The 57,671-nt window shown below is 54.8% G+C and carries 48 protein-coding genes, 6 tRNA genes and 1 other RNA gene (1 of these 55 running past the window's edge); 29 read left to right on the top strand and 26 right to left on the bottom strand.

What is annotated here, in order from left to right:
* Positions 1-259 carry the final stretch of a hypothetical protein gene (locus N902_RS0109820; protein ID WP_027370795.1) on the top strand. The gene continues 725 nt to the left of window position 1, outside the view, so 259 of the gene's 984 nt are visible here — the last part of the coding sequence; its start codon lies off the left edge, out of view; its stop codon occupies positions 257-259.
* A 345-nt stretch (positions 260-604) separates the two neighbouring features.
* On the opposite strand, the gene N902_RS0109815 is transcribed toward N902_RS0109820, so the two are convergent.
* The 4 genes from N902_RS0109815 to N902_RS18780 form a co-directional block, all read right to left on the bottom strand.
* Positions 605-682, bottom strand: a tRNA-Glu gene (locus N902_RS0109815).
* Between the two features lie 9 nt (positions 683-691).
* Positions 692-765, bottom strand: a tRNA-Gln gene (locus tag N902_RS0109810).
* A gap of 60 nt (positions 766-825) precedes the next feature.
* The gene (locus tag N902_RS0109805) at positions 826-1,170 is read right to left on the bottom strand and encodes a hypothetical protein (RefSeq protein WP_027370794.1); all 345 of its coding nucleotides are present in this window, start codon (positions 1,168-1,170) and stop codon (positions 826-828) included.
* Positions 1,171-1,247: 77 nt separating this feature from the next.
* Entirely contained in the window at positions 1,248-1,736 is a 489-nt protein-coding gene (locus N902_RS18780) for a DciA family protein (protein WP_051564491.1), read from the bottom strand.
* A gap of 266 nt (positions 1,737-2,002) precedes the next feature.
* On the opposite strand from N902_RS18780, the gene N902_RS0109795 reads away from it, so the two are divergent.
* The 13 genes from N902_RS0109795 to N902_RS17315 all read left to right on the top strand — a co-directional run bounded on the left by N902_RS0109795 (position 2,003) and on the right by N902_RS17315 (position 11,746).
* Entirely contained in the window at positions 2,003-2,668 is a 666-nt protein-coding gene (locus N902_RS0109795; protein ID WP_244147401.1) for a site-2 protease family protein, read from the top strand.
* A 74-nt stretch (positions 2,669-2,742) separates the two neighbouring features.
* Complete coding sequence (gene trpS, locus N902_RS0109790; RefSeq protein ID WP_027370792.1) at positions 2,743-3,735, top strand: tryptophan--tRNA ligase; 993 nt, start codon at positions 2,743-2,745, stop codon at positions 3,733-3,735.
* 202 nt (positions 3,736-3,937) lie between these two features.
* Positions 3,938-4,030 (top strand) — tRNA-Ser (locus tag N902_RS0109785).
* 27 nt (positions 4,031-4,057) lie between these two features.
* Positions 4,058-4,153: signal recognition particle sRNA small type (ffs, locus tag N902_RS19240), an RNA gene on the top strand.
* A gap of 80 nt (positions 4,154-4,233) precedes the next feature.
* On the top strand, positions 4,234-5,517 hold the full coding sequence (gene serS, locus N902_RS0109780; RefSeq protein WP_027370791.1) for a serine--tRNA ligase: 1,284 nt from the start codon (positions 4,234-4,236) through the stop codon (positions 5,515-5,517).
* Between the two features lie 100 nt (positions 5,518-5,617).
* Positions 5,618-5,693: transfer RNA gene (locus N902_RS0109775), tRNA-Lys, on the top strand.
* Between the two features lie 6 nt (positions 5,694-5,699).
* Positions 5,700-5,775 (top strand) — tRNA-Glu (locus N902_RS0109770).
* A gap of 17 nt (positions 5,776-5,792) precedes the next feature.
* Positions 5,793-5,885, top strand: a tRNA-Ser gene (locus N902_RS0109765).
* 56 nt (positions 5,886-5,941) lie between these two features.
* Positions 5,942-6,973, top strand: a complete 1,032-nt coding sequence (locus tag N902_RS0109760; protein ID WP_027370790.1) for a tRNA dihydrouridine synthase — start codon at positions 5,942-5,944, stop codon at positions 6,971-6,973.
* A gap of 201 nt (positions 6,974-7,174) precedes the next feature.
* Positions 7,175-7,831 (top strand): LexA family transcriptional regulator, encoded by a 657-nt coding sequence (locus N902_RS17325; RefSeq protein ID WP_051564490.1) that lies wholly within the window; start codon positions 7,175-7,177, stop codon positions 7,829-7,831.
* Positions 7,828-8,211 (top strand): LexA family protein, encoded by a 384-nt coding sequence (locus N902_RS17320; protein ID WP_051564489.1) that lies wholly within the window; start codon positions 7,828-7,830, stop codon positions 8,209-8,211. The genes N902_RS17325 and N902_RS17320 overlap by 4 nt, the downstream gene beginning before the upstream one ends.
* Positions 8,186-9,487, top strand: a complete 1,302-nt coding sequence (locus N902_RS0109745) for a Y-family DNA polymerase (protein WP_027370789.1) — start codon at positions 8,186-8,188, stop codon at positions 9,485-9,487. Before N902_RS17320 ends, N902_RS0109745 begins: the two co-directional genes overlap by 26 nt.
* A 729-nt stretch (positions 9,488-10,216) precedes the next feature.
* The gene (locus N902_RS17315) at positions 10,217-11,746 is read left to right on the top strand and encodes a C69 family dipeptidase (protein ID WP_084288155.1); all 1,530 of its coding nucleotides are present in this window, start codon (positions 10,217-10,219) and stop codon (positions 11,744-11,746) included.
* An 86-nt stretch (positions 11,747-11,832) separates the two neighbouring features.
* On the opposite strand, the gene N902_RS0109730 is transcribed toward N902_RS17315, so the two are convergent.
* The gene (locus N902_RS0109730; RefSeq protein WP_027370787.1) at positions 11,833-12,036 is read right to left on the bottom strand and encodes a helix-turn-helix domain-containing protein; all 204 of its coding nucleotides are present in this window, start codon (positions 12,034-12,036) and stop codon (positions 11,833-11,835) included.
* 163 nt (positions 12,037-12,199) lie between these two features.
* Between N902_RS0109730 and N902_RS0109725 the strand changes: the two genes are divergently transcribed.
* Positions 12,200-13,021, top strand: coding sequence for a DUF169 domain-containing protein (locus N902_RS0109725; RefSeq protein ID WP_027370786.1), 822 nt, complete (start codon positions 12,200-12,202; stop codon positions 13,019-13,021).
* On the opposite strand, the gene N902_RS18775 is transcribed toward N902_RS0109725, so the two are convergent.
* Genes N902_RS18775 through N902_RS18765 form a run of 4 tightly spaced genes read right to left on the bottom strand, consistent with a single transcriptional unit; the run spans position 13,003 to position 16,119 of the window.
* Complete coding sequence (locus N902_RS18775; RefSeq protein WP_027370785.1) at positions 13,003-13,692, bottom strand: flavodoxin family protein; 690 nt, start codon at positions 13,690-13,692, stop codon at positions 13,003-13,005. The two genes, N902_RS0109725 and N902_RS18775, sit on opposite strands and share 19 nt — an antisense overlap.
* Before the next feature lie 13 nt (positions 13,693-13,705).
* Positions 13,706-14,368 carry a flavodoxin family protein gene (locus tag N902_RS0109715; RefSeq protein ID WP_027370784.1) on the bottom strand — a complete coding sequence of 221 codons (663 nt, stop codon included), beginning with the start codon at positions 14,366-14,368 and terminating at the stop codon, positions 13,706-13,708.
* 33 nt (positions 14,369-14,401) lie between these two features.
* Positions 14,402-15,616, bottom strand: coding sequence for a glycine/sarcosine/betaine reductase selenoprotein B family protein (locus tag N902_RS20385; protein ID WP_244147400.1), 1,215 nt, complete (start codon positions 15,614-15,616; stop codon positions 14,402-14,404).
* 23 nt (positions 15,617-15,639) lie between these two features.
* Positions 15,640-16,119: a MerR family transcriptional regulator gene (locus N902_RS18765; RefSeq protein WP_084288152.1), complete on the bottom strand. Its 480-nt coding sequence runs from the start codon at positions 16,117-16,119 to the stop codon at positions 15,640-15,642.
* 164 nt (positions 16,120-16,283) lie between these two features.
* On the opposite strand from N902_RS18765, the gene N902_RS0109695 reads away from it, so the two are divergent.
* Positions 16,284-16,976 (top strand): SOS response-associated peptidase, encoded by a 693-nt coding sequence (locus tag N902_RS0109695; protein ID WP_208596300.1) that lies wholly within the window; start codon positions 16,284-16,286, stop codon positions 16,974-16,976.
* Positions 16,977-17,336: 360 nt separating this feature from the next.
* On the opposite strand, the gene N902_RS0109690 is transcribed toward N902_RS0109695, so the two are convergent.
* The 4 genes from N902_RS0109690 to N902_RS0109675 form a co-directional block, all read right to left on the bottom strand.
* Positions 17,337-17,540: a LacI family DNA-binding transcriptional regulator gene (locus tag N902_RS0109690; protein ID WP_027370781.1), complete on the bottom strand. Its 204-nt coding sequence runs from the start codon at positions 17,538-17,540 to the stop codon at positions 17,337-17,339.
* Between the two features lie 205 nt (positions 17,541-17,745).
* On the bottom strand, positions 17,746-19,626 hold the full coding sequence (locus tag N902_RS0109685; RefSeq protein ID WP_208596299.1) for an aldehyde ferredoxin oxidoreductase family protein: 1,881 nt from the start codon (positions 19,624-19,626) through the stop codon (positions 17,746-17,748).
* Between the two features lie 387 nt (positions 19,627-20,013).
* On the bottom strand, positions 20,014-21,195 hold the full coding sequence (locus tag N902_RS0109680; protein ID WP_027370779.1) for an iron-containing alcohol dehydrogenase: 1,182 nt from the start codon (positions 21,193-21,195) through the stop codon (positions 20,014-20,016).
* 23 nt (positions 21,196-21,218) lie between these two features.
* On the bottom strand, positions 21,219-21,734 hold the full coding sequence (locus tag N902_RS0109675) for a hypothetical protein (protein ID WP_027370778.1): 516 nt from the start codon (positions 21,732-21,734) through the stop codon (positions 21,219-21,221).
* 421 nt (positions 21,735-22,155) lie between these two features.
* Between N902_RS0109675 and N902_RS18760 the strand changes: the two genes are divergently transcribed.
* The 4 genes from N902_RS18760 to N902_RS17285 all read left to right on the top strand — a co-directional run bounded on the left by N902_RS18760 (position 22,156) and on the right by N902_RS17285 (position 26,825).
* Positions 22,156-24,420, top strand: coding sequence for a PAS domain S-box protein (locus N902_RS18760; RefSeq protein ID WP_084288149.1), 2,265 nt, complete (start codon positions 22,156-22,158; stop codon positions 24,418-24,420).
* Positions 24,421-24,433: 13 nt separating this feature from the next.
* Positions 24,434-24,751, top strand: coding sequence for an HD-GYP domain-containing protein (locus N902_RS18755; RefSeq protein WP_051564484.1), 318 nt, complete (start codon positions 24,434-24,436; stop codon positions 24,749-24,751).
* A 493-nt stretch (positions 24,752-25,244) separates the two neighbouring features.
* The gene (locus N902_RS19680; protein WP_153304185.1) at positions 25,245-25,532 is read left to right on the top strand and encodes a hypothetical protein; all 288 of its coding nucleotides are present in this window, start codon (positions 25,245-25,247) and stop codon (positions 25,530-25,532) included.
* Positions 25,533-25,694: 162 nt separating this feature from the next.
* Positions 25,695-26,825: a DEAD/DEAH box helicase gene (locus tag N902_RS17285; RefSeq protein ID WP_034622443.1), complete on the top strand. Its 1,131-nt coding sequence runs from the start codon at positions 25,695-25,697 to the stop codon at positions 26,823-26,825.
* Positions 26,826-26,902: 77 nt separating this feature from the next.
* Here N902_RS17285 and N902_RS0109650 read toward each other — a convergent pair whose 3' ends face one another.
* Entirely contained in the window at positions 26,903-28,015 is a 1,113-nt protein-coding gene (locus N902_RS0109650) for a pyridoxal-phosphate-dependent aminotransferase family protein (protein ID WP_027370777.1), read from the bottom strand.
* Positions 28,016-28,387: 372 nt separating this feature from the next.
* Between N902_RS0109650 and N902_RS0109645 the strand changes: the two genes are divergently transcribed.
* From N902_RS0109645 to N902_RS17280, 5 genes are all read left to right on the top strand, one after another.
* Complete coding sequence (locus tag N902_RS0109645; protein WP_027370776.1) at positions 28,388-28,567, top strand: rubredoxin-like domain-containing protein; 180 nt, start codon at positions 28,388-28,390, stop codon at positions 28,565-28,567.
* 212 nt (positions 28,568-28,779) lie between these two features.
* Positions 28,780-29,289: a hypothetical protein gene (locus tag N902_RS0109640; RefSeq protein ID WP_027370775.1), complete on the top strand. Its 510-nt coding sequence runs from the start codon at positions 28,780-28,782 to the stop codon at positions 29,287-29,289.
* A gap of 20 nt (positions 29,290-29,309) precedes the next feature.
* A complete protein-coding gene (locus N902_RS0109635) occupies positions 29,310-29,945 on the top strand; it encodes a TetR/AcrR family transcriptional regulator (protein WP_027370774.1) in 636 nt (211 codons plus the stop codon).
* Between the two features lie 131 nt (positions 29,946-30,076).
* Positions 30,077-30,571: an FAD-dependent oxidoreductase gene (locus N902_RS0109630; protein WP_027370773.1), complete on the top strand. Its 495-nt coding sequence runs from the start codon at positions 30,077-30,079 to the stop codon at positions 30,569-30,571.
* Positions 30,572-30,665: 94 nt separating this feature from the next.
* The gene (locus N902_RS17280) at positions 30,666-31,439 is read left to right on the top strand and encodes an NlpC/P60 family protein (RefSeq protein ID WP_051564483.1); all 774 of its coding nucleotides are present in this window, start codon (positions 30,666-30,668) and stop codon (positions 31,437-31,439) included.
* A gap of 30 nt (positions 31,440-31,469) precedes the next feature.
* Here the strand turns inward: N902_RS17280 and N902_RS0109620 are convergent, their stop codons facing one another.
* The 3 genes from N902_RS0109620 to N902_RS0109610 are packed head-to-tail and all read right to left on the bottom strand — an operon-like array spanning position 31,470 to position 34,760.
* A complete protein-coding gene (locus N902_RS0109620) occupies positions 31,470-32,411 on the bottom strand; it encodes an alpha-L-glutamate ligase-like protein (RefSeq protein ID WP_034622441.1) in 942 nt (313 codons plus the stop codon).
* A 1-nt stretch (position 32,412) separates the two neighbouring features.
* Entirely contained in the window at positions 32,413-33,933 is a 1,521-nt protein-coding gene (locus tag N902_RS0109615; RefSeq protein ID WP_027370771.1) for an inactive transglutaminase family protein, read from the bottom strand.
* Positions 33,930-34,760: a putative ATP-dependent zinc protease gene (locus tag N902_RS0109610; RefSeq protein WP_027370770.1), complete on the bottom strand. Its 831-nt coding sequence runs from the start codon at positions 34,758-34,760 to the stop codon at positions 33,930-33,932. Before N902_RS0109610 ends, N902_RS0109615 begins: the two co-directional genes overlap by 4 nt.
* Positions 34,761-35,114: 354 nt before the next feature.
* On the opposite strand from N902_RS0109610, the gene N902_RS18750 reads away from it, so the two are divergent.
* From N902_RS18750 to N902_RS0109595, 3 genes are read left to right on the top strand one after another with little or no spacing between them, the layout of a single operon-like run.
* Positions 35,115-36,344: a tyrosine-type recombinase/integrase gene (locus N902_RS18750; protein ID WP_051564482.1), complete on the top strand. Its 1,230-nt coding sequence runs from the start codon at positions 35,115-35,117 to the stop codon at positions 36,342-36,344.
* An 8-nt stretch (positions 36,345-36,352) separates the two neighbouring features.
* Positions 36,353-36,541, top strand: coding sequence for a type II toxin-antitoxin system HicA family toxin (locus N902_RS0109600; RefSeq protein ID WP_027370769.1), 189 nt, complete (start codon positions 36,353-36,355; stop codon positions 36,539-36,541).
* Entirely contained in the window at positions 36,538-36,750 is a 213-nt protein-coding gene (locus N902_RS0109595) for a type II toxin-antitoxin system HicB family antitoxin (protein WP_027370768.1), read from the top strand. The genes N902_RS0109600 and N902_RS0109595 overlap by 4 nt, the downstream gene beginning before the upstream one ends.
* A gap of 81 nt (positions 36,751-36,831) precedes the next feature.
* On the opposite strand, the gene N902_RS0109590 is transcribed toward N902_RS0109595, so the two are convergent.
* From N902_RS0109590 to N902_RS20380, 9 genes are all read right to left on the bottom strand, one after another.
* On the bottom strand, positions 36,832-38,988 hold the full coding sequence (locus tag N902_RS0109590; RefSeq protein ID WP_027370767.1) for a 3'-5' exonuclease: 2,157 nt from the start codon (positions 38,986-38,988) through the stop codon (positions 36,832-36,834).
* Positions 38,989-39,004: 16 nt separating this feature from the next.
* Positions 39,005-45,409, bottom strand: a complete 6,405-nt coding sequence (locus tag N902_RS0109585; RefSeq protein ID WP_027370766.1) for a DEAD/DEAH box helicase — start codon at positions 45,407-45,409, stop codon at positions 39,005-39,007.
* A 359-nt stretch (positions 45,410-45,768) separates the two neighbouring features.
* A complete protein-coding gene (locus tag N902_RS0109575) occupies positions 45,769-46,065 on the bottom strand; it encodes a type II toxin-antitoxin system RelE/ParE family toxin (RefSeq protein WP_027370764.1) in 297 nt (98 codons plus the stop codon).
* Positions 46,062-46,280: an addiction module protein gene (locus N902_RS0109570; protein ID WP_027370763.1), complete on the bottom strand. Its 219-nt coding sequence runs from the start codon at positions 46,278-46,280 to the stop codon at positions 46,062-46,064. The genes N902_RS0109575 and N902_RS0109570 overlap by 4 nt, the downstream gene beginning before the upstream one ends.
* Positions 46,281-46,389: 109 nt before the next feature.
* Complete coding sequence (locus N902_RS0109565; RefSeq protein ID WP_027370762.1) at positions 46,390-46,725, bottom strand: type II toxin-antitoxin system MqsA family antitoxin; 336 nt, start codon at positions 46,723-46,725, stop codon at positions 46,390-46,392.
* Between the two features lie 67 nt (positions 46,726-46,792).
* Positions 46,793-48,052 carry an ImmA/IrrE family metallo-endopeptidase gene (locus N902_RS17270; protein WP_051564481.1) on the bottom strand — a complete coding sequence of 420 codons (1,260 nt, stop codon included), beginning with the start codon at positions 48,050-48,052 and terminating at the stop codon, positions 46,793-46,795.
* A 19-nt stretch (positions 48,053-48,071) separates the two neighbouring features.
* Positions 48,072-48,494, bottom strand: coding sequence for a type II toxin-antitoxin system HigB family toxin (locus N902_RS0109555; RefSeq protein ID WP_208596298.1), 423 nt, complete (start codon positions 48,492-48,494; stop codon positions 48,072-48,074).
* A 63-nt stretch (positions 48,495-48,557) separates the two neighbouring features.
* A complete protein-coding gene (locus N902_RS0109550; protein ID WP_027370760.1) occupies positions 48,558-53,540 on the bottom strand; it encodes a DNA methyltransferase family protein in 4,983 nt (1,660 codons plus the stop codon).
* A gap of 214 nt (positions 53,541-53,754) precedes the next feature.
* Positions 53,755-56,742, bottom strand: coding sequence for a DEAD/DEAH box helicase (locus N902_RS20380; protein WP_027370759.1), 2,988 nt, complete (start codon positions 56,740-56,742; stop codon positions 53,755-53,757).
* 664 nt (positions 56,743-57,406) lie between these two features.
* On the opposite strand from N902_RS20380, the gene N902_RS17265 reads away from it, so the two are divergent.
* On the top strand, positions 57,407-57,671 hold a 265-nt coding region (locus N902_RS17265; protein ID WP_034622438.1), incomplete at its 3' end, for a helix-turn-helix domain containing protein.

Raw genomic sequence — 57,671 nt, 5'->3', positions numbered from 1 at the left:
TGGTTTGCGCATTTTTGAGCAGCTCTGCCTGCAGAGCGGAAGGGAAGGTCGGTTTGTGCCTGCGCTGAAACACCTGCAAGGGATACGGGAGAGCCTGCCGGCCTGGAATGGAGCCAGGGCGTTTGATCCTGCCCAGTACATTCGACCCGAAATCCAGGAGCTTGCAGCCTGGGGCCGGGACAAGCAAGTCTATGCCGAGCAGGAGCAGATTCTGCATCTTTTGGGCGTGCACGCCTGGTGGGAGGCAAGCATGCCTTAAGCCATACGGCGCATTAACTCTAAAGCCACATTTTCCTTAAATTCAAAGTGTCCTTGGCCGAAGCCGGGGATTGGTCCGTGGCTTTTCGATTTACGACCGGCACGAGCCTTGGATGCGTCGGCCAAAATCGTGGCCACGGACCAATCCCTGGCAAGGCCATATAAAAGCGTGGCTGTCGTAGTAACGTCTCTGCAAGAGATGTGTCCTTCAGTTTCCGGCATGCGGGTTATCCAAGAACTTTGGGGATGAGCCGCCAGATGGCCCCATTGAGGTCTGAAGCAAACCCTGAGCACAAAAAAATCCCCTGGCCAAAACCAGGGGAAAACGCAACCGCTTGTTTTTTTTTGGCGTCCCCAGGGGGATTTGAACCCCCGTCGCCGGCGTGAAAGGCCGGTGTCCTGGACCGGGCTAGACGATGGGGACGCCCTAAATTGGCTGGGGGTAAAGGATTCGAACCTTTGTTACCGGGGCCAGAACCCGGCGTCTTGCCTCTAGACCAACCCCCAAACGCGAAAGAACTGTCTAAAGAATTTGGCGCTGCCTGTCAAGAAAAAATTTGCAGTTTTTTACCCAGCGGCCAGTCGCCGGGTCCGGCGCTTGAGCTGCTTGATCTCCTTGCGCAGCTTGTCCTTTTCCTTCTGACTCAAAGTGCCGGCTTCCTGCTTCTGGGCCCGCAGATCTTTGATCCTTCGTTTCAGAGACCGGATCTCTTCCTTGTAGGCCGATGCCTGGGAATCATCGGTCAGACCCAGCTCTTCCTTGATGGCGCTGACCAGCTCGTCCTTGCCCATACCGGATGCGCCGGTAATCTGCGGGATCTTGTCAATAGCCAGCTCGCGAAGTTCCTTGGCGGTCATTTTTTCCAGCGGCTTGGAAAGCTGCAGAGATTCAAGGGTCAGCTCATCGCTCATGGGTGTATATCCTCCTCAAAACTGGAGAGTTGCGATTCTTTGTGGACCATATTCAAGGTCCGGGTGCGGCGCACAGATTAGTCTTTTCCATCCAGACCATCACTCTTTGTCTGTCTGCCCTGGCCTGATCGCTCAGTCACGGCTCGTACATACGCCTCATAGCAGGAACGAATGGCAGAGCCTTCCGGTAAATATGGAGCCAATTCACCGATGTATTCGGGCAGTTCGGGCTCAGGCACGATCCAGGAGTGGTCGAGCTGCACCCCGTCCAGACAAGCCCTTCCCTTTATCAGTTCCACCGCCACCTTGTCAAAGGGCTGGTGGTCCAAAAACTCCGCTATCCGATCCAGGATCTCCTGGGCATAGAACCTCAGCTCCTGCATTGCTGCGCTGTCCTGGACACCAATGACCAGAGCCCCCTTTCTCCTCCCCAGGGGCTTTGCCGTCTCGCTCAGCTCAGGACCGACAACGTCCGGCCAGTGCTGCCACAACCGGGCGATATCAAGATTCTCCTGCATCTGCCTTGAGTGCACGTAGGTATGTATGGCGCGGGAGATGTTTTGCATAGTGCAGACACTACCTTTGTTTTTCCTCCAGGACAAGCATCTTCCTCTTTCCCCAAGATCAATCCCGGACTGGTCCCTGCATCATCGACTTCATCCTGTTTTCCGGTTCATTCTCAGCCCTGTCCGTCATCCTGTACCTTCTGTCTCGCTCCCTGGAATTTTCGGTTCTTCGACCTAGCCTGTGGATTTTTGGAGTTTGCCATCTCTTATGCAGGCAATTCCACTTTCTGTGTCGAAGAGCCGATTTTTCTTGCCCGGAATGCGAGATGATGATAGCCATTGAGGCCATGCCCGACATCGCACAATTCATCCAGCAGTTTGCCATTTTGGCAGTCCCTGTGCTCATGGCCATAACCTTCCACGAGGTTGCCCACGGATACGTGGCCTATCTGCTTGGAGACCCCACGGCCAAAACAGCCGGCAGACTGACCTTGAATCCTATCAAGCACCTGGATCCCATCGGCACCCTGGCCCTGTTTTTGGTCAAGGTCGGCTGGGCCAAGCCGGTACCGGTCAATCCCAGATATTTTCAGAATCCACGCCAGGGCATGATTCTGGTTTCCATAGCCGGACCCCTGACCAACTTCATCCTGGCCGTGGCCTTTGCCGCTCTTTTTCATCTCATCGTGGCCATGTACGGATACATGCCCCGGGGCGGCGGAAGCATGGGAATCATTGAACCTGTTTTGTACATGTGCCAGGCCGGAGTCTTGGTCAATCTGGGGCTGGGATTGTTCAATCTCCTGCCCATTCCTCCTTTGGATGGAAGCAATATCCTGGCCGGCCTGCTCCCCCCGCATCTGGCTCAGAGCTATATGCAAAGCGCCAAATATGGATTCATCATCCTTATCGTCCTCTTCCTGACCGGGGCGGTGCACAAGGTCATTGTTCCCGTGCTGTATACTCTGGCTTCCTGGCTTCTTCCCCTGTAGAGGCCAGACCAACTGCCAATCATCCGCACCACCATGGAGGCGGCAACGTTTAACACTTCGGAGAAACCTCAACCATGACCACGGTTCATCGCATTGTTTCCGGCATGCGGCCGACAGGACCTCTGCACCTCGGGCATTATTTCGGAGTGCTGCAAAACTGGATTCAGCTGCAGCAGGAGCACAACTGCTATTTCTTCATCGCGGACTGGCATGCCTTGACCAGTGAGTATGGCTCTCCCCAGAACATCGCATCCTTTGTTCCCGAGCTGCTCATAGACTGGATCGCTGCCGGACTCGATCCCCAAAAATCCACGATTTTCCGTCAGTCCGATATTATGGAGCACGCTGAGCTCAACCTCCTGCTGGGCATGATCACCCCACTTGGCTGGTTGGAGCGCAACCCGACCTATAAGGAAATCAAGCAGGAGCTGGTGGCCAAGGACCTCAATACCTTCGGGTTTTTGGGCTATCCGGTGCTGATGACGGCGGACATCCTCATGTATCACGCCACCATGGTCCCGGTGGGCCAGGACCAGCTTCCCCACCTGGAGTTGTGCCGGGAAATCGCCCGCCGTTTCAACTACTTTTACGGATCATACTTTCCCGAGCCCCAGGCCCAGCTAACGGAGTCGGCCAAGCTTCCCGGCCTGGACGGCCGCAAAATGAGCAAGAGCTATGGAAACGCCATCTCATTGGGCGAAGACCTCCAGGAAGTGCGCAAAAAGATCATGTCCATGCTCACGGACACGGCCAGACAGCGGCTTAAGGACCCCGGTGATCCGGACAACTGCAACCTCTTCCCCTATCTCAGTCTTGTGGCTCCGGATGAGAACTTGGACCAGATCCGGGAGGGATGCACTCAGGCAACCCGGGGATGCATGGAGTGTAAAAAGCTGCTGGCCGCAAAGATGGAGGAGTTTTTGACCCCCATCCAGGCCAAACGCAACGAGCTCAAGGCCAATCCGGATCTTGTCCGCTCCATCCTGGATCAGGGCACTGCAAAGGCCAGGGAGGAAGCACAGCGGAGCATGCACGAAATCCGGGACAAAATGGGCATGGAAAGATAGGCCTTCCTGAATGAGGGCTTGAGGACATGCGGTTCAGCGCGGACAAGCTGAAAATTGGCTCTTCGACACGGAAAGTGGAATTGCCTGCATAAGAGACGGCAAACTCCAGAAATCCACAGGCTACGTCGAGGAACCTGAAAATTCCGTCCGGCCCGAGGGGTTGTCAACAGAACCATTTTCTTTTATAAGATTTTGCTTGCACGGAGAGGTGTCCGAGTTGGCCGAAGGAGCACGATTGGAAATCGTGTGTACCGTTTACCCGGTACCGAGGGTTCGAATCCCTCCCTCTCCGCCATTTCGGTGCAGATTCCCTATCGGGATATGAGGGAAGCCGGGCGGCAGGAGCGCTGCCAACCCCGTCAGGCCCGAGAGGGAGCAGCGGTAACAGTTGCTTCTGGGTGCCTGGCTTCCCTTGAAGGGCGTAGGATAACCGATCTTACGCCCTTCTCTTTTTCCCGCCTATTCACACTGTGTTGACCTTTGCCAAGGACCTGTCCCATGCTTGATCTCAAATTCATGCAAAAGCATCCGGACGTGATCCGGAAGGCCCTGCAGGACCGGGGCTCGGACCTGGACTTCGATCATTTCTTGAATCTGGATGCCAAGCGGAAAGAGATTGTCCAGGAGGTTGAAGACCTGCGCCATGAGCGCAATCAGGCATCAGATGAAGTGGCCAGGCTGAAACGGGCCGGAGAGGATGCCGAGAGCCACATCGCCCGCCTCTCCAAGGTCGCGGACCGGATCAAGGAGCTGGACGCTCGACGCAAGGACATCGAGCAGGAGATAGCCGGGCTGCGCCTGTCCATCCCCAACATCCCCCATCCCGATGTTCCTGTAGGGGCAACAGACGAAGACAATCGCCAGGTCAAGACCTGGGGCCATCCTCCGGAATTCGATTTCCAGCCCAAGGCCCATTGGGATCTGGGGCCCCAACTCGGCGGATTGGACTTTGAGCGTGCAGCCAAGATCACCGGCAGCCGGTTCGCCCTTTCCTGGGGATGGGCCGCCCGGCTGGAACGGGCCTTGATCAGCTTCATGCTCGACATCCAGACCCAGGAGAACGGCTACCTGGAAGTCCTGCCCCCGTTCATCGTCAATGAACACAGCATGCAGGGCACCGGACAGCTCCCCAAGTTTGAAGAGGACCTGTTCAAGCTTGAAGACTGGCCCTATTACCTCATCCCCACGGCCGAGGTCCCGGTAACCAATATCCATCGGGACGAGGTGCTGGCTGAAGAGCAACTCCCGCTCGGCTACACCGCCTTTACTCCCTGTTTTCGCTCCGAGGCCGGTTCCTACGGCAAGGACACCAAAGGGCTCATTCGCCAGCATCAGTTCAACAAGGTGGAGCTGGTCCGTTTTGCCCATCCGGAGGACTCCTACGACCAGCTGGAACTCCTCCTGGGCCACGCAGAGACAATCCTCCAGCGCCTTGAGCTCCCCTACCGGGTGGTTACCCTGTGCACAGGAGATCTGGGATTCTCGGCAGCCAAGACCTACGACATCGAGGTCTGGCTGCCTGGGCAAAACGCTTACCGGGAGATCTCTTCCTGCTCAAATTTTGAGGATTTCCAGGCCAGGCGGGCCAATATCCGTTTCCAGGCCTCCCAGGGAAAGAAAAAGGAGTTCGTCCACACCCTGAACGGTTCCGGACTGGCTGTCGGCCGGGCACTGGTGGCCATCATCGAAAACTGTCAGCAGGCGGAGGGCAGCATCAGGATTCCCCGGGCCCTGACCCCTTACATGGGCGGACAGACGCTCATTTCCAAGGAGCAAGCCTGAGCCCTATGGTTCCAGTGCACACTGGCCGCCGGGCATACAGTCTGATTTCATCTTGACAGCCAAACCCGATTCCTTTAGATTCCTTTTTTTGTCAGCAGGGGGGTCGTTAACTCAGCTGGTAGAGTATCGGCCTTTTAAGCCGAGAGTCGCAGGTTCGAATCCTGCACGACCCACCACAGGGCGTCCCCATCGTCTAGTGGCCCAGGACGCCGGCCTCTCACGCCGGTAACGGGGGTTCAAATCCCCCTGGGGACGCCAAACAACAAAACACATTCGGAGAGGTGGCCGAGCTGGCTGAAGGCGCGCGCCTGCTAAGCGCGTAAGGGGCTAACACCCCTTCGAGGGTTCAAATCCCTCCCTCTCCGCCAGATTTCAAGGGGTTACGGCGAAAGCCGCAGCCCCTTTTTTGTGTCCCGGACATCGTATGCGCAACCCCAGCGGACTCCAAGAACGGCTCACCCAGCCCCTTCAGATAGGCTCACGAAGCCTATCCTGCCGGGCGATTCTGGCCCCCATGGCTGGCATCACCCATGTCGCTTTCAGGCAGGTCTTGGACGGATTCGGCGGCTACGGCCTGGCCTACACCGAGATGTGCTCAGTCAAGGCCATCGCCCATGGCCAAAAGGGGCAAAGCGGATATTTTCTGTGGTCCGAGGATGAGCTTGATCACCTGGTCTGCCAGGTCATGGGCAGCGAGCCGGCGGATCTGGCCGCAGCAGCCGGGGTGATCGAGGAATGCGGCTTCTTCGGGGTGGACATCAATATGGGCTGTGCCGTGTCCAGGATCTGCCGCCATGGTGGCGGGGCCGCCCTGCTCAAGGACCCGGAAAAAGCGGCCCAAGCCGTCCGCGCAGTGCGCAAGACCGTTTCCTGCCCGGTTCTGGTCAAGTACCGGACCGGCTGGTCTGACGACCCTTCCTTTGCCGCAGACATGGCCAAGCGCTTTCAGGACGCCGGAGCCGATGCGTTGATCTTTCATCCCCGAGTGGCCCCGGACAAGCGTTCCCGCCCTCCAAAATGGGAGCGCATCGCTGAGGTGGTCCGGGCCGTGTCCATCCCGGTTTTTGGAAACGGGAACATAATGACTCCGGAAGACGCAGCCGTCATGCTTGAGCACACCGGCTGCTCCGGCGTGGCCCTGGGCCGGATCGCCGCTGCCAGGCCCTGGATCTTTGCCCAAATGTCCCGCGGTCTTCAGCCTTTGCCGGAAGCCGTGCTCCAGACGGTCCAGGACATGGTCCGGGCCGTCTGGAGCTGGTATCCGGACCATATCGCCATTGGCCTGTACAAGAGATTTGCGACCTTTTTCTGCGCCAACTTCGCCTTTGGCCATACCCTGCGACCCAAGCTGTGCTCCGGCCAGACCCTGGAAGACATGCAGGCCAATATCACCAGTCTCCTTTCTCCCTGCCCCCAGCTCCTGGACAGGCCCAACTCCCTTCTGTTGACCTGGTGACAGAATCCCCAGACCGTCTCTCTCCCGGCATGCATTGACCACGATCCAGTACCGGAAAAACGGAGCCGCGATTGAAAAGTACGGTGCAGTATCGGGGCTTCTGCGAGAAAGTTGACCAATGGCTGTGCGGGGTGGGGTTTGTGCCAGCAGTTGCCTCTTTGGTGTTTTTTGTTTATGATTAAGGCAACAAGGAGGGAAAATATGGCATCATCGCAGTTTCAGGCCTTTATGCGCAGACTGGCCCAGGCCGCAGGAATTGACTCCCAGTCCGAACTCGCTTCAGTCCTGGAACTCAACCGGTCGGCCGTGTCCCGGGCCAAAAGCAGAGACAGGGTGCCGGAGCAATGGATCGCCAAGCTCTGTGCATTGTTCAGTCTGGATCCGGACTGGCTCAGGGACGGTCAAAGCAGCTTGGACAGGTTTGTGGAGGTCCCTATAGTCACCGCCAGGCTGGGGGCCGGAGGCGGCTCGCATGTGGTGGACGCCGATGTGCAGGGGCACATAGCCTTTCGCAGTTCCTGGCTGCACCAAAAGGGTCGACCCAGGGATATGGTTCTGATGCAGGTCGTCGGGGATAGCATGGAGCCCGGCATCCGTGAAGGGGACTATGTGCTCATCGATCAGTCCAAGCAGGAGATCTATCCCGGCGGGGTCTACGCTTTGGGTCTGGAAGACGCCATCATGATCAAGCAAGTGGACAAGCGTCCTGACGAGCTGATCATTATAAGCGCCAACTCCAAATACTCACCCATCACTTTGCGTGGAGACGAGCTGGAGACCGTGCGCATAATCGGACGGGTACTTGGAATCTGGCGGGATTTTGGCTGGGAAATCATGTCCCCGATGAGAAAACAATGAGTTGTGAAAATTCGCCTCCGACATCCCGGACCTGCACCGGTTTTTCAGCTGCCGGCGGGGATTTCCGGGGCAATCGCCTGAGCCTGGATTCCCTGATTCGGACCAACCCGGCGTCCACGTTCTTCCTGCGAGCTGCGGAAGAGTCCAGTTTGGGAGGTTGGATCCATCCCGGGGATATTCTGGTGGTGGATAGGTCCGCACATATCACAAACGGCTGTCTGGTGGTGGCTGTGGCCGACGGAGAGATGATCCTGCGCCGGGTTCTCTGGCGGAAGGGACAAAGATTGCTATGTTCCGATCACTCCTGCCCACAGCAGGTACATGGCGATGTCTGGATATGGGGAAGGGTAGTCTATGTCCTGCACCCGGTCGCGTCCTGAGCAGTTTGTCTTTGCCTTGGTGGATTGCAACAATTTCTACGTCTCCTGCGAGCGGGTCTTTCAGCCCCATCTGGAAGGCAAGCCGGTGGTGGTCTTATCCAACAACGATGGCTGTGTGGTGGCCCGGTCCAACGAGGTCAAAGCCCTGAGCCTGCCCATGGGTGCGCCGGCCTTTCAATGCAAGGCCTTTTTCGCCAGGCACGGTGTACACATCTTTTCCTCCAACTACGCCCTGTACGCGGACATGTCCGACCGGGTGATGAGTGTTCTGGCCGCAATGGCCCCGGAGATAGAGATCTATTCCCACGACGAGGCCTTTCTCTTTTTTCCCGGGAAATGGCGGATGGACCTGGAAGGCTATGCCCGCAGGATCAGGCAGGAGGTGGAGAGGCAGACCGGGATACCGGTGTCCATCGGCCTGGCCCGGACCAAGACCCTGGCCAAAGCGGCCAACAGGCTGGCCAAGACCGGGGCGGCGTTTCAGGGGGTTTTGGACCTGGGGATACGTCCGGACCTGGATCAGCTTCTACAGTCCGTGTCTGTGAAGGATATCTGGGGTATCGGCCCCAGGTATGCCCGGTGCCTGCAGGAAGTAGGGATCCATACCGCCTATGAGCTGAAGGAAGCGGATCAGGTCTGGATCAAAAAAAGACTGACCATCACCGGTCTGCAGACAGTTCTGGAGCTGCGGGGTAAGCCCTGTTTTAAGTTGGAGACTCAGCCCGATCCGGCCAAGAGTTTGGTCCGTTCCAGATCCTTCGGTCGGCCGGTGACAAAGCTGGCCGAGCTGCGCGAGGCCATAAGCAGTCATGTCCATAGTGCGGCCAGGCGCTTGCGGGCTACTGCTCAGACTGCGGGCTGTCTGCACGTGTTTTTGCATACCAATCGGTTCAAGCCGGCTGAGCCCCAGTATTCGCCCTGCATATCCACCTGCCTGTCACGGCCCACCAACCACACTCAGCCTTTGCTTGCAGCTGCCCTGCGCCTTTTGGATCAGGCATACAGGCAAGGTTATGCCTTTCAAAAAGGCGGGGTGCTGCTCACCGATCTGCAGCCGGCTAGTACCAGGCAGCTCACCTTTTGGGATATCGGGGAAGGGCGTCAGGAGACGTCCGGGCACTTGATGCAGACCTTAGACCGGATCAATGCCAGGTTTGGCAAGAATACCGTCCAGTATGCCTGTGCCGGGCTTTCAAAAGAATGGGAGATGCGCCGGGAGAAGATGTCGCCTGAGTTTACCACTAGCTGGGAGGATATTCCCAGGGTGAAGACGTAAGGTATGAGAATTAGCGTCTGCCATGCCTTCAAAAAACTGGTTCTTCGACGTAGCCTGTGGATTTTTGGAGTTTGCCATCTCTTCTGTAGGCAATTGCACTTGCTGTGTCGAAGAGCCATTTTTTGCTTGTCCACCGCATCGCATTTCAAATAACCGGGGGTGCCTGTGTCCGGGCATTGGATGTGGTGCGAGCGACCCACGATCCATGCCCGGATTTTGGCCTGGACTATTGGCTTGATCAGTACACAAGGGCCTTTGCGTCATTGTAGAGCCCATGTGGGCGAGGATATTCATCCAGCTCTTCGTCGTAACACTAGATCATAGCTCCCCAGTCGTGGCGCGCCATGGGCTGGCTTGTTGCAGGGGTCGTTTCTCCTTCCGCAGGCTCGCCTTTTGGCATACGGATCCCGTATTGCAGTTCGGGGTCTCGTTCAGGGGGATTTTGGCCATCAGCGTAGAATTGGGGATAAAAATCTTGCTCGACATTGGCAGGAAAGGGTTTTCCGTAGACTTCCTGGAGAGTTAGGGTCCCTTTTCCATCCCACCACTATCATTCGGACGAGGAATTTCAAGAAAAATGCGAAAAATAGAAGAATTTCGCATGTAGCAGCCAATTTACCGATACATGAGGAGAACATTCCTTGAAATGATGCAATGTTTCAGCATTGAAGTTTTGAATATCAAAACTTAAAGTATACGTGTTGTTTAACTTAAAATAGTGAGGAGAATATGAAGAAATCAAGATGTTATTTCGTTGCGGGCCTATCGGTTCTTTTATTGTTGTGTGGCGGAAGTGCGGTCTTTGCACAAGGACTGTCGCCGGTAAAACATTGCACCGGGGTTTATGTCGGCAAGAACCTGACAGCAGACGGGAGTGTGCTCATCGGCCAAACCGGCGACGAGAATTCAAGCCATTGGATTGAGGCCATCGACCGCCAAGAGCATGCAAAAAACGCCACCATTGAGGTAGGTGTCGACTCGAAGGCGAACTATCCCGGCAAACGGATCAGGATTCCCCAGGTGGCTGAGACGAACAAATACATAACAGTCAGATACACGGAATACAAAGGCTTCGCCCCGCCGCTGGAAAACGGCGGAATCAATGAGCACCAGGTAAGCATCGTGGATGTCTGGTCCCCGTCGAGAGAGGAGCTCGCCGCCATGACCCCTGAGGGGCAAACCGGCCTGACGTACAGCGATGAGGCCCGGGTAGCAATGGAGCGGGCCACGTCCGCAGAGGAAGCGGTCAAGATTATCGGCCGGATGGTGGAGGAATACGGTCACGCTACGTACGGCGGGAACTCTCACCTGATCGCCGATGTAAACGAAGGCTGGTTTATAGAGGAGTTTGCCGGCGGACAGGGGCTCTGGGTCGCCAAACGCCTTGGCCCGGACGACTTCAAGGTCATAAGGCCCGGATGGATAAAGGAAGTTCCCCTGGACTACAAAGACAACCCCGACTATATGGGCTCGGACAACCTGGTCACGTTCGCGGTTGAGCAAGGCTGGTACGACCCTGATTCAGGAAAGCCGTTCAATGTTTCCAAAATCTATGAATCCGACAGGGACATGGAGAGCTTCGGGGAAGGAATCAATCCGGACCCGGAAAAAAAGCCCGGCCATCAGATCAAAACCGAAGAAATCGAGTATGCTGAAAAGTATCTCTCAGAGAAAGCGCCGGAAATCACAGTGCAGGACGTGATCAAGCTGTTCAAGGAGAGGCCTTTTACCAACAGGGGCACGAAATACGGGCAAATAGCCCAGCTTCGCGCCGACATGCCCGATGAGCTTGGAGTGCTGTGGATTGCGGTGGGTCCGCCGGAAGACAGCATTTTCGTTCCCTATTATTCCGGCATTTCAGAAGTCCCAATGGAGTTCAGGCAGCATAGGTACCTGACAAAAGGCGAGGCGATGCGTTTTTCTTTGCCCAAAGAGCGGCAGGGCCAGGAGACTACCAGGTATGCCTACAGGACGTTCGACAGGCTGTTTATGCTTGTGGACGAACACTACGATGCGTTTTACCCGGAGCTTTCGGAAGCCTTCCGGTCCTTTGAGGGGCAACTGTTCGACCGCCAGGATGAAATCGAGTCTATTGCCCTGAACTTGATCGAAAACGGGAAAACGGATCTGGCCAAGCAGTATCTCACTTATTATACGAATACCGAAGCAAGCAAGGCCCTTGATCTGGCCCAGCTCATGGCTGAGTCAATGACTTCCCGGACCAAGCTCCTGTTCGGGATTCGGCCCTTGCCCAACTAAGCCTGACCCTGGACGGCTTCGCATGATCAAAGCCCCCCTCGGGTTCCGAGGGGGGCTTTTTTGGGCCACGAAACGCGGATTCGATTTTAGGCCTCCTGCCCCTCGGTCAACGCCTTTTCCGTCTCCTTCCGTATGATATCCTCAATCCGCTGCGACTTGGATTTGCCCGCCACGACAAGGGAGACGGCGGCCGGGGAAACCTTGGCCTTTTCAGCGATCTTCTTTTGGGTGATCCCGGCTCTGGCCAGCATCTCGCGCAGAGTAAGGTCTTGGGTCTGGGTATCGTCCATAAAACTTCCAGATTAGGGTTATTTTATTTGTTTGGGTAAAATGTGGTCTATAAGTAAAACACTGTCAACATTTTTCATGAAGGGGTGGTCAAATAAGTTTGAATGTGTATAATTATGAATTGTCGTAGATACTTCACTTACATTTTTGCAAAAGAGGTTGGATATGAATTCTAATGAACTTAAGTCCGCAGCCGAATACATTTACGATGAACTCAGGCTGAAGACGCTTCCCTTGGCGGCAGCCTTCTATGACCATCTTCCTGAGTGGCCGGAAAAGACGCGTCGTCCTTCAAAATCTCTCAACAAGCGCATCACTGTCTGCCAGGCAGTAACATTGACCCGGACTTACCGATGGACTGTGGGGCTCACATCTGAAGATATCGTGTGTGTTCCTGCTCTTCTTATCTTTGGTCATGCCCCTGCTGAGAACCCCAAGAAGCTGCTCAGCAAGTTTTTTGCAAGAGTCGGGTGGTCTAAGGACGAAGAAAGGGCGGCCATAGATGTGAACCGAATGTCTTTTATGTCCCAAGGGCAAGCCGAGGCCATACTCCTCTCTCCTTTGCGCAAGGGACTGTTTGTACCGGATACAATAGCCATCTATGGGAACCCGGCCCAGATAATGCGTTTGGTCCATGCCTGGACATATATGACCGGGGAATCCATATCCAGCGAGTTTTCTGGAAAAGCAGAATGTAGTGAGTACTTGGCTGCCCCTTACCTGACTGATGAGGCCAAAGTCGTTATACCTGGCAATGGGGATAGACTAATGTCCGGGACGCAGGACGACGAGTTGGTTTTTGCCTTGCCCGGGAAAAAGCTCCAGCTGCTCACCGAAGGGCTGGACAAAGCGGGCAGAGCACTGGGCGCCCGGTATCCGGTTCCTTTTTACCAGAATTTTCAGCCAGATTTTCCGCCTCAATTCATGGAGTTGGCAGAAGAGGCCGGATTGAACATCAATAAAGAGGCTCAGGAGAGCGGCAAGTAAAACCCGCCGCCTGACCTTGGCCTGGTAAAGCCTTTCTGAATAGCAGTTCGTAGAGTGTGGCCCAGACGCTCACAGGCCATGACAGCGTCTGTATTGTCCTCAAAGCGTTGAAACATCTCTTTTCTGACCTGGGTGAAGGCTGCAAACTCTTCGCCCGGCCAGTGCAGGGCGGGCATGCCGACCCGGCACGTTGTTCCCATGCCGCAGGTAAAACAGGGCGGGGTGTCGGACTTGAACAGGGCCAGGCCTACAATGCTGCACATCCAGGTCTCCTTGAAATAACCCACAATGTCCATCCCGGCCCGTTCCGGTTCTTCACCGCCCACTGCGATGACTGCCACCGGAAGATTTCGCAGGGCCGGCTCCTGGTGATACAAAGGAAAGAGGCGCTCCAAAAAGGTGTGGGCTATGGCATTGAATCGTCCGTTGTAGTTCACCCCGCCGAATATCAGACCCTGGGCGGCTTCCAGCTTGTCATACAAGGTGCGCATGTCGTCTTTTTGAACGCAGCGTTTGCTGCGGCCGCAGCGCACGCATCCCCGGCAGGGCTTTATCTCCAGATCGGCCAGTCTGATTATTTCATATCCCAAGCCGCTGGCTTGGGCCGCAGAATGGACCATCCTCTCCAGATTCCCGCCGCAGATGGGACTGGAATGAATACTCAGGATCATGGCTGTCTCCTGGTCAGCTCTGAGATTTCCGATCAAGAGAGGCTCGGATGTTTTCGCCCAACTCCCGGGCCTCCTGCAGGGCTTGTGTCTGGTCCTCAAAATGGGTCAGACCTACGGAATCCACCGTGGCCTGGGGTCCGAAAATCATCTTCAGGCCGGCAGTAGCGCACTCGTCTCCAAAGCCGCAGGTAAGACACGGTATGTTGCCCCGGATCTTCACTCCGCCCAAAAACTCCATGCCTTCTTCCATCATATAGGCCTGAATGGCCTGAACCCCGTTCTCACAGGCCTTTGGCAGATGCTGGCAGTCTTCGGGAATGGCACAGGTGACTATGGCCCCGCCTGGTTTGCCCTGCATATATCCATGCTTGTGGCGCAGGGGATAGAGCCGTTCCATAAACGCCTTGCACCGGCCGTCGATGGAGGAATACGGAGTAAATCCGGCAATGATCAGGCCGTCGGCTTCCCTGGCTTTTTCGGCCAGGATATTGCCGTCGTCGCCGATGATGCATTCGTTGCTGTCCACGCAGCCAAGACAGGCCCGGCAAGGCTCAATGTCGCAATCGCTGAGCTTTACGAATTCAGTCTCCAGCCCGGTGGATTCCAGGGCCGTGAGCAGAGCACGGTCCGTATTGCTGTTTGGAATCGGTGATCCGGAGACGCCTAATACTTTCATGTATCCTCCGATGTTGTTTGGCTTTCATTCATGTTAGCGGAGCATGGGCACAAGAAACATTTTCGCTGTCATGCGCAGTACCTTATCTGCTGACTGCAGGCATGTCTCTTTGACTTCCTGCAAAGTTTTTCCGGCTGCAGTCTCATTCCAGAACCAGCTGTTGAAAGCCTGGCTGTTTGGAACGCCAGCGCCCGGCCGAGATGAGGCAGCTTCAAAGTAGAATGCCCTCAAATCCTGGGCTGCCAAACGTAATGCTACCCCGGGGGTGAACTCCTTCGGCGGTGCGCTTGGAGATCCGTTCACCAGGTAATCTGCAATCAGGGAGGCTGCTGCTTCTGGAGTAAAAGCTGCCAAAGCCGTCCGCCCATGCCTTTCCAAACCAAGGTCGTACCAAGGTCTGAGTTCGTCCAATTCCCTGTGCAGGGCATCGGCCAGTTCTTCCTGCGCGTTCTTGTCCCCAGGATCAGGAGAAAAGTTGACGGGACAGGCCCAGACAACCGATTCGTCGGATTCGCCCTGGTCACTCTCCGGGGCTTCTTCCGCAAAATACTCAAGAACAGGGCCTTGCTCTGCCTCCAAGAGTTTCAAAGCGGCCAGGGCGACCTTTGTCTGAAACTGAGGTTGGTTGGGCGTTCCCAGGGGGCGTCCAAGCTCAAAAGGGACCCACAGCGCCCGGGGAGGCTTGATGATCTCTGTATGCTTGGCGATGAGGCTGATCTGCGTGGTGGGAATGCCGTTATTTTCCAGATAATGGGCCAGCGCGCCCACGGCGCGGGTACAAAAAGGTCAGACAGGGACCAGAAATGCGGCATCCACTTGGTCGCCCTGCAGGAGCTTGGCCAGGTTTTGGGCCGGGCCGGCCATTTGTTCCGGGTCTGTGGCGCCCATGAACGAATAATGGTAGTCGGCAACGTTTCCAATGAGTTGTTCCCTGGCCAGCTCGTGCAGGCGGTCCAGAGGAAATACCACGTTCCAGTCCTGGACAAACCCGGTCCGGTCAAAGTTTGTCGAGATGTGGGTCATGACCAAATCCTGAGCAGAAGTATCGCTGGGAATGACCCGGTAATCTCCTTCCATACCAGTAAAAGGCCTATCCCCACGGCGATGCAGCCCAGCTGTGGATACAAGAGCCACTCTCCGTTGGGCCAACTCCGGGCCAGAGGCCCATGGAGTCTTTTCAAACCTTGGGCAGGGCAGGTCAGCCAAATGTGAATGCATGGGTTCTGGCATACAATCTAGTCTGGCCATAATTTCCTCCAAATATGTTTTGATTATAAAATAGCCTGGATCGGAAGCGGAAGCCTGTCCCGGCCGGAGATCACCTTGCAGGCCAGGCATGTTTCCCGGTTCGGTTGGAGGCTGCAACCGTGACATTGCCTGGCCAGGTCGATGGCCGCCTCGATTTCGGAATGCAGTCTTTGATAGTCCCGGATCTTTTGCTCCAGAAGCTCTTTTTCCTGGCGCAAGTATTCAACGACCTGGGTTGAGGCCTGATCTCCGGTGGTGCCTTTTGCTCTGGCCTGATAGATATTTTCGATATCCTTGAGGGATAGCCCGGCATCCTTCAGCTTGTGGATATAAAATACAGTATCCACAGCATCAGGAGTAAATAGATAAAATCCCCCAGGACTCCTGTCCGCTGCCTGAATAAATCCCTTCTCCAGATAATAGCGGACAGTCCTTGCGGTGACTCCAGCTCTGGCGGCCACCTCACCAATTTGGAGCAATTGAGTATTTTCTTGTGTAGGCATGCTTCTTATCAACCATACAATTACGTAAATGTCAAGATGATCAAATGCAAAAGATCAGAGGAAACGATTTGGAGATGAAATGCTTAGCAAGCAATGAGGCCTGAAACATGGCCCCGACTTGAGGGCTTGTTTTTAAGCCTCAGCTTGAAGCTGGGGCTTTTCTTGTGATAAAGTATATCATGTGCGGACGATTCGGCCTATGGGCCAACCCAAAACAGGTATCTGACCATTTCCAGCTCCAAGAGCCTCTGCCGTTCACTCCCAGGTACAACATCGCCCCGTCCCAGGAAGTTCTGGCCGTGGGCCAGACCCGGGAAGGACAGCGCAAGGCGGCCTGGCTGCGCTGGGGCCTGGTGCCCCACTGGGCCAAGGACGAAAAAGTGGGCTACAAGATGATCAACGCTCGGGCCGAAACCATCTTCACCAAGCCGGCCTACAAAGCTGCGGCCAAGCGGCACCGCTGCCTGATTCCGGCCAGCTGTTTTTTTGAGTGGCAACGGACAGAGGGAAAGAAGAAGCAGCCGTACTGCATACGGCCAAAAAATGAGGGCCTCTTTGCCTTTGCCGGGCTATGGGAGCACTGGCAGGACGAGGAAGCGGACAGAAAGATCGATTCCTGCACCATCGTCACCACCCGGGCCAACGAGGCCGTGGCCGAGCTGCACGACCGTATGCCGGTGATTATTGGGAAAGCGGATTTTGATCTGTGGCTGGATCGGAGTTTGGAGGATCCGGAACGGCTGCAGCCGTTGCTGGAGCCGGTATCAAGTCAAGAGTTGGAGCTCTATCCTGTGGGGCTGGAGGTGAACAGTCCAGCCAATGACTCGAAAGAGGTGATTAAAGAAAGAAAAATTTGAAAACTTTTTGCTTGTCCACCGCATTGCAGTTCAAGCACCCGGGGGTTTCTTTATCCGGGCATTGGATGTGGTGCGAGAGACCCACGATCCATGCCCGGATTTTGGCCTGGACTATTGGCTTGATCAGTACATTAGCCCACATGCCTGCCAAGGCGCAGGCACGCTTTCGCTAACGAAGCATGAAAAACGATTTCGATACCGATAGCGATAGCGATACCGACTAGGAGTGGTTACCCAATCGGATCCAGATAACTAATAACAGTTTTTCATACAAAGCCTGACCCTGGACGGCTTCGCATGATCAAAGCCCCCCTTGGAACCGAGGGGGGCTTTTTGGGGCCACGAAACGCGGACTCGATTTTAGGCCTCCTGCCCCTCGGTCAACGCCTTTTCCGTCTCCTTCCGTATGATATCCTCAATCCGCTGTGACTTGGATTTGCCAGCCACGACAAGGGAGACGGCGGCCGGTGAAACCTTGGCCTTTTCAGCGATCTTCTTTTGGGTGATGCCGGCCCTGGCCAGCATCTCACCAAGGCTGAGCTCATCTGATTGTGTATCGGACATATAGCCTCCTGGTTAAGTATGTTATCTGGCCTAAAAATATAGTCAACACCCAGGTTGATGTCCATAGGTCCCAAGTCCTCATTTCAACGCAGGGAAGGTTTTTATGGATAACAGGTTGTTTTCCAAAGATATACATTACGCACAAATTGCACAATTGCCAAGGCGAAGGCATCTTTGCCGGCAATGGTCATGCTGTCTCAGGTCTTTATAACGCAGGTATTTGATATTTTCTCAAGACTCGTTTCTTGGGGGTTCCCTGGCCGGAGTACCCCCGTATCCGGTAGTATCGTTTGAGCATCTTTTCCAGGGGAATGCTTCGCCGGTCCGGATTTGAGCCCAGAGAGGCATGGAGCATCTTGTCCGGAAGGGTGTCGTCCTGGGAGGTGATGCCTTCCCTAGTGTTCATATAGCGTTCCAGCAGATGGATTCTCTGTCCTGCCCGGAGAAAGCTCCGGTTGGAGATCCTGATGCCGGTGGTTGAGGACCAGAGCCGGGTATAGACGCTGAAGTCAACCAGGGCGATGGCCAGGCTGGGCAGGTTCTGCATCAGAAACCGCAGGATCGGGGTTGGCGTGTATCTGGACAGCGCAGGCTCCAGGGTATAGGCGAACATGGTGAACTGGCAGGTCTGCAGGGAGTTGACGCAGTTGGTCAGCCCTTCGAAGAACGCGACGAATTGTGGTTTGGCCCGGGTAGCCATAGGCTTCAAGAGGCCGAAATATATCTCCATGGCCACCAAAAAAGCAGAAAGATGACAGGCCCCCCGATTGGCGACGGCATAGGCCAGTCCTTGCCCGAAGCAGTTCCGGGGATCGTACCCGGGCATTTCCAGCCCCTTGACCTGGATGGCAAACTCCTGGCCCCCATATGTTTGCGACAGCCACCTGGTGCCTCTGCCCAGCTCTGTTCCCTGTTCCCGGGCACACCCGATCTGTTCGATCTTTTCCCGGATGCCCTCAGGGTGTCCGAACCTGAGCCCGGTTCTATAGATTCCTTTCTTTTCGGCTTCCATGCACCACCCAAGCACCGCCCCGGTGGAGATGGTGTCCAACCCCAGCTCTGAGCAGAGCTGATTCCACTCGGAGACCTGTTCCCGGTCGAATATGCCCAGGTTGCTGCCGAGCAGGGCGCTGGTCTCATACTCCGGCACCGACACGATCTTGTGATTGAAGGTCCCTTTGTGCCCGCACAGGACGGAGCAGGGCTTGCATGTGTGGTGCGTGGTCTCGTGGACCACCTTGATGGTCTCTCCGGAGAGCTGCCAGGCCTGGTCGTGCCTGCCCCGGGAAAAGTTGTCCACCGGCAGTATCCCGGCGGAGTTGTTGGGATTCACATTGGCGTTGGTCCCGAACCTTGTGTACAAAAATGCGGTCATCCTGTTTCTGCGTATATATTTTTGGGCCCTTTGCCTGGTTTGGGTGAACTGCTTGGGCCGGGCGGGGATTATCCTGTAGTCGCCGCCCAGGGCTGTGATCGCCTTGACTCTTTTCGAGCCCAGGACCGCACCCAGACCGCCTCTTCCCAAAAACCTCTGATCGGAAGAGATGTTGGCAAAGCGGACCAGGTTCTCTCCTGCCGGGCCGATAATCAGGCTGGATCCTGCTTTCTGGTCCATCACCTTCCTTGCTTCAGAGATCTCAAGCCCCCAGAGATGGTCCGCCGGCCAAAAGCGCACCCCCTTGGAGGTGATTTCCAGCCGGATCGGGACCTCGGACTGACCGCGCACAAGCATCCCGTCCCAGCCCGCTGTCTTTAGCTCCCTGCCCAAGCCTCCTCCGCAGGAGGAGGTGGTAAAGATTCCGGTCAGGGGAGACTTGGAGACTGCGTGAAATCTCCCGGAACAGGGCGCCCAAGTACCCATGAGCACCCCGGGCATGACGGCCAGGATGTTGTCCGGACCCAGGGGATCGACGCCGGGGGAGATGCGGTCGAAGATAAGTTTTAGCCCGAGCCCCTTTGCTCCCAGGTAGAGGTGCCTGTCCCGGGCCGGGATCTCTTGGATATGATAGGAGCGGGTGGAGAGGTCTATTTCCAGAAACTGATTTGATGTGCCCACGATCTCCCGCATCTTTGTGTCCTTTCCCATCCGGGCACTGTTCATCGAAGCCCAGATAATAGTGGTTCTTCGACGTAGCCTGTGGATTTTTGGAGTTTGCCATCTCTTCTGTGTGCCCACTTTCGGCCCGGTATTTTCTAAGCCCCGCCAAAGGAGGATCCCTGCCCCTCCCGGCTCCTCACGTGCAGGTCACTGCTTTCTGTGTGGCTGAGCTTATCATACACGTGAGTGCCGGGTGGCGGGACCAAGAAAATGTGCGGGCCTGCCGCTTACGGCACACAGAAGAGACGGCAAACTCTTATGTATGCAATTCCACTTTCTGGGTCGAAGAGCCATAATAGTTTTTTGTCAGCAACTCAGAACGAAGCCAGCAGAGTCCGGGACCGCCAGATGTCCAAGGCTTTCCGGATGTTTTCATCAATAGGCCTTTTTCAGTATCTCCAGGGCATCCTGGGCTTCCATTTCCATGGGGCTGTAGATCAAGGCGGGATCGTCTACGGCCGCCTTGGCGATGGCCCCAAGCCTGTCCCTGGGAACTCCGGCCTCGCTCAGGGTTCTGGGCAGTCCACAGAGCCTGTACAGCTCCTCCTTGAGTTCCTTGATCCGTTCAATGCTTTGCTCGGCCCTGTCTTCCGGCCTGGTCTGGACAAATGTCTCTTCACTCCCAAGGGGCAGCAAAAGCTGGGCCAGAGAGTCTGCGCATTTTGGCAGGATGTACTCCAGGCCGAAGGGAAGAAAGATGGACATGGCCGTTCCGTGAGGGAGATGACAGGCGCCTCCTGCTGCATGGCCCAAGGCATGGACTATGCCGACCATGGAGTTGGAAAAGGCTATTCCGGCCATGGCGGCGGCATTGGCCATATTCAGGCGTACTGTTTGGTTTGTGCTGTCTTTGACCGCCCGGATCAGATTGTCTCTGATCAAGCGGACGGCGGCAAAGGCATAGGCGTCGGACAGCGGGTTTTTCTGCAGGCAGGTAGCGGCCTCCACTGCGTGGGCAAGGGCATCCATGCCAGTGGCGGCCGTAACCCTGGCCGGCATAGTCTCAGTCATCCTGGGATCCAGAATGGCTGTTCTGGGCATCAGATAATAGGAGGTAAAGGCCATCTTGAGGTGTTTTTCCTCATTATAGATGACCGCCGCCAAAGTGGCCTCCGAGCCGGTGCCGGCTGTGGTGGGCACTGCTACCAGTGGTTTGAGCGGTCTGGTCAGCCGTTCCGCTCCGGCAAAGAGCATCAGGTCTGTGCAACCTTCGGAGACGACAATGTTCACCCCCTTGGCCGTGTCGATGACCGAACCTCCGCCCACGGCCACGATTGAATCGCAGGCGCCTTCTTGATAGAGGTGTGCGGCCTGATTCACCACCCTAGTGGAGGAGTCCGGGGGAACCTGGTCAAAGATGGTCCCTATTTCTGCCTGGGAGCTTTTGAAGGCCTTCTGGACCTGCCTGAGGAGTCCGGCCTGCTTGACGCATGCATCGGTTACTATCAGGGGCCTGGAGGCTTGCAGGCACTCCAGCTCATAGCCGATATTGTCCAGGGCCTTGTGCCCGGAGATGATTTTGACCGGACTGTAGAACTCGAAATAGCTGGAAGACACCTCTGACTCCTTTCTGTGTCCTCTTACTTTCCGAAAGGTATGCCCACCAAATAGATATGGATGCGATGAAAGGCATGGTCAGGATCGGATTGGGGGATCCTTTTCAGCAGGCGCCGGCAGATACATTCGGGGTAGAAATAGCTGAGCATGATGTTCATGCACCTGGTAAAGGACATGGACAGATTGAGATCCCCGACTATGCTTATCCTGTGCTCGGCAAAGCCCTGGGCCAGTCCCATCCTGGGGGTGAGAAGCATAAGGGCGCATTCAATGTTCTTGAAGTTGATCTCTAGGTCGGCAGGCCGTTCGGCCTGTTTCAGGTGCTTCATCTGTCCGTCCTGCTTGCAGAGGTTCAGGTGGGGACCATCCGGCAGGACCTGAAGGGTGATGCGCAGTCCTTCCGGCCATTCCGCAGTCTCCTGTTGCAGCCCATGATCTCTGCGTGCCCCGCTCTGAAAGGCCCTGCCCAGAACGAATAAGCTCAGGGCAACCACCGCCTCTTTCATCCATTTTCTTTGGTTCTTTTTCCGGAGCTGCATACACACCCAGTTTCCTTGTTTCATGCTCAGACCAAAATAATCGTCCTGGGCGGTGGGCGCTGCTCTCCGCTCAGCCCGGGATGATCCAGCAGGCACTTCCGGCCGGGATGAGTAGCGGACACGGTTTTGGACCGTACTGGTCACTCTGCCGGTTTTTTGACCAGTATATGCCCGGTGCCTTGGTTCAGCAAGAGAAATTCGCGCTCCCTGAGCCGAAGGTCAAAATTGTGGCTTTTGGACCCAGGATAAATGTCAAACTCTTATGTATGCAATTCCTCTTTCTGTGTCGAAAAGCCGAGACTTTGAGAAGGGGGCTGAATGGTCACCCGGCGGTTTGACATTCAGCCGAATTTGCTTGAAGAAGATGGTTCTTTTTTTATGAGCATCCTTCTTCCAATGGATAATTCGATCCGGAGACTGTATGTCCGCAGGTTTTTCGTCACATAGTGGGCATGATGCAAGTTTGCTCGCCGACAATTTTCAAGAACTCCACGACATTTTCTGGAAAGCACCTGTGGGTATCTACAAGTCCACCCCTGAAGGTCGCTTTTTATCCGCAAATCCTGCTTGGGCTGAAATGTGCGGCTACGATTCACCGCAGGATCTGATAGATTCCATCTCGGACATCAAAACCCAGCTTTATGCCGATCCACAGGACAGGGAGTCCTTCAAGCAATGCCTGGAAGAAAACGGTCAGGCTGTGGATTATGAGTTCAGGCTTCGACGGCCGGACGGGTCTGTGCTCTGGGTGGCTGAGAATGTTCGGGCTGTCCATGATGAGAGGGGGAACATTACCCACTATCATGGCATAGCGGTGGATATCAGCAAAAGAAAGAACGCCGAGCACGAAGTGCAGGCAAGCGGGGAACGATTTGCCAAGGTCTTTCGATCCAGCCCCTCCCCTCAAGCCATCACGGATATCAGTACCGGGACGTTTTTGGATGTTAATGCCAGATGGGCGGAAATATTCGGCTGGAGCAAGGACGAGATTATCGGCACCACATCTTTTGAATTTGGCAATTGGGAAGATTACAACGTACGGGAGCGGATCGTATCCAAACTGCAGACCCATGGACATTTCAAAGATGAACCGATTGTGCTCAGGACAAAGCAAGGAAGGCGGATAGAGGTCCTGTGGTCAGCTGAAAAGATCACCTTTGACGATCGTCAGGTAATGCTCTCCATGCTGTACGATCAGACGGAGTTCAGGCAGGCGGAAGCCCTTTGCCGGCAAAAGAACGAAGAGCAGGCTATTCTTTTGGACTGTATTCCGACTCAGCTCTGGTATCTGCATGACTTGGACACATATGGGGCCGTCAATCAGGTCCGTGCCGATTTTCTGGGGCAGTCTAAAGAACAGGTGCAGTTTAAGCCCATGGCGCAGATATTGCGCGCTGAAGAGGCTGAGTTCTGCAGGCAGAGCAATCTGCGGGTGTATGCAACCAGAACGCCGTACGCCATTGAAAGGTGGGCATATAAGGCCCAAGGCGAGCTGAGGCTTTTGTCTATAACCAAGACCCCGAAGCTGGATGGGGACGGAAATGTGGAATATGTTGTGTGCAGCGCAACAGACATTACCGAAAAACGACAGGCGGAGCTCGATCTGCAGAGGCGGGAGAAATGGTTCCGGCATATCCTGTCCGTCAGCCCGGTGATCAAGTATACCCTTGACCCTGAGACCCTTGCCGTCACTTGGGTAAGTCCAAACATACACAGGCAATTAGGCTACACACAGGACGAGATCCTCAAGCCGGACTGGTGGCAAGATCATATCCATGCCCAGGACCGCGAGCAGGCACTGCGCAACTCCTCAAAGATATTCACCCAGGAGGAGATCGTTCATGAATATCGGTTCATAAAAAAAGACGGCTCAGTGCTCTGGGTCCAGGACAATCTTCGCCTGATCAAAGATGATCAGGCCCGACCTCAGGAAATTGTCGGGAGCTGGACGGACATTACTGACCGCAAAGGCTATGAACAGCAGCTGAGATATCTGAGCTTCCACGATCAGTTGACCGGGCTGTACAACCGGGCCTATCTGGAAAACGAGCTGGAGCGGCTAAACAAGAGCAGAGAGTATCCGATCGTCATTATCTGCATGGATCTGGATGGGCTGAAGCTGGTCAACGATTCCATGGGGCATCAGTACGGCGATCATCAGCTCAAGGCCTGCGGGCAGATTCTGCAGCGGTCCTTTCGGGGAGCAGACATTGTAGCCCGGGCAGGAGGGGATGAGTTCACCGCCCTGTTGCCCACAACGGATCCTGACGACGGCGAACAGATAGCAAACCGGATTCGGGAGCAGGTTGATGCCTACAATCGTGAACATGCTGTAAAAATACCCTTAAGCCTGTCCATTGGTCTGGCCTGTGCGGATCAGGAAAGCCAGAACCTGGACTATGCCTTCAAACGCGCTGAAGACCTCATGTACCAGGACAAGCTCAGCCGGGACCTGAACTCAAGATCCCAGATCATGAAAGCCCTGATGGCCGCTTTGGAGGAAAGGGACTTCATTACCAGCGGGCATGCTCACAGGCTGGAAAATCTCAGTCTGCAGCTCGGCCGTAAAGTTCATTTGTCCTCCGCACGGCTGTCCGCCCTGAAGCTGCTGGCCCAGGTCCATGACTTGGGCAAGGTCGGAATACCAGATCATATCCTGTTCAAGCCAGGCCCCCCTGAGCGATGATGAATGGAAGATCATGCGCCAGCATGCAGAAAAGGGGTATCGCATAGCCCAGGAAACAAATGATCTGGCTGGAATCGCCGATTTGATACTCAAGCACCACGAGCGCTGGGACGGCAAGGGGTATCCCCTGGGACTGGCCGGGGAGGATATCCCTGTTGAATGCCGGATTCTGGCCATTGTGGATTCATATGACGCCATGACCAACGACCGGCCGTACCGGAAAGCGCTTCCTGTTCAAGAGGCGCTGGAGGAGATCGCAAGGTGGTCCGGCACCCAGTTTGACCCTCATCTGGTGAGTCATTTTCTAGAGATTATGTCCGCAGAAAAGTAGCTCCTGGGAGGTTCTTCAACGTAGTCTGTGGATTTTTGGAGTTTGCCATTTCTTCTGTGTGCCCACTTTCGGCCCGGTATTTTCTAATTCCCGCCAAAGGGGGATCCCTGCCCCCTCCCGGCTACTCACGTGCAGGTCACTGCTTTCTGTTTGACGAAAGCTTATCATACACGTGAGTGCCGGGTTTCCCCCTTTTGGCGGGACCAAGAAAATGTGCGGGCCTGCCGCTTACGGCACATAGAAGAGACGGCAAACTCTTATGTATGCAATTCCACTTTCTGTGTCGAAGAGCCCTCTGGGGAGAACCCCGGCCGGGATGGCGGCGGTTGGAGATCTCCCGGGGGTGCAACAGGCTATTGACATCAGCTTCGTTTTGGATCATAACCCATTGCAAGCGAGTTCACTGAAATCCCCACCCTGATGCAATAAGACCAGCGGTTCTCTTGGGTATTTCAGAGCCGACACAGGTCGGCGCTTTGGTTGCAGCACCGGCATGAGCAACCAAAAGACGATGCCTTTGGAATGGTCTTTTCAGGGGAATCCCCCCGGCTTCGGCCATTTATCTCTTCACTATCAAGTGCCTTGCACCATCATTGCGTTCCCTGCTTATGGACGCCTCCCGCATGAATTGCAGCTGATCACTTGCACTGAAGTCCCTGGTATCCAGCTTGCCGATCATCTTCCCGGCACAATCCGGGAAGATAGTCACGCACGATCCTCGCTGTCAGCCGGATCCGATCCGGCTGAACCGAACTGGACGTCCGCTGTGCAAAGCGGCTGATGTATCCTCAGTCCCCGGTTTTTTTTGGATTTTGCACCCAATGGTGCGGCAGTTCAGGGGAAAAGGGGGATGCTTTTGGGCCGCAGGCACGGAGGCTGAGGTACGCACAATGTAACGCATGTGGATTGAGGCGAAATATGCTTCAAACACTAAGGAGCAGCAATGAACTTTTCCGAATGTCACTTTGACCCAAAAATTCAGGCCGGAATCAAGGCCTGCGGATACACAACAGCGACTCCCATCCAGAGTCAGGCCATATCCCCCGCCCTTGAGGGCAGGGATGTCATGGGGCTTGCCCAGACCGGGACCGGAAAGACGGCCGCCTTTGCCCTGCCTATTCTGGAAAAGCTTGTTCACGGCCGTCGAGGGCGGGTCCGCAGTCTTGTCCTGTCCCCGACCAGGGAGCTTGCCGAGCAGACCCTGGAGGAGTTCCAGGCCCTGGGCCGGAAGACCGGGTTGCGGGCCGTGTCTGTGTACGGAGGGGTGAGCAAGTTCGGGCAGGTGTCCAAAATCCGTTCCGGTGCGGATATCGTTGTGGCCTGTCCGGGCCGCCTGCTGGATCTCATGCAGGACAGGGCAGTCGATCTGTCCAGGGTTGAATTCCTGGTCCTGGATGAAGGGGACCGGATGCTGGATATGGGGTTCATGCCCGATATCCGGAAGATTATCCAGAGCCTGCCGACCAAACGGCAGAACATGCTGTTCTCAGCCACAATGCCTCAGGACATCAACCGGCTGGCCGAGGACATTCTCAATGACCCGGTCCGGATCAAGGTGGATCATGAGCGCCCTCTGGAATCGATCACCCAGTGCCTCTACCCAGTGGAGCGGATGCCCAAGCCGGAGATGCTCCTGACCCTTTTGAAGCAAAAGCAGGAAGAGGCAACCCTGATCTTCACCCGGACCAAGCACATGGCCACAAAACTGGCCAAGCGGCTCAATTCAGCCGGATTTCAGGCCCGGGACCTGCAGGGAAATATGTCCCAGAACAACCGGCGCAGGGTCTTGGACGGGTTCAAGAAAGGCAGCTTTACAATCCTTGTGGCCACGGATATCGCATCCCGGGGGATCGACGTGGCCCGGATCGACCATGTGATCAATTACGATATGCCGGATACTGCCGAGGCCTATACCCACCGTATCGGGCGGACCGGCCGAGCCAGCCGCTCCGGAGAGGCCTCAACATTCGTAGAATCCGCGAACTACGGGCTGGTCAAGGCAATTGAGCGCAGACAGAAACAGCGACTGCTGAGGAAGAGACTGACGGGGGCCTCCCGGCCCGCCGGTCGCTAAGAACGCGGGCCCGGACAAGTATTTTCAGGGTGCAGACAAAAGGGCGGGTCGATTCGACCCGCCCTTTTTGCATTCGGCTAGCCGATTTCCTGCTTCAAGGCCTCCAGCAGGCGGTGCACGTTTTCCGGCCGGGCGGTGTGCCCCATGAGCCCGATGCGCCAGATCTTCCCGGCCAGAGGGCCGAGTCCGGCACCGATCTCAATCTTGTGCTTGGTCAGCAGGTTGCTCCGAATTCCGGCCTCGTCCACCCCGGCAGGGATCTTCACCGAGTTGAGCATGGGCAGCCTGCTTTGCTCTTCGACCAGCATGTCCAGCCCCAGGTCGGCCAGGCCCTGAACCAGCAGCTTGTGGTTTTCCAGGTGCCGGGTATACACGGCGTCCAGGCCTTCCTCCAGGATGACCTGCAGGGCCTGATACAGGCCGTAGTGCATGTTGATGGGAGCGGTATGGTGATAGGCCCTGGAGGCGCCCTTCCAGTAGGACATGATCAGGGTCAGATCCAAGTACCAGTTGGGGACCTTGGTCTTTCTGGCTTCCAGCTTGGCCACTGCCTTGGGGGAAAAGGAGAGCGGAGCCAGGCCCGGGGGGCAGGACAGGCATTTCTGGGTGCCGCTGTACAGGGCGTCAATACCCCAGTCGTCCATGCGGATCTCAATGCCGCCCAGGCTGGTCACCGCATCCACCAGATAAATAGTCTCCGTGCCCCGCAGCAGTTCCCCGATTTCGGCCACAGGATTGAGGACGCCGGTGGATGTCTCGGCGTGGACCACGGCCACAATGGCGTACTTCTTGTGGTCAAGCTTGGCTTTGACCTGATCGACGCGCACAGGAGTGCCCCACTCGAACTCCAGGGTGTCCACGTCAGCGCCCAATCGACCGGCCACATCCTCCATGCGCGTGCCGAACACACCGTTTTTGATGATCAAAACCGGATCGTCTTTCTCGATGAGATTGACAAAGGCGGCCTCCATCCCGGCCGAACCGGTTCCGGACATGGGGATGGTCAGCTCATTGCCGGTATTTAGGACAGTGCGCAGGCGTTCCTTGATCTCATCCATGATTTTGATGAAGTAGGGATCCAAATGTCCGATGGTGGGTTTGGCCATGGCCTGAGACACAGACGGGGGCACGCTGGAAGGACCGGGCCCCATGAGCAGGATCTCCTGGATATTGTCAAGCAGATTGTGCATACAAAAACTCCTTGAACAGCTGCGGTTGCACCTGAGATTTGGTTACATGCGAAGACACGTCCACAGCCAGCTATAATTCGGAACAGGTTGAAGGTCAAAGAGGCGCACGGTTGGCCGAATGTTCATACCCCGGCTCCTCAGCTGCCCGGGGATGGGCAAGGTCCCCTGAACTTTGGGAAGGGGGCTGAACCATTACGTCATGGGCGTTGACAGTATGTGCCGATATGCCTAGCGTAGCAGTATGGTGCAGGCCATGGCGGGACTTAGAGAATGTGCGGGCCTGCCGCTTACGGCACACAGAAGAGACGGCAAGCTCTTATGTATAAAATTCCACTTTCTGTGTCTAAAAGCCTGTATTCTTAGGAGGATGTTATGACTGTGTGGAAATGCTCTGAATGTGGACATACGATCCAGGAAGCCGTGCCGCCGGAGACATGCCCGAGCTGCAGGCAAAAATGCGAGTTCGTGGATGCGTCCTGCTATACCCCGGATTGCGGAGGGCCGGATTCAGGAAATATCAACCCGGACATTGCCAAAGAGCACAAGAAATAAACCAGACGGCTTCATTGCCCAGTGGCCGGCGCCGTGGTTTCAGGCTGCAGGGGAGTGCACATGAGTCCGCTGAATTCGTTCAGGGATCATTCGCTCCCCTTTGTGCGTGCTCCGGCTGGGATGCAGGTGCAGACAGACATATGCTATGTGCGGGCGGTCTTTCGAATGGATTGGCCCTGGACATACGCTGATTCAACCCCAAGGAGGCGGGTATGGACCTGGAACAAGCGATAAGGACAGCCCTGGAGTATGAAAACAGGCTTCGGGATATCTATTTACAGGGAGCACAGGAGACTCAGGATCCCAAGGGGAAAGAGATTTACCAGAAGCTGGGGGATGACGAGCAGAGTCATGTAGACTATCTGGAGCACAAGCTGCGGGAGTGGAAGGAAACCGGACAGATCACGGTGCAAAAGCTGCAGTCAACGATTCCCTCCTTGGAAGCCATTCGGGTCCAAGCATCCAAAGTATCCACATATATGTCCAAGAAAGACAGCGGGCTTCAGGAACAGCAGTTGAGCAAGGCCCTGGAGGTGGAGAAGGAAACCAGCAGATTCTATGAACGGATGAGTGCAGAGCTGCCCGAGGATGGGCGGGCCATGTTCGCCAAGTTCCTGGAGATTGAAAATGCCCATGTTGAAGCGGTTCAGTTCGAGCTGGACGTTGTCACCCACAGCGGGACCTGGTTCGGATTTGAGGAGTTCGATCTGGAAGTGGAGTGATGCCGGCCACGGGGCTGAGTATGAACGGGAATAAAGTAATTTCCACCAATACCCATGCCCAGGTCAAGAAGAAGCTGGTTGCAGCCGTTGGCAGGCTGTTGGCCAGGGTGGGGTTTTCCCGCCTGAACGAGGACCTGGTGGTGGAAGAGGCCGGGGTCAAGCGGATAAATATCTTTCGTTTCTTTGGCGGTCTTCCCGGGCTGGTATCTGCATTCGGGGAGTCCGGAGACTTCTGGCCGAGCACTTCGGAGCTGCTTGCGGAGACTGCGGCGGATTTTCCGGATCTGACCCCGGAAGAGCAGATGTCCGCTTTTTTCAAAAGCCTGTTGACTTGCCTCAGACGCAGGCCGCAGACCCTGGATATCCTGGCCTGGGAGACCCTGGAGCGAAATGAACTCTCCCGGCGTCTGGAGGACATCCGGGTTCGGACCGCTTTGGAGTATTTTGAGCATCTGCATGGTGAGATTCCCGACGATATCGATCTTTCGGCAGTTGTCGCCTTGCTGGCCGGGGCGGTCTTCTTTTTGAGTGTCCAATCCCGGAACATGCGCACATTCGGAGGGATAGACCTACAGTCCGATGCGGGCTGGAAGCGGATTGAACAGGCAATAGAGCTTTTGATGCGCGGCTCTCTGTCCGGACCAGGAAAAGCGTAGCCCTTTGTTTGATGCCGGCTTTTGCTGGCTGCATACAAAAATGAACAGCAAGCTTTACAATAGCCCGCATCCCACCGGTGAAGAGAGCTTGATCCCGAGCGGATGCGGCTGATCTCCCGCAGCGGGAGGCAATGGGAGTTCGACGTCTTGATCTGGATGCAGGCATTGTGGTCGACGATTTTCTGCAGACCAGCCGGCCGGGCATCTTCGCCTGCGGCGATGTTGCGCAGGCCAGGGAGCTCTTGTCCGGGGAGCGCCGGATCCTTGGACTGTATCCCGTGGCAGTACAGCAGGGCTGGATTGCGGGCAAGAATGCCCTGGGCCGAAGACTGGCCTACCGGCCTCAGCCGAGCATGAACTCCCTCAAGGGGTTGTCCTTTCGGCTCATGGTTGTCGGCAGACAGCAGGGCGAGGCAATCGTGGCCAGGGGAAAAGACTGGCTCCGCAAGCTCTACCTGCAGGACGCAAAGCTGCAGGGTTTTGTCCTGTTAGGACAGGTTTCGCAGGCTGGGATGTACATGGATCTTCTGCACCGGCAGCGTCCCCTGAAGACAGCAGAGCTCCTGGGCCAGGGAACGGGAGCTGGTCCCGGATGCAGGCTTCCGGGAACCTGGGCTGCCGGGTAAGTCCATGCCAGACTCCGTGCCTGGAGGAAAGAGCCCGGACCTTGTCCTGGTATAAGGTGGATCCGGCACATATTTGTTGCAGAAAGGAATCTCAATGCTCAGAGGAGACCAAGCATATTCTGGCTTCCGATCCTGGGGACTGCTGCTGGCGTTCTTTGCCGCCATGGTTCTGGTCTCCGGCTGCGGGGGGAAACAGGTCCCGTCCAGCTCTCCCCGGGAGCATCCAGACTCCGGGACCCGGCTTTCCACCCTGGGATACACCATCCAGTTCGGGGCCTTTGCTCAGCCTGGCAATGCCCGCAGATTGACTGCAAGGCTCGAGGGGCAGGGTCTGGAGGCCTACTACTTTCAACAGGAGGGACTGTACAAGGTCCGGTTCGGCGACTTTCCCACCAGAGATGCTGCCGAACGCAAGGCCCGGAGGCTGCAGAATACGGGACATATTCGTGAATACTATGTGCTTCGACCCAGAAATACATTTCCGGCCGGACCCAGGCTGGGGGAGCAGATCGTTCAGACGGCCAGGGGATTTCTGGGCATCCCCTATGAGTGGGGCGGCACGCGGCCGGAAGAGGGGTTTGACTGCAGCGGGCTGACCATGGCCACGTACCGGCTGAACGGGTTGAAGCTGCCGCGGACTTCCCGCCAGCAGTACCGGGCCGGTACGCCGGTTGGATCAGAGGAGCTGCAAAAGGGGGATCTGGTCTTTTTTGCTCCGGGAAGCCGGGTTTCCCATGTTGGCGTGTATGCTGGAAACGGCAGGTTCATTCATGCCCCGAGCACGGGGAAAAATGTGCGGATAAGCTCTCTTGGAAGCAGGTACTACCAGAACGCTTTTGCCGGGGGGAGACGCTATATTCGGGAGTGAGACGTGCTGTTGTCTCTTCCAGGGCCTGTGCTAGCCAAAAGTTCGCATGGCAAACTCCACCCGCTCTTCAGGGCTGGGAACAAAATCGGGGTCGATCCTTTCTATCTCCCGCAAGCGGGGCAAGAGACCGATTCCGTTGGCAACCTGAATGGACAGCCCCGGCCGGGCGTTGAGTTCCAGGAGCATAGGTCCCCGCTCAGCGTCCACCACCAGGTCCGCACCGATATACCCCAGCTTGGTAATTTCATAGCTGCGGGCAGCCAAGACCAGAAGCTCCTTCCAGTCCGGGACGGCAATTGTGTCCAGGGACAGGTCCGTGTCCGGATGCCTGGTCACCCGGCGGGAATACTGAACCGCGTGCAGGCATTGTCCGCTGCCGATATCCAGGCCCACGCCCACAGCTCCTTTGTGCAGATTGGCCTTTCCGTCCGAGGCCCGGGTGGAGAGGCGGAGCATGGCCATGACCGGATAGCCGCGGAACACGATGACTCGGATGTCCGGCACTCCGGCAAAGGAGAGCTTCTCAAACATTTCCACCGGGCGGATCAGGTCCTCGATAATGGCCACATCCGGGCTTCCGGCCAGGGAATGCAGGCCGGCCAGGATATTGGATAAGTGGCGTTTGACACCATGGATGTCGATGCGTTTGCCCGATGACTTAATGTAGTGTTCACCGTCCCGGCCGGTTATGACCAGGATCCCTTTGCCTCCGGCCCCCTTGGAGGGCTTTACGGCAAACCCGTCCAGGTTTGCAGCCGAATGCTGGAAATGGGATATCTCGTATTGATAGCGGACGACTCCCTGCAGTTGCGGCGTGGCCAGATGGAACTTTTCGGCCTGCAGCTTGGTCTTGAGCTTATCGTCCACCAGGGGGTAGCGGCTGCGGGTGTTGTAGCGGCTGATATAGGCCACATTGCGGCGGTTCATGCCCAAAAAGCCCTGTCTGCGCAGGGCGGTAGGAAAAATCCACATCTCAGCTCCTGCCTCGCATCACTCCAAAGCGTTTGAGTTCACTCAGCTTGTATCCAGTGTACTGTCCCATGGTCAAAATGGCCGCCAAAAGCACCAGGTGGAGCTCCGGAAAGTTGAAGGTCAGGTGGCGGACAATGTCCATCCGCATGCACAGGTAGGAGACAATAGCCACACTCAGGCTTCCCAGTCCCTGGATGAGCACTTCGCGGCTGCCTTCTTCCTCCCACAAGATGCTCATCCGCTCTATGGTCCAGGCGATGATGATCATCGGAAAGAAAGTGATGGTCAAGCCCAGGCTGAAGCCCAGTTCATGGCCGATGACGCTGATGATGGAGGTCAGAAAAATAACCAGAACGATGAGGGTGGAAATGCGGGCGACCATGAGCAGGTTGAGCTTGGAGAGGTAGCCGCGCAGGACCAGTCCCAGGGCGACGATGAGCAGAAAGGCGGACAGTCCCTGGAACAGCTGGGTCTGCAGAAATGAGAGGGCAATGAGCACCGGCATGAATGTTCCTGAGGTCCGTATGCCGACGATGATGCGCATGAAGGTCACGATCATGGCTCCCAAAGGCAAGAGCAGAAGGAGCTTGAAAACGCTTTGCTCCTCGATGGGCAGGGAATACAGGCTGAAGCGGGAAATCCCGTCCGTATCCTGTTGCAGGCGGGCCAGATCCAGGGCCGGCATGGTCTGGCGGAGCATGGAAAAGCTGACTTCCGAGCTTTCGCCGCCGGTGACGTCCAGCAGGGATTTCCCGGCCCGCTGCCACAAGAGCATATTCTGGGGCAGGCCATGGGCGCCTGTGCGCGGGTCTACCGGGATCCAGTGCTCTGACTCGTAGACCTCCAGGATGGGCTGAAGGGACTGATACCTGCGGGCGTCCCGAAGCTCAAGGCCCATGGAAATCCGGGCCGGAATGCCGGCATGGTTCAGCAGGCGCATGATCAGGGTGGGCAGGGAGTACTGGCTCAGCAGCAGGGACGCGTTCTGGTCCGGTTCGGAGGCGGTCAGCTGCTTGGCCAGCTCCCGGGCCAGGCTGGTGGGTGTGCTGGACTTGGCATAGGCCTGTTCCACCAGCTGATGAGCGGCTGTGGCCTGCAGGGAATCCCAGAAGATCTCTTTCGGTTCAGGGGCTGTTTGGGGCCGCTGTTCTTTTTCATGTTCGGCCTGAGGGTCCGCAACCATCTGGGCCTTGTAGTACAAGGTCTGGGATCCCTGGGCACTGCGCTTGGTCCATTCCGCTCTGCGGCCTTCAGGTCCCTCAATCTCAGCAAAGCCGTATCCTGTTGAGGCAGCCTGTCCGGAGACTTGGCGATACCCGGGCGGGTTGTCGGGGAGATTCAAGCTCACCCGGACCGCTTTGCCCAGGGCCTCGAAGTCCACCCTGGCTTCGATGAGCCAAACAGCTTTCTGCTGCCCGGGTTGCAAGGGGACGTTGAGCTTGGTGTGTCGGAGCCAGGAGAGACTGATCCCGGCCAGGACCAGGATAAAGATGATCAGATAAAATCCGAACCTGGAGTTCATGAGTTGTCTTTTCCACTGCTGGTTTCTTTGGGCAGTGGGGCGAGGAATTCCTTGGCCACGTCCACAACCATGAGATCCCGAAGAATGTTTCGTCCAATCAAGACCTGATAGTCCATATGGCTTCGGTCCTCAAGGGTAAACTCCTCCAGCATCTTGATCCGCCCGATCTGGAATTGCAGCTCGACCACAGGCCGGCGATCGGCTTCATCCTTTGAGGCCTGGATGATCCTTACCCGTCGGACAACAGGCTTCTCCACCTTGTACAGGGTCTCCTCGTTCGGAGCTTGGATCTGAAATCGAACCCACCGCTTTCCATCTCGCTCAAAGACCTGTATCTCCCTGGCATCCAGGGAAGATGTTGTGGCTCCGGTATCAATCCGGGCATGAAAAACACGTCCCGGGGGGGTGAGCCGGACCTTTTCCAGTCTGCCCACAACAAGCTTATCCGTGCCGATGCTTTCCAGAGTGGGCTGCTGCCGTCCCGGGGTGGATTGTGGTTCGGCCTGCAGGCTGTTGTGCAAAGAGGTAAGCTTTGTGTCGGTTTGCACGTGATTCTCCCGGATCTGATCTTCAAGGGAGGCCAGGGCTGATGCGGTCTCTTCACTGGTCTGCTGCAGCAGGCGCTCCTGGCTTTGGATGTGCTCCAGAAGCAGCTCTGTTTCAGTTTTCCCCAGTTCCAGCTGCTTCTCGACGGCGCTCAGCCTGTCGGTGACCCGGCTCAGGTCCTGCTTGGAGAGCAGATAGTTGTTCATCCCGCAGCCGGAAACGGTCCCGGCAAGGAGTACCAAGAAGAGCGCAGGGAGGATGCGAAACGTGGACATGTCCATAAAGCGGCCTTGTTCATTATTTACTATTCCAGCTGGAAACAAAAGACAATACGAAAAAAGAAACCGCAGGGCAAATTGACTGGAGACAAAAAAAGGGGTTGAGAGCCTTATGCTCTCAACCCCTTGATAATCTTGGTAGCGGGGCCAGGACTTGAACCTGGGACCTTCGGGTTATGAGTCTGTTTAATTAGGTCATAAAAGGTAAAAGCCAGGAATACAAAAAGGCCGAAAAATTCTTGCATAACAGGGTGTTCAATGATACTTTACTTTTACTTTTTGGAACTTGAAACCCCTACGTTTTACCCGAAAGGGTGACCCAGGGGTGACCCAAATTTCTTGAATGGAGTGCTCATCATGTCAAACTGGATCAAAGGCAAACTTCCTTATGTGGAATACAGGGTGGACAAGAACAGGCCCAAGGTGGGGGTGAATTTTGATCGGTATTACCGGGTGCGCTTCAAGGCCTTGGGCAAGCTCCATGTCATTGTCTTGGGGCACTGGTCAGCCGGGTGGACCGAGCAAGAGGCGTATAACAAGGCAGAGAAGTACAAGGCCAATATCAAGGCCGGACAGGGTCCACAGAACTGGAAAGAAGAGCAGGAGATGCAGCGGGCCGAGGCTGAGGCTGAGGCTGAACGCAAAAAGCAAGAGGCTGCCAGCAATATCACCTTTGGCAAGTTTTGGGAAAAATACAACAAGGCTCAACAGCACAAAACCGAGAGAACCATGCTCACTGAGCAATCTCACTTCACCTTGTGGCTCAAGCCTGTCCTGGAGCACTTGCCCATGAGGCAGATCAAGCCTTTTCATTTGGAGAAGGTGAAGAAAAATATGTTTGATGCCGGGAAGAGCCCTAAGACCGCCCAATACTGCTTTGCTACCTTTAGGCAGGTATGGAACACAGCCAGGATCAAAGATCTTGTCAGTGGGGACTCACCTACCAGGAAAGTTAAGCTTCCAAGGTTTGACAATAAGCGACTCCGGTTTTTGACTCCTGATGAGGCTGACAAGCTCTTGAAGGCCCTGGCCGAAAAAAGCCAGCAACTGCATGACATGGCCTTGTTGTCACTCCACACAGGGATGCGGGCCGGTGAAATCTTCAAGTTGACTTGGGGTGACGTGAACCTGAATAACGAAACACTGACCATCCGCGACAGCAAATCAGGCAAGACCCGGTACGCATATTTTACCGAGGCCACAAGAGGTATGCTGGAAAGCTTATATAATGGCCAAGCTCCTGATCAGCCCGTCTTTACCTCAAGGTTCGGTGAGAGGGTTACCGAAGTCAGCAACAGTTTTGAGCGGGTTGTGAAAAGCACAGGCCTGAATGAAGGCGTATCAGACCGGCGGCAAAAGGTGACCTTCCATACCCTGCGGCATACCTTTGCCTCTTGGCTTGTCCAGGACGGAACCGACCTCTATGTGGTCAAGGAGCTTCTTGGACACCACAGCATACAACTCACTGAGCGGTACAGCCATTTGCAACCAGACGGACCCAAGAGGGCAGTCAAGCTCTTTGACCAGAAGGGAAACCAGGAGCAGGCGCAGGACCAGGCCAAAGTGATCAACTTGCAGCAAGGATAGGCTGAGACGTGAAGGTCAAAGAGATCATACGGCTTTTGGAACAGGACGGATGGTATCTTGCCCGGACCAGGGGGAGCCACAGGCAGTACAAGCACCCGACCAAAAAAGGCACTGTGACCGTAGCCGGGAAACCAAGTGAAGACTTAGGGCCAGGGACTTTAAACAGTATCCTTAAGCAAGGGGGACTCAAATCATGAAATATCTCGTTGTTATCGAAGAGACGGAAACCGGCTTTTCCGCATATTCGCCGGATCTTCCGGGATGCGTTGCCACCGGGAATACCAGGGAAGAGGTTGAGCAGAATATGCAGGAGGGCATCCTCTTTCACCTGGAAGGAATCCGGGAAGATGGGGAGCAGATGCCTGTCCCAAAGAGTTATTCCCGGACTTTTGATGTAGCAGTTTAGAGCTTTGCCCGGTCTAGCCCCGGACTGATCATCTAGGGGCGAAGAGCCGTTTTCCCTGAGGGCCTGGTCGGGTGATCTATTTCAGGGACAAGTAAGGGGACACGACGCCCCATTCTCCAGAAACACACTCTTCCTCCCAAAGCTGGTGACCACCAACTCTTTCTTGGCCCGGGTGGCGGCCACATAGAAAAGCGCCCGTTCTCTGATCTCCCGGTCTTCGCGTTCAGCATGGTCATCTGTGGATTCCAGGGCGTTTTTTAGGGGCATATCCCCCTCATTAGCCCCGGCAATAATAATGGTATCGAACTCCAGGCCCTTGACCCGGTGCATGGTGGCCAGCCGGAGCCCCCTCGCGTTTCTATCTTCGGCAGCACTGGTCTTGACCGGATAGACTGCAATGCCTCTTTGCTGAAGGGCCTGTGTGTATCGTTTCAACTTGGAGTGGGTCCTGGCTACCAGGCAGGTGGAGGACAAAGTCCCTTCCTGCTCCTTTTTTTGGGCCAAATCAGTCAAAAATTGGCACTCTTGGTCAAATGAATCAAAGTGCTTGATCAGGGGGTCTTTTCCCCGCAACAAAGAGGTCGTTCCCTTTGTATTGTCCTGGCCATCGTCCAGGTCATCTATGGATACTCCTTCCAAGATGCCTGTGGCCCAACGTCTTGTTTCTTCAGTAGTCCGGTAGTTGACCCTTAGCTTGCGACTGCGGCCCACAATCTTGATCCCACAGCGCCCCAGGACCACTTTGTGCCGGTAAATGCGCTGATGTCCATCGCCGACAATGAACAGATCATTCGCCCCTTCCGGGACCATCTGCCGCAGGAGCTTGAAGGCCTGGGTTCCCATATCCTGAGCCTCATCCACTACGAGAGAGGAGTAGGGGAGGCTGATATTTTGGGCCTCCAGGATATGCCGGGCGTCACGCATGGCATCCTCAGGCTCCCGCCAACCGTGTTCACTCAGCTGGAGACGGTATTCTTCAAAAACAGGCCATATAGCCTTACGCGCTTTGCGGTTTAAGGGGATGCCTCGGCCTTTGCGTGAGGCCTGACAGTATTTGGCGAATGTGCTCACCCCTTGGGGCTTAAGGACATTCTCCCATTCTTCGCGATAAAATGTAGCTGGAAAAGCCGGATCGTCCGGAGCAACGGTCAGGGCCAGCTCCCAGAGTGGCTCAGTCTGATCTGAGTAGACAATAGTCGAGGAGTACCCGCACCGTTTGAGAAAATCCGATACCCACTTGTCCAGATTGACCACCTCGATACGGTTCAGCTCTTCTGTACTGCAAATGGTGCGCAGGTTCTCCTGGATATCCGCAGCCAGGTTCTTGGTAAAAGTAGTAAACAGGATCCAGTCCTTGTTTCCGGGAAAGGCCTTGCGGACCAGCCACTTGGCCCGATGTATGGCGGCCACGGTTTTCCCTGTGCCGGCCTCGCCCAGGACCCGGACCGGTCCATTCCAATTTCGTTCCACAATCTTGCGTTGGGTGGGGTGGAGAAATACCCGCCATTTTTCCAAAGGAGCCTGGAGCATAGCCTGGAGTTCAAGATCATCTGTGACCACATGGAAACGCTGCTTGGAATCCGGGTTTTGCAAAGCAGACCGGATATCACGCGTGTCCACATCCTTGGGGGCACTGCCCTTATCCATTTCCTGAAAGACTTCTTCAACTGAAAAACCCTCAGCCAAAAAGAAAAGGGCCTCATAGGCCTCCTGCGGCAGGACGTCCAGCATGTCGTCCAGCTCGTGTTGTTTGACTATCCGGCGGACTCTGGGCAGCAGTTCCTGGGGAACACCCAGTTGGACCAAATGCCGGTCCCGGATCCCGTCAAACAAGCCAGCAGCCTCAGGTGCGATTGTAGTCTCCTGCTCCTCAGATGATTCCTGGTCAGCCTGCATAGCCTCATAAACTTGCAAACTGCCGGTATCCGGATGCACGGCGCATTTCTTCCGTCTGGCCCAGGCATAGGCCTGGTCATGCTGATCTACCCAAAGCAGGACATAGATATTGTCTTCCTCAGGTTTGAGCACAATGCCTCGATAGCTGTCGTCGATGCGCACAGAGCGAAAGCCAGGATTGCCTGCATCCTGGATCTTCTCAAAATTGATCCCGGGCATGTTCGGGTCCTGGCGAAACTTGGACAGAAAGCTGATCGTCTTGTTTTGCACCTTTTTCGGCAATCTGGAGTATGCGGTGAAAAAGTCGCTGGATATGGCCACTGTTGGTTGCAGTTGATTCATGTTATTGCTCCGGGCCTTAATTCATTGTTTGAGCTTGGGTTATTGTTTGCACTGACCAGCCTGACTGCTGCAAAAGGTCAAGATCAGCTACTTGATCCTCCAATAAATAGACAATTTTTTCTTCCGGCCAGGCCAGCTCTGCTTGAGCTACCACTCTTTCATTGACTGTTATATCAAAGCCCACCTCAGGAGCTGGCCACCCTTCCCGGCGCATGGCCTCCAGGAGCTGATGCGTCTTGGGATGGGCAAGGTCAAAGGCTTCCTGCCAGGTGTGATTCTCTTCAGACGGAGAAGCAGAGCCTTGGGCACTATTTTGATCTGAAAAGGCAAGCTCAAGATCAGCGTATATATTTTGCCGCAGTCCTTGGGTGGTGACAAAGACCGCGTGGGGCAGAAACTGAAAGATATTGAAAAGCCGCAGGTAATTGATCCAGCTACGTTCAAAGCCTGGTTTTTCTTGAGCCTCTTCCTGGTCATCCAGGCAGCAGACAATGCGCAAGCCATGCGGATCTGCACTCTGCAAGGCCTTTTTCCGGGCAAAGACAAAGAGCTGAATCGGCCCTGACTCCAGATTTCCGATCAGTCCGTGATCCAGCTGGGTCCGTATTTCCTGGAGCACAGGCTCTGGTGCTGAATCGGCCAAAATCTCCATCCATGTATTCCGAACTTCAGGGTCATTGGATCCAGATAGATCCAGGAGGCTCACCGCCTGGGCCAGGGCGTACTTTTGCATATCCTTGGGCCTGGGAGCGCCCAGATACTGGGCCAGCAAGGAAAAACTATCCTTGGTGTGCAGTTCCCGAAAGCCTTCCAAATCCAGCTTGCTTAGGAGCTGGACAAACTGCTTCCGGCCCATGCGACTGTCTTTCGGATGCAGAAAATCGGCCACTCGATCCGGCTTGTTGGCTACCTGGGCATGCACGTCCTTCCAGGTCAGGCTCCAGACATGAAAGCAGCCGCTTTGGACCAGGGCCATGCGCTGGGCTGTGTCCTGCCCCATGCGGGTACGATGAAAGGAAAGGCCATCGGTAAAGACAGCTACAGGCTTTCCTTCCTGTCTGCTCCGGGCCGGCCAGATGACGAAATCAGCCCGGCTGGGGACAGCAACTCCGTCAGCTGCTCCCAATTCCACTTGCGGCTCCAGCTCATAGGCCTGATCTCCCATGCGCAGGAAGTTTCCCGGCTTGCCCCGGATGACTTCTTTTCGCAGGTCCACGGTCCAGCCTTGACGCGTCAGGCGCTGCACCCCTTCCAAAAACAGGACTTCCAGCTCACTCTCCCCCAGGCCGTCCACCCGAATATTTTGTAGATTGGGAACCTGGCGCAGGGTGTCCCGGGAAGCCAGGATGGTGGACAGCATATTGATAGCTGTCTGTCTGGAGGTGGTGGGCATGGAGTAGCTGTTTCTGTAAGCCAGCAGGCAGTTGTAGCAGCCGTCCTTTTCCGGATCTTGCTGGCAGGAGCATGTATTCAGGGTCTCTAAGGCCTTGTCCAGGATTGTGAGCATGGTCTCCGAGCGCATAAGCTGCTTCAAAAAACCGGTTCCCCCGGGCACGGTGTCAAAGAGCACCAGATACTGCTTGCGCAAGGAGGAGTCCGGCACCGGCTCCTGACTAACCGTGGTCTGCAAATGATCAATGGCATAGGCCGAGCCCCCGAAATGGTGGCGCAGGCCCAGCTGCAAGGCGGCCACAAAGGAGTCCAGTCTCTGCTTGGAGGCCTCGTACCCGGTCACAGGGAGCAGGATCTTGATCGCTTCTGAGGTGAACTCCCGGTACAAAAACACGCTGCGCACAAAGGTAGCATCGCTTTCCTTGTCCCTGGCCGGGCAGCCGTAGGCATGCTCAATCTTGCCGTTTTGCTTCTGCACCTTGCCGCAGTGCCGGCAGAGGACAAAGCCCGGCCGCTCCACCTCTTCTCCGGCTACTTGCAGGGGATGTCCGTTCTGGCCCAAGGGACCGAAATTGATGTCCCGGAAGGTGGCCTTGGAGATGAACTCAAATCCAAAGGGACACTGCGGATCGTCGATCTGATAAGCGTCCTGGATGCTGTCCGGCTCCACATCCACCAAAAGCTGGGTGGTGTAAAAGGTGGGTTCGCGCTCGTCGGCGTCGTCTGTGATTCGGCTGGCCCAGTCCGGGGACTTGGCCATGACCTGACGCAGACGAACCAGATCCTGCTTGCGGCCCTGGTCGCTCCACAACGGGCTGCCGCAGCGGGGGCAGACAGCGTGGTCCTTGGCCGTGGCCTCCGGTTCTGAGTGAGGGCAGTTGGCGCACAGCCGCCACGGTTCCACACTAGCCTGCTTCAGATCGATGCGGTCCACTTCCACCCGTCGTCCTTCGGCATAGAAGCGGTTGCCCGGAGCCAGCTCTCGCAGCCCGCTTTTGGCCGGACGTTCGTATTCAAAGCTGAAGGTCTCAAAAGCGCTCTGTTCTTTTTGCCGGGTGCTTCGTTTGCGGTAGATGATGGATCTGAGCTGAATGCCTTGTTCTGGGAAGGCGTAGTTGGGCAGGAGCCCCTCATCGGTGAGAAAATTGTAGGTATCCTTGGCATTGATGCCCTTTATCAGGGCCATGAGCCCAGAGCGTTCCTTGCGTAATTCCTCCATCTCCTGTTCATAGTTCTTATCCTTGGCCGGTGAGTTTTCCCGGCGCTTGATCTCCCGGTACAGGCGATCCACCTGAGTTTTGAGGCCTCTTCGCTCCCGGAGCAGATCATAGAGCCGAACCAGGATCCGATAGGTCAGCCCAGGGGCATCCTGGCTGTCTCCCCAGACAAACCGCTCCAGGTGATTGATGGAATCCTGGCTCAGTTCCTTGGCAAACAGTGCGCAAAAGCTTTGAAACAGCTGACTTTGATGTCCATGTACATAGTGGATGAAGTTCTTGGGAAAGACAGTGGTCTTGTCCCTCTGGAAGGTATCCAAAACCGTACCCAAACGGCTGGGCACAGGCTCGGCCTGGTCCGAGGTCTGGACCCAGCGGTCAAGACAAAAGGCTGTGTACTGACGCTCCAGAACAGCTGAAGCATCCAGAAATACGCCCGGGGGCAGGACCTGCCCGGCAATCATCTCTAAGGGACTGGCAAAGAAGTACAGATCGTGGGCCTGGCCTGCGGCCACGGTCAGGTTCAGACCATTGCCGTTTTTTCGTCCGCTGCGGCCGATGCGTTGGATATAGTTGGCCTGGGTGGGAGGAACAGAGCACTGCATGGTGGTGGACAAGTCTCCGATATCGATGCCCATTTCCAGGGTGGGGGTGCTGGACAGCAGGTTGGGATACCAGGGCTTTCGGATTCCGTCCTGGGCCTTGAATTTTCGTTCCAGCTCCTCCCTGGTCTCTCGCTCCAAAAGTCCGGTGTGCTCCTTGGCCACCAATCGGCTGATCTTACCAAAACTGTACAGTCGGCCGTAATAGTCCATTCCCTGCCCAGCTGATTCATACGTTCCCCTACAGCCCCGGCGCAGACAGAACATGTCCTCCAGGATATCCTGGTCGGATGCAGCCCCGGAAATACAGTGCCCGCAATGTGAGCACCGGCATTGCAAAACCTGGTTTGAGACCAGCATGTTTTCCGGCTCCAGACCGTAGATATGATGCCCGTCCTGGAACTGATCCCGGACCAGGCCGTGATCCTGTAAGCAGGAAAAGACCAATCCGTAAAATCGCTGCACAGGTGTGGGCTGACGCAGGGCCAGGTCTGGAAAATGGCGGTAGGCCCACCACTCAAACCAGGATGACCTGCTCCCGCTGAGGGTGAGCTGAGGGAAGCGGTCCATCCCCGGCCTGGTAGTCACAAAGCCGGGAGTTCTGGTCTTGGGACCGAAATTGGGCATCCACATCCTGTGCTTTTGGCTCAAAAGATAGACTTTGCCCCAGTCGCGGATATAGTGCTCCAGGTCTGGATCAAAGATCCCGCCCATGGCTTTGATTTGTATGATCAAACCCAAAAGAAAAGAAGTCAGGGTATGTTCGATGTTGGTTGGGGCTGTGGTGTTCTCGGCCGGGCGGACACAAGATCCGCCCCTACAAGTTATATCCGCGTCGGGGTGATTTCGTAGGGGCAGAGCTTGTGTCTGCCCGTCTCCTTGCCCAAGTGTCTGCCCGTCTCCCTGTCCGTTGGTGAATGCAGTCCGCAGCTCCTCCATTTCATTGGGCAGCATCTGGCCCAGCAGCTCCACCACTTGGCCCAGCTTCTGGACATCAGGTCTAATCACCGAGGCTCCGGATTTCTCCAGGGTCCGGCCGATGCGGCTGCCAAATCCGTACTCCGAGACTGTCTCAAAGCGCAGACGCCGGCTGATCAGATCACCCAGGTCTGATTTGGCCGGCAGGTGGTCGTGCCGCTCCAGATGGTCCACATCCTGAAGCCAGGTCAGGTTGGGGGGCAGAAAGGTGGCTGCAAAGCTCTCCCGTTCCATGCGGTTTTGCCAGTATGTGGGCATATCCGCGGCCACCCGGGCCAGGCTGTGCCCTTCGGCCTGGCCCTGAACATAGTGCTGCAACGCAGCCCGAAAGGTGAAGCGGTAGGTCCTGGCCCCAAAGAAACCTGCTCTGTGGGCTGCGTCCTGGACATTATCCGAAAAGGTGATGCACTTAGGATCACTGTTGTACCTGGAGGCCATGAGCTGGCCGATCATCACACTGGTCAGGCTGGCTGAGCGGGACCCGAGCAGGGTCAGGCTGTTGTGCGCCCCGCAGGACGGGCAGTGCTGGCTGGCAGCTTCCGGGACCAGAACAGGGATAAGGCCGTTCTGGCCGCATCCTGGGCATTCCCCGGACGATTTGCGGCCCAAATTCAGGCATCCTGGGCATAGCCCCATACGGTACCCGGGAAATGAAGATGCCTGGCTTCCATCTTCCTCAGGAAACATGGAGGTCAGGCGCTGGGATGGCTGCTTGCTGAAGTAATCCACATAGATGCTTTTCAGATCAGTCTGCAAGGTGCTCCCGTGCAGGGGCAGGCGGCCGATCCAGCCGGTTTGGCCGCATTCCCGGCAGTGCAGCAGGGGCAGGTGGTATTTGCGTTGATCTTCGGTGAGATCGTCGGAAAAACGAAGCTCCGGAGTACGGCTTACAGCGCAGACCATGCGCCGCATCTCCCGGTACCAATGCTGGACCCGGGCATAAACAAAAGGGCGTATCTGTCCATCTTCCTCGCTCTTAGCCACTGAGATACAGGCCAGGAGGCTGTTCAGCAGCAGTCGAGTATATTCCGGGCCGCCGTTTTTGAGCTGGGATGAGGCCTCAGCCAGCTCGCTGATTATATCCTGCACACTGCGTACTCGGCCGTCCATAACCCGCAGCAGGTTGTGCACCAAGACGTGACCCTTCAGGGCCTTTCCCAATCCCAGCCGCCAAGAGTCATCTTCAGCCTCTGGACTGACCTCCAGCCCGGTCCAGAGCCGAATCTGGTTGGTAAGATAGTCCTGAGCCGTGTCATAGCTCTCCGGGGACAGGGCCTGAATGGAATCCGGAATGTCCATGTATTTAATGAGCTGCCCGCGCAGAAAGTCCTCAGCGTTCTGGCGGTATTCACTGATCACAGAGTCGTGGTCAAAAGGTTCACCAAAGACCTGCTGGGCATAGGTGATCAACTGCTCCTTGGACTCCGCGTCCCCCAGAGTGGCTGAAGTTCCGATGGGGCAGAGGTATCCTTCTGGAGTTCCCAGCCTGGCCTTCAGCCGGCGCAGCAGGCAGGCCAGGTCCGTTCCCTGAGCTCCGTCAAAGGTGTGCAGCTCGTCCACAACCACAAAACGAAGGGTTTCCGGTGCATTTTCAGCCCACAGCCGAGCATCCCTGGCCCGGACCAGGAGGTAGTCCAGCATCTTGTAGTTGGTCAGCAAAATATCGGGCGGGCTCTGACGCAGGATGTCTTTGTCCGTGATGATGGAGGTCTCGGTCATGCTGGAGCAGGCCTCTGCCGTCTGCTGCCCAACGAACAGCCCGGCTGTGACCTTGGAGTGCAGGCTGGGCGTTTTCCAGATGGTCTCGGCCAGGCGTCCGGCCTGGTCATAGGCCAGGGCGTTCATGGGGTAGATGAGAATGGCCTTGATTCCGGGCTGATCAGATGTGCGGCAGTGCTCCAAAATGGGCTGTGAAAAGCATTCCGTCTTGCCCGATCCAGTGCCGGAAGCGATAATAGAGGGGAGGGGATTCAGGCCTGACAGACGGGCAAAGGCCAGCTCCTGGTGCAGATGCGGGGTAAAGCCCAGAGGGATTTCAGGGAAAAATTTCTGACTGCTGCCTTTTTGAAAGGGCAGTTGCAAGGATATGTATGGTCCTTTGCTTAAGTTTCCGTCCTGGTTTAGGAAGCGGTCCAGCATGCCATGGAAAAAGGGATTGGTGGAATGAAAGGTGGTGGATAGAAAATCATTGATGCCCTGATTGATCTGCTGGGAAAGGATGGATGGGATCATAAGAAGCACTTGTTGTATCTGCTAGCCAAGCTGAGGACTATTCAGTTCTTTTTTTGGAGGAGAAAGATCAGAATTTCCAAAGAGGGCGAAAGATTTTTCGCCCCTACAATCCCTCCGACAATCCGTATGTGAAAATTGGCAACAAGCTGGCATAAAGGTTGTAGGGGCGAATAATTATTCGCCCTTTCTTCGTTACGAGGGTCCTCCCTCGTAACGTCCCCTCTTGGGGCTTCGGCCCCCTTTTTCAAACCCGGCTGGGAGCCCCAAGACAGGACAAGAAAGAGAATGGCCAGAGCCATAAGAAAAGACGCTCACGCCAAGGCGTGAGAGGACCCTGGGAACGAAGAGAATTACATCACTTATTTCAAAGACTCTCTGATTTTGTTCGGATCTTGACGCATGTCAAGTATTCTATATACGAGAACATCATTTTTATTCTTAAGCCGATAATAGATCGCGTATGGAAATCTCTTAGCCAGCATGCGATAGAATCCGAAATGCTGTGGATGAATTCCAGCATAAAGTCTTAAGGAATCAATATCAGAAAAAAGTGAATCATAAAAATATTCACCCAAACCTTCTCCTTGCCTTTCATAGAATACTCGACCTGCATATAAGTCTTCTATTGCGGAAGAGAGCAGTTTGAGAAACTTCATTCAGAAATCTTCCTAAGCTCTTTTTTAGCTTCTTCCCAATCCATTATATTTTCCTTTCCAGCGCAAAAACGTTCTTCTGTTTTCTGCAGTTCTCTTTGATGCCAACTTGGAGAACTGAGATCAGTATCATCTTTGGATAAGTCCTCCCAAATTTTTTCCATGATTATCAATTTTTCTTCTTTAGACATACGTTGAATATCTATGCTGTTTTCCATCTTTATTCTCCTACTAGATTCATCTTTACCTTAACTGGTTGCGACAATTCGCACCTTGATTGAGCGATTCTAAGCGAAGGTAACACGTTGAAATGCGATTGAGAATCGCTCAGCTTAGGTCATATTTTTGCTTTATATCGTTTATACTTATGGGTTTACTTCTTCCTTCCTTATATGCTTTATAGCGATGTTCCGACTCTGCAATCCACTTTTGCATTACCTGGGAATCACTGTTTACTTTATCAAAAAATCTCGTCACTTCATCATCAAACTGCTTTGCATCCTTAGCTGTGACAAATTCTTTGCCACATGTATCGCAGACAAATATTGGATGGTTCTCAAGAATCAACTTTTGTCCTTTATATTCAAACCCTTCCTGCTTGAATTCTTTGTATATGCGACCCTGTCCGCAAACAGGACATGTCGTTCCGTTCTTGATACTCATCGGCGTGGATCCTTCCGGGGTCTTTGATAGCTTTATCCGGATGTTTTTCATGGGTTGTAATCAAGTTTTAATTTACAGATAACGTTGGCGAACATTCCACCGGATCAAACACACCTTGCCGTTCACAATGTGACCTCATTACCCCATGACCAACCAAGTTATGTAATATTTTAAAGTTGTTCCGTTCATACCGAACCCTTCCGGCAATGATTGCCGGATGGAGCTCAAGCTTGTCGGCCAAATCCAGGATATCCCTTTTTCTGCCAGATACTCGGGCCGGATGCTCATTCCAGACGTGATCCGGAATGAAAATTTGGGCTGCATAGGCAGAGGCCTCTTTTTCTTTGTCCTCCATGCTGTACTGGATATTCTCGTCGATTATGAACCTTTGTTCTTGGGAGATGTGCAATTTGAGGTGGGCGATCTCATGCATCAATGTGAACCAAAAAGCGTCTATTCTATCATGTCGCAGGGTCAGACCGATAACTGGTGTTCCGTCTTCCATGAGCAGGCAAGCCCCATCCAGATATGTGTGTCGGAGACGTTTTTCAAAGATGAGCTTGATGCCTAACTGGGCCAAGTAATCCCTGGCCAGTAAAGGGGCCTGTTCGCCGTGGACGCTCAAGCGGGCCAAATTAGAAAGAAGGTCTTGGGTGATATGCTCAGGATCATAGCCTGCTACTGTCTGAGAGCAGTATTGGTCAAAATAATTCGCCTTGGCCATGACCATCAACAGCCAGGTTTGCAAAGCATAAGGGTCTGCTCTGTGTCCGCCATACCCACCTTGACGAAGCATTGCCCCTTGGCTATTTGGCGTCCTTTGCCCGGCCAGGTCATAGAGATACCGGACGATCTCTTCAGCATGGTCCTTGATATGAGTACCAATTTGTACCCATCCGCGATGAACAATCTCTTGGACATGAAACTTCTGCCAGTCTATTTCAGGTTCCTCTTCCGGAAGGGTCTCCGGATCTTCCTGCAATAAGACCTCAGGCGGAATCTTGAGGTGCTTGTTCAGAGCCCTCATCATGGGCAGAGACAAGCGCCGTTTATAATTTAAGACCTCGGAAACTTTTGACGATGAGCCAACAATGGGAGTCAGATCCTTTTGCCTCAGTCCCAGGTCTTCCATCCGATTCTTGATAGCTTTCACAGGATCCGGATATTCAATGGGGAATTGTTCACTTTCATATTTATCAACAAGATGCCCCAAGAGCTCCAGTTCTCGTTCAGTCTCTTCATTATTCGCAGGTTCAGCCAACAGCTCCTCAATCCGATCCAGGGCCTGTTGATATTCAGTCTCGTTTTTAATCAGTCCAATAACCATAATTTGTTCCTCCTTGGTATTACACTGCGGAGGCGTCTGGGAGTTTGTCATACTCTGCATGGGTGCCAAACCAGCGGATGTAGACCATTTGAGCTTGAAATCTGATAGCTACAATTAAACGATAGTGATTTCCTTTCGCATCAAACACATATCGATCATTGCCCACGTAGTCCGTGCTGGGATATTCAGCCTTTAATTCCACAAAGTTTTGCCACTTTGCATGCTTTACTTGATAATACCAGGTCTGGAGCCAATCTTTGGCATTGGGATATTTTTTTTCATACTCAATCAGCGTAGGTCGCGCGACAACGTTCATATATTGATAACCCAGAACCTGTTTTCCGTCAATGGGAAATTTCCCTTTTTGGGAAATATATCCTGTGAGAGCAAATTTAAATTTCTTGTCTCTTGCAGGTTTCGGTTGAAGAGGGCGACTGATCATTCGCCCCTACGGGAACCCTGATGATTCGGCCATTCTCTTCTGCCTTGGCGGTTGTTTAGAGGTCTATTCCTGAAACCTTCGCTCAAACTCCGCCCACACGGTTTCGTAATCCTCCTCCCGGTCGCATTTGTCAAAGGGCGGGACGTACTCAATGGTCTTCTCATACGGTCCGTCCGGCAGGGTGTCGTCGGTTACGGTTCGCTGTAGGGTGGGCATGTGTGTACCCTGGTCTGGTTTTAGTAGGGGCGAAAAATCTTTCGCCCTCTTTGATTTTTCGTCTTTTTGATGGCGGGCCGAAGAGGGCGAATAATTATTCGCCCCTACGGCCTGCATGTGGGTTTGGGGGTGATTGACGGATATTTGTTGCCTGTTCTGCGAATCTGAAGAGGGCGAATAATGATTCGCCCCTACGGGAACCCGGATGACCCGGCCACTGTCGTCCCTGGTCTCTTCAGTCAGTTCGTTCCACTTTTTGCGCGAAAATCCCACCCCGGACAGGCCCTTGGAGTTGGTGAACGCTATTCGGCCGTTCTGGTCATACCAGGTGTCTGCCTCGTACTGGCGCATGACAGGGAACTGGACCCGGTAGATGGTTTTGAGCTCCTCCAGGGTCAGGCCCAGAGCCATGGCCGTGAGCACATCGATCTCCACCAAAGCCTGACGGCGGGTGTAGTCTGTGCGCAGGGCGCAATCCCGGTGCCAGTCAGGGGTCAAATTGCGGAAAAAGGCGTTGGGCAGGCGGGAATCGGACTTGGCCCAGGAGTCGGAGGTGAAGTCCTCCTGCCAGCAGGTGGACCAGAGGGATCTATATAACTCAGTAACACAGCATAATAATAATGCTCTAAGCATTGCCTGTTTGGGCATTTCAATAAATGGTATTAGACTTGTAAGACTTGTTGAAGCTGGCCTACCACTTGACTTAACAAAAAAGTCGTATGGAACACTTATAGATGAAGCACTATAGCCGACAAGCTTGTTTATATTTTTAAAAGTATAGCTAACAATTGTGTTTATGTGCCCAACTTTTGGAGGAATAATTGTATTGAGAAATGTTCTTTCTCCACTTTGTGAAAGCTGGAACTTGGTAATAAATCGATAATACTCCGTCACCAACCGCCCATCCCATGGTACCTTCGGCGTACGCCGCTCATATTTCTCTTTGGAGCAGGCCGGGACGTAGTTGGTCCGGGGCAGGTAGTCGTCTGGCAGTTCAGTCAGATCCAGGATGTCGTAGTCAGCGTTTTTGGTGCATTCAGTTCTGGGGGTCTGGTACAAGGGATTGCCCACAAAGAAGTGCGGGCCGGAGAGAACCCACTCTTCAGATGTATCTGGAAATTTGGTTTCCCGGCGGATAGTGCCGTCTTGCTGGGAGTTGGTTTCGTTCCAGTGCTGGGTGGAGAAATACTCGCCCTGCAAGTCCCCCAGCTTTTGGGGCTGGGCGGCAAACTTCTCCAACACCTGAACCAGCTCTCTGGAGTGCAGGGCTGGCAATCTGGCCTGTAAAGCAGGGGTGCCTTCTGGATCATAGAGACTGGCAAACAAGGAGAGCTCCTGTTCAGTTACCGAAATCAGGCGGGAGGCATGGCCGTGCACGTTCCACTTATTGTCTTCGTCCTTGATGCCTGGCACCGGTCCTTGGCCGCTGTGCTCAAAGCAGGTATCAACTGTTCTGGAGGCATAGAGGTTGGCGATGTGAGTAAATGATGCCTGATCAGCACAGGCTGCGTATGTATTTATGCTGAACATTGTGGCATGATGGACATCAGAAAACAGTTTGAATTCATTGTGAAACTGAAAATGATACCTCAGCCTGGGATACACTGCTTCCCGCAGGTTTCCCCCATTCGGATCATCATAAACCCCCTCGGGATGCAAAAAACTGAAGATCCCGTCCAGCTTTCCATGTCTCCAGGCCTGAGGCAAAAAACACTTGTACAAATTGGCCTTCATCCCTTCCAAGTCTTTGTAATTCTGCCGTGCATTTAAGAAAAGCTGGGTTCCTTCCGCCTCTTCATAGGCACTCAGATACTCTGAGGTCAGGTTTCGTTTCTCCAGGGTCTCATTACGCAGACCGGCCAGCTTGGAGGCGCTGTATTTTTTGAGGGCAAAGAGCGGCTCATGGTCGCCCATAAATCCGCCCTCATGCCAGGAGACCTGAATCCACGGCGGATTCCCCAGAATCAGATCAAACCCGCCCCGGTCCTCCAGAATGTCGGCAAACTCCAGCTCCCAGTGCAGAAAGCGGTATTTGGCTGCTAAGTCCCGAGCCAGTTTGAGGCGATCCATTTTCTCGCACAGCTTGTCCACATCCACCAGACCCAAGCGCCGGTCAAAGGGGAGCTTGAGCTGCTCCTGTTTGGGATTGGTCCCCGGCAGGTAGGCATGGCCGTGCTCATCTGTCAGGGATTCATATACTTCCCCTTGCAGGATAAGAGACATTTCCAGCAAAAAAGCCTCCCGGCCGGGCAATATATCGGTCTGCTCCAAGGGCCAGAACCACAAGGCGCACCAGTAGTCCATGGCCAATTTCAGACGCTTAAAGGGTGTGGAATGGCGCAGGCCCTCGGCCCATTGCTCCTGGCGCAGGATGCGGTCCTTGCGGGCTACTGAGGTCTGCTCCCGGTCCGCGTCCTGGTGCCCGAAAAAGGGCAGGGAATCCCTGGTCTTTTGTCTGAGTTCACGCTGTTTCTGGATGTGAACAAACCAAAGGGCATCCACAGCCTGGGAGAGCTTTTGCAGTTGCCGCACATCCTCTTGGGAAAAGGGCTTGGTGAACTCCTTTTTCCAGTCCTTGATGGCCTGAAAGGCATCCGGGACAAGTTTTTTGACGTTTTTGTCGGTGTACGCAGCCATGTCCTTATCCGGGAGCAGGAAGTGATAGACCGCTCCCTGGGGCCGCTTCTCTCCGGGCTGAATACGCTTTGGGACTTTATCCAGCCATAGGGGATCGGTTTTTGATTTTGGGCGCAGCAGATGCGGGCTGTACACGTCCTTTCTGGCCCCGATCAAAGAGTTGCCGCAGACCAGCTGGTTTCCGAACCAGGGCATGTACCCGCCGGGGTGGATGGTGTTCAGCCACAGAGAGACCTCGGCCAGCTCCACAGCCACTGAGTTGAGGTCTATCCCAAAGACATTGTTGTCCGCCAGATAGGTCTTGACCTTCTGCTTTTCCAGGGCCTGTTGCTCGACTGTGAGCTGTTTGCTTTGCTCCCGCTGCTTCTTGTCCAGATAGCTTTCCGCCAGCTGATTGATCGCTTCGTTCAAGAATGCGGCCGAACCCATGGCCGGCTCGCAGATGGTCAGATCCAGGATATCGTCTGCGGATTTATCTTTCAGGAGCTCTTTAAGGGAGTACTTGACCAGACACTGGGTCAGGGATTCCGGGGTGTAGTAGGAGGCCGACTTCTGCCGGTCCCGGCCGGACATGCGATAGATGAAGGTCCCTTTGGGATAGTGGGTCAGGGTGCCGTCCTGGTTGTATACTTTTTCCTGTTCAGAGTAGTTGCGCAGATCTTCCTGCGGAACAAAGTAGGCAATACCCAAAGGGTCCCAGGCTTCGCCAGCCGGCTTGACCTCGTACAAACCATCGTTGTGCTGGACAAAAAAACCGCGGTATGAAAGCAGGCCTTCGTATACAGCGCCAAGCTGGTTGATACCCAGCTGAGCATAGGAGATGCGGCCACGGCGCTGGCTGCGGCTCTTGGTCGGGCGGGACAGGGACATGAGGCGGATGATCTTTTGCAGGACCTTGTTTCTAAAGCGTACCTTTTTCAAAATTGGGGTCAGGTCCGGGTCAAAGAGATGGGAGCGCAGGGGCGGAATGCAGAAGGTGTTGTACAGGGAGTCCTCGGGCATCAAGGCCTTTTGTTCATGCACGTTTTTGGCCGGAGGATAGCCGTTGTAGATAAGATCGAATAAGAGCTGCAAAGACTCGTGGATGAAGTATTTGTCCTGGGACTCCGAAGTGGTCAAGGGAACCATTTCCAGGTCACGAAGAGATTCCAGGCTATAGCCATTGCGGTAGGCCTCGGCCTGCATGGGCACATAACCGAGATCCGGCCGAGACTCTATATAAAAGAGAAAAAGCAGCCGGTACATAAAGCGCAGGCATTCTCGGGAGAGCTGTTCCGGATCGATTTTTTCCTCCCCGGAGTAGACCCCTTTACGCCTGGTATTTTCCAGGTACCAGACCGCCTCATTGCCCAAAAGCTCAATGCATTCCCGCAGGGCGTATTTGAGGTCTTCAGATACTGCATAAGCGTGCTTGTGGGAATTTTCCTCCAGAGTATCCAAAAGGGGGATGCCATCTTCCGGACAGACGCTTTCCCTGTGTACCAGGGCAGCCATGGCTTTAAGGGTAGAGTCCTCCCGCCGGGCCAGGATCTCGTCCAGGTCAAAACGCAGCAGGCGCTTCTGGGCCCATTTAGCTCTGTCCATGAGCAGGACCTGGGAAGTTCCGGCTAAGATCACCCAACGGGGCGGCTCTTCTCGGGCAAAGATGGCCTTGGTGAGCAGGGTTTGCCAGGTGAGGGAGGGCGAATGATTATTCGCCCCTACGGATGATTCGTAGGGCTGAGGTTGATTCGGGGCATTGGGGGTGGCCCCCAATTGGTCGGGCTGGGGAGTGAGCTCCAGGGGATCCACTGCGTCCTGACCAACTCCGTCCACAGCAGGCAAGACCCACAGCTCAGGCGCACCAGAGCCTTTGCAGATTTCTCCGGCTACCGGAATGAGCTGTCCGTCCAGTCCTTCCTGGTTCTGGGGCTGATATGGATAGCCAAGGGCGGAGATGAGTTTCTCCAAAAAGGTTTCCTGGAGCTGCTGCCTGGTGTCCGGACCCTTGGTTTCGGACAGGTCACTGCGCAGGCGGAAGTAGTCCCTGGACAGGCCTCCGATAATGGACGCAGGGGTGGGGATTTTCTCTTCCTTCTGCCGCCTGTTCCATTCCTTGAACAGATCCTTGAGATCATTCTCCAGGATGGCCGAGAGATAGTGGTGAGTATAGAACTCGTTTTCGTTGCTGATGCCTGTCAGGTCGAGGGTCATGGGTTATGCCGTTTTGGGGTTTATTAGATTAAATCAGCTCGCACGCATCCGCAATTTGGATCCGAGCGGACACAAGGTCTTTCGGGCGGACACAAGGTCCGCCCCTACGGGTATGAAGGGCCGGAGATTGATGTACCGCCCACAAATATATCCGGATGTCGGGTTTAAGGCCGTAGGGGCAGAGCTTGTCTCTGCCCGTGTATTCCTCAAAAAATCACCCCTGCAACACCGCCCCAACCTTAATATAAGCCTGCTCTTCTGTGCTCAATGTATCCTCAATCCACTGCATATACTCTGCAAACAGGCTTTCCACTTCCCTATTCTTTTCATCCTTGCGTCGTTTCTTGACTGTCTCAGCGACTTTCTGTTCATCATAGTAGGCCTGGATTTCCCTTTTATGCCGGTCCTTCAAGGCCTCCAGTCTTTGCAGATGTTCACTCAGCTGCGGATTGAGCTCGTTTTCAAATGACTTGCGCACCTTTTTCATCCAGTCCTGGGCCTTGTGCAGCACGTCCGGCAAAAGCTTCTCTGCCTGCTCGCTGATTTTCAGGTCTCCAGGATTGGAAAAGGTTCTCTCACCAAGTCCTGTGCGCTCCAGGATTGTCTCCAGGGGCTGAATACCCTGTAACTTGCCCTGGACCACCGTGACCCCGAACCACTTCTGTATCAAAGACTGTCCCTTACGGTTGGGAATGATGCCAGTCAAAAGATAAATAATCTCGCCTTCCAGCAAAGTGGGCACAGTTAGTACTGGGGCCTCGTGCCGCCCGAAGCTGGTCTGCAATCTGTCGCTGAGCCACTGCATGGCCGGGTGTAAGGGCCAGAGGTAGTGAAGGCGAGGCCAGGCCTGCTCGTCCTTGCGGCAGCGCTTGATCTCATCCTGCATGGTCTGCCGGTCATCAGTGAATATGAGCAGCCCGCTCTCCGGCTGAATCTCGCGGGGAAGAAACCTAAACCTGAAGGCCAGGTCATCCGGCATGCTGACTTGGAGGACGCGCTGTTCAGGGTCGATATCCAGATTTAGATCCTGATCTTGGGACAGTTTGGTCAGGGCCTTTCGGGCGTAGGCAAAGTCATCCTCAAAAAGGGTAGGCAGTTGTGATATGCGCTCAGAGCTGGAATGCTCATCTAATGTTTCTTGTCCCTGTTCCAGGAAGCTCAAAAGATCAAGGTCCTCTTCGGGATCACCGGACAGGACCTCAGTTTCAAACTCCTCTGCGCTCTGTCCCTGCTCCAAGGCGGAAGCTGTCTTTGCCTCTTCAGCGTCAATATCAAAGACCCCCATCAGGGCAGAAGGGTCACCAATATTCTTGGTAGCTTCCTCATCCTTCTTGATGAGCAAATCCAGAATGCGCATGTCCCCTTTTATCTTCGGGGTCTGACTTTGGATAAGCAGATAATGGATAAGCGGTGTGTGCTCCTGTCCGTAGCGATCGATACGACCATTTCGCTGTTGGAAAACCATGAGGGACCAGGGGATATCAAAATGAATGAGCCGATGGGAGAGATAGTGCAGATTGATTCCTTCCGAGGCCACGTCTGAAGCAACAAGTAGCCGCAGAGGTGATTCTTCCCGGCCGAAGTCTTCCACCACCTGTTGTTGATCGATGTCAGAAAGCCGTCCGTGCAGCAAGGCGAACTGCTTGTCTTTGAGCCCCAGTTTTCCTGGCAGATGTTTAGCCAAAAAATTCAAGGTGGCGATACGTTCAGTGAATATGACCAGACGATCTTTGGGGTCCTTTCCGGTCCAATATAGTGAGTTGGAGGGGTCGGATAGCAGCTCAACCAGCTTCTGAAACCGGCTGAACCGTTCAGGAGTTATGGCAGCCACTGATTGGCGAAGGGATTGCAGGGCCTGGATGTCAGTTAAAGAGGGCGAATAATCCGCCCCTACATTCTGGAGACTGGAGTTGGCAGTATTTTTAGAGTTTGGGGTATCATTGGCAGATGGTGCCTCGGGAAAAGAAGGGGATACAGGAATATTTTGCTGGGCTGCATTCTGTTGCTTCTGCTTGAGATGCCTCAGCCGGGCCTCGATGGTCTCCAGGCAGGCGGCCGGGCTGGAAAACAGGGCCTTTTCCAGGGTGGTCTTGAACAGATGTCCACCGCTTCGGCGCTTGTCCAGGCTCTGGATATTTAAGGACACCAGATCGGAAAAGGCCTGTTCCTCTTCCGGTGAGGCCTGGACCGAACTGGTGCTTATCCGCCGCTCCTGGAATGATCCCTTGACCTGGTGCTGAATGTCCTTTTTGAACCGACGGATAAACAGGCCCCGGATATCCTCAGGCCCGTAGTTGTCCGGATTGGCGATGGCCGTGGGATCGAGCATGTTCATCAGGCTGGCGAAGCTCCTGGCCCGGCCGTCGTGGGGAGTGGCCGAGAGCATGATCAGGCTGTCTGATTTTTTGGACAAGAGCTTGGCCAGTCTGGCCCGCTGGGTCCGGCCGTGGCCGCGCTCAGCTACATTCTGGGCCTCATCGATAACAATGATGTCCCAGGAGGCCTTTTCCAGGTGTACCCTGAACTCGTTGTCCTGTTTCAGGGTGTCTATGGAGATGATAGACTTGTCGAAATAATAAAAGGGATTGTGGTTGGTGGGTATGCGGGACCGGACCCGTTGCAGTCCGATGGAGTCCAGCCGGGTCAGGGGAATGGCAAACCTGGTCCAGAATTCCTTCTGGAACTGGGAGAGCATGCTCTTCATGGTTACCACCAGGATACGTTTGCCCCGGCCGCGGCGGATGAGCTCACTCACCAGAATTCCGGCCTCCAGGGTCTTGCCCAGACCCACGGCATCGGCGATCAGGATCCGTTGTCTGGGCTTGTCCAGGGCCTGAAGGGCTGGGTCCAGCTGGTAGGGCACTAAATCCATGGCTGCCTGGTGACCTATATATATGTTGGCATCTGTGGGCGGGGTCTGCCGAAGCAGGCTTTCCAGATACAGGAGACTGTCCTCATACTGGTTGGACCTGTCCGGGACCAGCCTGGTGGCGGCTGGATCCAAGACCTGAATGGGTGTGCGCCTGGCTTCCAGATCTGTGAGAAAGACCGCTTCCTTGTCCCGAACCAGTTCAGACACCCCTACGCAGGTAAGGGCTTTTTCTCCAAAGGACGATTTATCCACCCGTCTGACCAGCCATTCAGTGTCCCGGATAAGAACCCGGGCACCAGGGGCAATAGGTGAAGCCGATGTCTGGGGCATATAAGCCTTGCAATTGATTTCTATGAAGAAAAAGAAGACTGACCAACGAATGGTAATATATTGATATTACTTAGCTTATGAAATGAAAGCAAATATAAGCCAAGAAAGTATGAATCTTACGTATTTTCCATTTGGGATACCTGAAACTAAAGTAAAGGTCAATATGATGGCAGGATAAAGCAGGATTCTAAAATAGAAAGGAATTTGAAAAGAAAAATGAACAAGTAGGTATTGGTGAAGATCTACTTGCCGGGGTGAGGATTTAGCTAAAGGAGGGAGAGCATCCAGATTATATTCCGGAACTCAACAGCATGGCCACTTGGCCTGAACTGACCATACAATGCACTTGATATGTATCAAGCAGAAATGCCTTCAAAGCAGGACATTCCTGCTCTCAGGGACCAGAAGCGAGCCCGCGACAATATCACCTCTATATCGCGATGTGGACAAGCCGCCTCCGGTTGAGTGTAGACTGTGGAAAATGGAGATTGGATACGGCGATTTGGAAACAATCGTCGAGTATAAATGTTGTTACTTACCCCTCGATAGGCTTACCTGAGGGGGAAGGGAAAAGTCAATAATGTTTTTGGTAATAAAAATCCGGACAAAATGGCTTGAATCAGGGTAACACTTTCTCCCGGCTTAAACCAGAGGAGAAAGTGTCATGGGCAACAAGCAATTTAGTCAAGCACAAAAACTTACTATCCTGAAACACGCCAAACAGATCGGACCCAAGGAAGCAGCCAAGGTAGCTGGGGTCCACTACACCACGGTCTATGAGTGGAAAAGACAGCTCAAGGAGCTTGGTGAAGAAGCGTTTCTCGAGCATCAGCCCCGTCGGTCAGGCCGAGGGGAAAAGGAAATAACCCCTGAGCAGGAATCAGCCATCCTGCAGGTATGGAATGACAACCCTGCATTTGGCCCCGGAC

It is taken from the genome of Desulfovermiculus halophilus DSM 18834 (assembly GCF_000620765.1).
Classification (GTDB): domain Bacteria; phylum Desulfobacterota; class Desulfovibrionia; order Desulfovibrionales; family Desulfothermaceae; genus Desulfovermiculus; species Desulfovermiculus halophilus.
This window is presented reverse-complemented; position numbering and strand designations above follow the sequence as displayed.

What these genes read in the sequence shown, in the direction of transcription:
- N902_RS0109595 (WP_027370768.1), top strand. Translation starts at nt 36,538, where the DNA reads ATGAAATATCTCGTTGTTATCGAAGAGACGGAAACCGGCTTTTCCGCA.
- N902_RS18765 (WP_084288152.1), bottom strand. Translation starts at nt 16,119, where the DNA reads ATGCCTACACAAGAAAATACTCAATTGCTCCAAATTGGTGAGGTGGCC.
- N902_RS17320 (WP_051564489.1), top strand. Translation starts at nt 7,828, where the DNA reads ATGAGTTGTGAAAATTCGCCTCCGACATCCCGGACCTGCACCGGTTTT.
- N902_RS17280 (WP_051564483.1), top strand. Translation starts at nt 30,666, where the DNA reads ATGCTCAGAGGAGACCAAGCATATTCTGGCTTCCGATCCTGGGGACTG.
- N902_RS0109550 (WP_027370760.1), bottom strand. Translation starts at nt 53,540, where the DNA reads ATGACCCTCGACCTGACAGGCATCAGCAACGAAAACGAGTTCTATACT.
- N902_RS0109575 (WP_027370764.1), bottom strand. Translation starts at nt 46,065, where the DNA reads ATGAAGTTTCTCAAACTGCTCTCTTCCGCAATAGAAGACTTATATGCA.
- serS (WP_027370791.1), top strand. Translation starts at nt 4,234, where the DNA reads ATGCTTGATCTCAAATTCATGCAAAAGCATCCGGACGTGATCCGGAAG.
- N902_RS18775 (WP_027370785.1), bottom strand. Translation starts at nt 13,692, where the DNA reads ATGATCCTGAGTATTCATTCCAGTCCCATCTGCGGCGGGAATCTGGAG.
- N902_RS0109610 (WP_027370770.1), bottom strand. Translation starts at nt 34,760, where the DNA reads ATGGACATGTCCACGTTTCGCATCCTCCCTGCGCTCTTCTTGGTACTC.
- N902_RS0109745 (WP_027370789.1), top strand. Translation starts at nt 8,186, where the DNA reads ATGTCCTGCACCCGGTCGCGTCCTGAGCAGTTTGTCTTTGCCTTGGTG.
- N902_RS0109645 (WP_027370776.1), top strand. Translation starts at nt 28,388, where the DNA reads ATGACTGTGTGGAAATGCTCTGAATGTGGACATACGATCCAGGAAGCC.
- N902_RS0109650 (WP_027370777.1), bottom strand. Translation starts at nt 28,015, where the DNA reads ATGCACAATCTGCTTGACAATATCCAGGAGATCCTGCTCATGGGGCCC.
- N902_RS0109615 (WP_027370771.1), bottom strand. Translation starts at nt 33,933, where the DNA reads ATGAACTCCAGGTTCGGATTTTATCTGATCATCTTTATCCTGGTCCTG.
- N902_RS18750 (WP_051564482.1), top strand. Translation starts at nt 35,115, where the DNA reads ATGTCAAACTGGATCAAAGGCAAACTTCCTTATGTGGAATACAGGGTG.
- N902_RS0109620 (WP_034622441.1), bottom strand. Translation starts at nt 32,411, where the DNA reads ATGTGGATTTTTCCTACCGCCCTGCGCAGACAGGGCTTTTTGGGCATG.
- N902_RS0109760 (WP_027370790.1), top strand. Translation starts at nt 5,942, where the DNA reads ATGCGCAACCCCAGCGGACTCCAAGAACGGCTCACCCAGCCCCTTCAG.
- N902_RS0109675 (WP_027370778.1), bottom strand. Translation starts at nt 21,734, where the DNA reads ATGCAGCTCCGGAAAAAGAACCAAAGAAAATGGATGAAAGAGGCGGTG.
- N902_RS0109590 (WP_027370767.1), bottom strand. Translation starts at nt 38,988, where the DNA reads ATGAATCAACTGCAACCAACAGTGGCCATATCCAGCGACTTTTTCACC.
- trpS (WP_027370792.1), top strand. Translation starts at nt 2,743, where the DNA reads ATGACCACGGTTCATCGCATTGTTTCCGGCATGCGGCCGACAGGACCT.
- N902_RS0109725 (WP_027370786.1), top strand. Translation starts at nt 12,200, where the DNA reads ATGAATTCTAATGAACTTAAGTCCGCAGCCGAATACATTTACGATGAA.
- N902_RS0109795 (WP_244147401.1), top strand. Translation starts at nt 2,003, where the DNA reads ATGATGATAGCCATTGAGGCCATGCCCGACATCGCACAATTCATCCAG.
- N902_RS17270 (WP_051564481.1), bottom strand. Translation starts at nt 48,052, where the DNA reads ATGGTTATTGGACTGATTAAAAACGAGACTGAATATCAACAGGCCCTG.
- N902_RS0109690 (WP_027370781.1), bottom strand. Translation starts at nt 17,540, where the DNA reads ATGTCCGATACACAATCAGATGAGCTCAGCCTTGGTGAGATGCTGGCC.
- N902_RS0109585 (WP_027370766.1), bottom strand. Translation starts at nt 45,409, where the DNA reads ATGATCCCATCCATCCTTTCCCAGCAGATCAATCAGGGCATCAATGAT.
- N902_RS0109685 (WP_208596299.1), bottom strand. Translation starts at nt 19,626, where the DNA reads ATGGGAAAGGACACAAAGATGCGGGAGATCGTGGGCACATCAAATCAG.
- N902_RS17315 (WP_084288155.1), top strand. Translation starts at nt 10,217, where the DNA reads ATGAAGAAATCAAGATGTTATTTCGTTGCGGGCCTATCGGTTCTTTTA.
- N902_RS18780 (WP_051564491.1), bottom strand. Translation starts at nt 1,736, where the DNA reads ATGCAAAACATCTCCCGCGCCATACATACCTACGTGCACTCAAGGCAG.
- N902_RS0109635 (WP_027370774.1), top strand. Translation starts at nt 29,310, where the DNA reads ATGAACGGGAATAAAGTAATTTCCACCAATACCCATGCCCAGGTCAAG.
- N902_RS0109730 (WP_027370787.1), bottom strand. Translation starts at nt 12,036, where the DNA reads ATGGACGATACCCAGACCCAAGACCTTACTCTGCGCGAGATGCTGGCC.
- N902_RS0109715 (WP_027370784.1), bottom strand. Translation starts at nt 14,368, where the DNA reads ATGAAAGTATTAGGCGTCTCCGGATCACCGATTCCAAACAGCAATACG.
- N902_RS0109630 (WP_027370773.1), top strand. Translation starts at nt 30,077, where the DNA reads ATGGGAGTTCGACGTCTTGATCTGGATGCAGGCATTGTGGTCGACGAT.
- N902_RS18760 (WP_084288149.1), top strand. Translation starts at nt 22,156, where the DNA reads ATGTCCGCAGGTTTTTCGTCACATAGTGGGCATGATGCAAGTTTGCTC.
- N902_RS18755 (WP_051564484.1), top strand. Translation starts at nt 24,434, where the DNA reads ATGCGCCAGCATGCAGAAAAGGGGTATCGCATAGCCCAGGAAACAAAT.
- N902_RS0109565 (WP_027370762.1), bottom strand. Translation starts at nt 46,725, where the DNA reads ATGAGTATCAAGAACGGAACGACATGTCCTGTTTGCGGACAGGGTCGC.
- N902_RS0109805 (WP_027370794.1), bottom strand. Translation starts at nt 1,170, where the DNA reads ATGAGCGATGAGCTGACCCTTGAATCTCTGCAGCTTTCCAAGCCGCTG.
- N902_RS0109570 (WP_027370763.1), bottom strand. Translation starts at nt 46,280, where the DNA reads ATGGAAAACAGCATAGATATTCAACGTATGTCTAAAGAAGAAAAATTG.
- N902_RS17285 (WP_034622443.1), top strand. Translation starts at nt 25,695, where the DNA reads ATGAACTTTTCCGAATGTCACTTTGACCCAAAAATTCAGGCCGGAATC.
- N902_RS0109640 (WP_027370775.1), top strand. Translation starts at nt 28,780, where the DNA reads ATGGACCTGGAACAAGCGATAAGGACAGCCCTGGAGTATGAAAACAGG.
- N902_RS19680 (WP_153304185.1), top strand. Translation starts at nt 25,245, where the DNA reads ATGAGCAACCAAAAGACGATGCCTTTGGAATGGTCTTTTCAGGGGAAT.
- N902_RS20380 (WP_027370759.1), bottom strand. Translation starts at nt 56,742, where the DNA reads ATGCCCCAGACATCGGCTTCACCTATTGCCCCTGGTGCCCGGGTTCTT.
- N902_RS17325 (WP_051564490.1), top strand. Translation starts at nt 7,175, where the DNA reads ATGGCATCATCGCAGTTTCAGGCCTTTATGCGCAGACTGGCCCAGGCC.
- N902_RS0109555 (WP_208596298.1), bottom strand. Translation starts at nt 48,494, where the DNA reads ATGATCAGTCGCCCTCTTCAACCGAAACCTGCAAGAGACAAGAAATTT.